The organism is Bradyrhizobium nanningense (assembly GCF_004114535.1).
Classification (GTDB): domain Bacteria; phylum Pseudomonadota; class Alphaproteobacteria; order Rhizobiales; family Xanthobacteraceae; genus Bradyrhizobium; species Bradyrhizobium nanningense.
In genome coordinates this window covers 1-54924 of sequence record NZ_LBJC01000080.1, presented here as the reverse complement: position 1 = coordinate 54924, position 54924 = coordinate 1, and the positions used below count along the sequence as shown (strand labels likewise).

Sequence of the window (54924 nt, the reverse complement as noted above, 5' to 3'; positions counted from 1 at the left end):
TGATGGGGCGTCCCCAGCCCTTGCGGTCGCCGGGAATGAGCAGCCAGCGATGCAGCCGGCGCACGGTCGCGAAGAATGCCTCGCCCCGCGGCGAGCCCAGCACGTGCGCGTCATAGGGATCGACATAGAGCGAAGCCGGCCATCCGCCCTGCTCGTCGCGGCCGAAGCGGACATGAACCGCCGCCGATGGATCGCTCGACAGCGTGACGGCAGCGACCTTGCCGAGGTCCTGCGCCGCTATCAGCCGCGCAACCAGTTCGTCAGGCATCAGCGGCGGGGCCTGACGCGGCGCGACCTGCATGATGCCGGCGTTGAGATGATCGACGATCTCGTCCTCGAAACTCATGATCGCGCCGGTCAGCGCGATCAGGGACAGCAGCAACGCCAGAACCAGACCCGCGACGGAATGGACCTGGAACAGGACCGCCTTGATCGTGTGTCCCAGCCGTACTGCCATGGCTAGAATTTCACCGTGGCCGACAGCGAGATGCGCCGCGCATCGCCGATGGCGACGTTCAAGGCATTCCCGGTGCTGGACGTATAGTAGAGCTTGTCGAACAGGTTCTTGACATTGAACTGATAAGTCACGGGCAGACTATCGATCTTGGTGTCGTACGTGGCAAAAATGTCCGCCACGGTATAGGCCGGCATGAAAAACGTGTTGGCAGAGTCGCCTGCCCGATCGCCGACATAATGCGCGCCTCCGCCAAGCCGCAGGCGTCCGGGGAGCCTGTCGCCGAAATCGTAGACGAGATAGAGCGAAGCCGTGTTCATTGGAGCATTGAACAGCTTGGCATTGCCAACAACGGGATCATTGATCAGCCGTGCGTCGGTATAGCCGTAACTTCCGATCAAGCTCCATTCGTCGGTCAGCCTGCCGGTCACGTCCAGTTCCACGCCGCGCGACCTGGCCGCACCGGACGTGCGCGCCGCCGACTTGCCGCCGCCGATGTCGTCCAGCACCAGCACGTTCTTCTTCTGGATGTCGTAGAGCGCCAGAGTGCCAGACAGCCGCTTGTTGACGTCGAATTTCAGGCCGGTCTCCCACTGCGTTCCTTCTTCGGGCGCAATGGTGGAATCGACAACGAAGCCGGCCGTGAAAGGCGGGATGACCGATGTCGGCTTCAATGACTGCGTATAGCTCACGTAATAAGAGAGCTGGTCGTTGAGTTTGAAGATGACGCCGCCGAGCGGCAGAACCTTGTCGCCTGCCAGATTGGTGGCGGTCACGAAGAGGGGGCGCCCTTTTCCCGCGAGTTGCTCATATTCCATCCAGCGCACACCACCGACCACGGACAGCCAGTTGGTCAGGTGGAACGTATCCTGGGCAAAGAAGCTGCGGGTGCCGAGCTTGTCGGTCTGCTCGCTGTCGGTTGCCGAAACGGTCGTGCCCGGCGCGACCAGTCCATAAACCGGGTTGTAGAAGTTGAAGCTGGGAGTCGCCTGGCGAATCAGATCGTGGCGATCGATCGTGCGATACAGCGCCTCGCCTCCGAACAGGATCTCGTTGCGGAAGCCGCCAACCCAAACGTCGCCTTGCAGATAGGAGGTACCGTAGCTGGCGTTGCTCAGCGAGTTGCGCGTACCGTCGTTGCTGCGGGTTTCAATACCGGTCGTGGCGTTGACGCTGGTGATACGAAGCTGGTTCGCGCTGAAAGTCTCGGTGTTGTAGCTGTAGGCCGCGGTGACCTTCCAATTGTCGTCGAGCTTCTGCTCGACTGAGGCCTGCACCAGGTCGGAAGTGCCCCACATGTTGTTGAATGGCTCGTCGAGCCGGCGCGTCTTCGGGATCGCCAGTGGAGCGCCTTTGACGAAGGCCGTGCCGCGGTCGAACGGAGTGATGAATTCGCGGTGCTCATAGGTGAGCTGGACGGTCGTGGTGTCGCCGTACCAGGCAAGCGATGGGTTCACCAGCATCTCGCGGTGGCGGCCGAAATTGCGCCAATAATCTTCGCTGACGCCGTAGCCGATGAACCGATAGGCGAGACCGCCGTCGCCGATCGGACCGGTGATGTCGAGCGTGCCGTCAGCACCGCTGCGGTTGTTCGCGTAGGTCGAGCCAAGCAGGGTGACCGAGCCGTGTTGGTAGAGCTCCGGACGCTTGCTGATGGTGTTGACGATGCCGCCGGGATCCATGATGCCGTAGAGCAGCGAAGCCGGTCCCTTCAGCACTTCGACGCTATCCACTGCGGCGTTCAGGCTGCGGCCCTGCACCAGCGGCATGCCGTTGCGCATGATCGAGCCGTCGCGGTTATCGCCGAAGCCGCGGCGGATCACTGCGTCCTGGGTCCCGGCGAGCGTGTTGGCCTGGCTGATGCCGCTGATGTTGACCAGCGCGTCGTCGACGTTGCGCGGCAATTGATCCTTCAACACCTGCGCGGGCACGACGTTGACGGTCTGCGAGGTATCGAGCGGCGAGGCTCCGGTGCGCAGCGTGGTTGCGCTCGGCATTGCGCGATAGCCGAGTTTCGCCTCCTGTTGCGCGGCAGCTGCGGCGGCAGCGCGCTCGGAGAGAGTCGGCGCAGCGGGCGCGGGATTGCGATCGGGCTGGCGCGCGGCGGTCTGCGTGCGGCGTGAAGCCTGGTCCGACGCGCGCGCCGGCTTCGGCCGCTGCGCCGGTGCCTCAACCGTTACCGGCGGCAGGGCCGATTGCGCCTGCGCGATCGTCATGTTGGAGGGGCATTCGGCGAGCAGCACGGCCGCTCCGATGAGAAGACCCGCACGGCTCTTGCCGGCGTGAGTTCGACGGCCGTTGACGTACAGGCCGTCCAGATGAGCAGGCACGTTCGATTCACTTCCAGGTCAGACGCAGCATTGAAGCTGGCGCGTCTAACAGACGCGGTGCGCGAAGAGAACCGCAGCCGGAGTTGAATCGCTCTAGTGTTGAATGGTTCTAAGACCTGAGCGGCAGCAAACGGCAATCTCCAATTGCCATCGAGCCCATTGCGACACGTCGCGCGCGAAATTCGTGGCGACGTATCACGATTTTGTGCGGCCTCACGCGATGGCAGGCGCCGTCGACTCGTCGAGCTTGCGCTTCAACGCGGCGCCGTCCGACGAGGCGCGCAGCGGCGGGCGCACGCGCAGCCACGCGGCATCGCCGGTCTGCGCCGCAAGGATCGCCTTCAGCGTGGCAGTGAACGACGGCGTCTTCAGTACGACGTCGATCGCGGCCTGCATGCGCGCTTCGACAACCTTGCCGTCGACCATGCCCTTGACCAGCTCGGGCACGACATTGGCCATGCCGCAGATGGTGCCGGCGCCGCCCGCGGCAATCGCGCGGGCGATATCGGCTTCGTTGCCGACGGTGATGGCGAGCTCGGGAGCGGCAGTGCGGAATGCCTGGAACTGCTTGAAGTCGCCGCTGGAGTCTTTCAGACCCGCGACCACCTTGCCGTAACGTTTGCGCAAGCTCGCAGCGACGGTGGTGGGGATCGCAACGCCCGACGTCTGCGGGATGTGATAGAGATAGGCGCGCAGCCGATCGTCGGCGATGCCGTCGATGATCGCGGCGAAGGCATCCTCGATGCCTTCGCCCGTGACGCTGCGATCGAAATATGGCGGCAGCAACAGGACGTGACGCAGGCCGAGGCCGAGCACGGCGCGCGTGAGCGCGATGCTGTCGGTGATGGCGGGGAAGCCGCCGCCGATGCCGATGCGTTCCGGGGCGACGCCGGCCTTGAGCACGGCCTCGATGGTCGCGATGCGCTCGCTGACATTGAAGGAGGTGCCCTCGCCCGTGGTGCCGAACAGCACGACGCCGTCGACGCCCTTGCCGAAGAGCTGCTTGGCGTGAGCCGCGAGCTTCGCTACGTCGACGCTGCCGTCCGTCGCCAGCGGCGTCGCCGATGCCACCCAGAACCCGCGAATTGCCTCGGTCATCACACTGCCCTTTGCTTCGATCCCGAACTAAGCCATTGATCTTCAACGATCTTACGAAGCTTCATCGGTCATTGTTTTTGCTTTACTTTTCGTCTTGTACCTTACATACAAGCGACACGCAAACTCTTTCCGCCGCAATCGCGCACATCAGGCGCAGCCAGCTTTTGAGGAGGTCTCGCATGAACATGGTGACCCCCATCGGACACCCCGACCAATTGCTTGGCGCCCTGCGCGACAAGCTCGGCGCAGCCGCGGTGTTGATCGGCACCGACGTGCCGGCGCGCAATTGCAACGACTGGAGTGCAAGCCTGCCGCAGGCGCCGCTGGCGGTGATCCGACCCGTGGACGCGCAAGGTGTCGCCGACGCCATTGCGACCTGCCGACAGGCGCGTCTGCCGTTCGTGCCGCAGGGCGGACTGACCGGACTGTGCCGCGGCGCCTCGCCCGAAGCCGGCTGGGTCGCGATCTCGCTGGAGCGCATGACCGGCATCGAGGAGATCGATCCTGCCTCCGCAACGATGACGGTGAAAGCGGGCACGCCGCTGGAGACGATCCAGAAGGCCGCGGACGAAGCCGGCTTCTTCTTTCCACTCGACCTCGGCTCGCGCGGCTCCTGCGCGATCGGCGGCAATCTCTCGACCAATGCCGGCGGCAACCGCGTGATCCGCTACGGCATGACGCGCGAGCTGGTGCTCGGCCTCGAAGTCGTGCTGCCCGACGGCACCATCATCACTGGCCTCAACAAGCTGATGAAGAACAACGCGGGCTATGACCTCAAGCACCTCTTCATCGGCTCCGAAGGCACGCTCGGCATCATCACCCGCGTGGTGCTGAAGCTGTTCCCGAAGCCGCGCTCGACCATGGCCGCGCTGTGCGCGCTGAAGGATTATGCCGCGGTGGTCGCGCTGCTCGGCGCGGCGCGCAGCGGGCTCGGCCCGCTGCTGTCGGCTTTCGAGGTGATGTGGCCGGACTATTGGGACGTGATCACGAATCGTGCCGGCGTGAAGCCGCCGATCGCCGCGGGCCACGGTCTCTACGTGCTGGTGGAAGCACAGGGCACCGACGAGAGCGTGGACGCGCCGCGCTTCCAGGCCTGGCTCGAGGAGCTGATGGAGCGCGGGCTGCTGGCGGATGCCGCCGTGGCGCAATCACTGGCGCAGACGCAGGCCTTCTGGCGCGTGCGCGACATCTGCGCCGAGTTCGGCCAGGTGCTGGGGCCGCATATCTCCTACGACATCGGCCTTGCGGTGGCGCGGATGGACGAGTTCGCTACGCGCTGCAAGGCGGCGCTTGCTTCCGGCATCAAGGGCTGCGAGAGCGTCTATTACGGCCATATCGGCGACGGCAATCTGCACCTCGTCTCCTGGGTCACCGGCCTTCCCGTCGAGCAGCAGCCGAAGGAAGAGATGGACGCGATCATCTACGGTCTGGTCCGTGAGCTCGGCGGCAGCGTCTCCGCCGAGCACGGCATCGGCACCTTGAAGAAGAAATGGCTGGGCCATGCCCGCAGCGAAGCCGAGATCGCGCTGATGCGGACGCTGAAAGCGGCGCTCGATCCCGATCAGCTGCTCAATCCCGGCAAGGTGATCTGAGAAACGCCAATGCGCTCGCTCAAGCTCGATACGCCGAAATCGCTGTCGCAGCGGGTGATGCAGCGGCTGCGGCAGGCAATCATCGACGGCGAGTTCGCGTTAGGGGCCGCCATCTCCGAGGAGATGGTGGCCAATTCCTTCGGCGTCAGCCGCACCCCGGTGCGCGAGGCCATGGGCCAGTTGCAGGCACAAGGCCTTGTGGTGATCCGGCCGCAAGTCGGCAGTTTTGTCTTTACGCCGAGTGCGGATGACATCAATGCGCTCTGCACCTTCCGCATCGCGCTCGAGCCCAAGGCCGCCGAGCTCGCCTATCGTCACGATCGCGACGGTGCGGTCGCCTCGATGAGCGAGGCGATCGCGGCGATGGAGCCGGCGGTTGTGGCAAAGGACAACGTCGCCTATGGCCGCGCCGACGCCGTCTTTCACGAGGCGCTGTTCGCCCATTGCGGCAACCGCTACCTCGCCGAATCCTATCAGCTGGTCTCCGGCCGCGTCGCCGCGCTTCGCACCAATCTGACCTCGCCGATCGACGTGCGCACCCGCACGTCGTTCGACGAGCATCGCAAGCTGCTCGATTTGTTCGCGCGCGGCGAGCTCGCCGCCTTCGAAGAATCGATGACCACGCACATCACCAATTCGGGCGTGGTCTATGCCAAGGCCTTGAGGGTGGAGACGCCCGAAGTGGATCGAGCGTGACTATTTCGCGTCCAGCCGTCCCGGCCTGTCCAGGAAATCCAGCGCGGTGTTGATCTGTTCGAGCTGGTGCTCGATCTTGTCGCGATCCTCGACCGATGGCGCCTTTTCGAGCTGTTCCACGAGCTTCTGCTTTCGCGACAGCAAGTTCTCTATGACCGTACTCACAGCTCCCCCATCGCCCCATCGAGGCAGGATTGCGGATTGAGCAGGCGCGCACGAGCCGGGCCACGCCGACCCTCGCGTCAATGTTCCCGGCGGCAGTTGGTTCCAGCGATTCGCATGTGAGGCCGTCGGATGGAGCCACGCAGTCCGATAACGGAATGACCGCCAGTTGAATTCACGGGCCGAGAGCCCTATGCCTACGCCCCATGGACACCCAGATCGCCACCGCCGCAAAGCCCCTGATGGCGCAAGCCCAGCCGCGCAAGCCGGCGCCGTTCCTTCCCATGAGTCGCGCCGAGATGGACGCGCTCGGCTGGGACGCCTGCGACATCGTGCTGGTGACCGGGGACGCCTATGTCGACCATCCGAGTTTTGGCATGGCGATCATCGGCCGATTGCTGGAGGCGCAGGGCTTTCGGGTCGGCATCATCTCGCAGCCGGACTGGCATTCGGCCGAGCCGTTCAAGGTGCTCGGCAAGCCAAAAGTGTTCTTCGGCGTCACCGGCGGCAACATGGATTCCATGGTCAACCGCTACACCGCGGATCGACGTCTCCGCCATGACGATGCCTATACGGCCGGCGGCGAAGGCGGCAAGCGGCCGGACCGCTGCACTGTCGTCTACGCCCAGCGCTGCCGCGAGGCGTTCAAGGACGTAGCCGTAGTGCTCGGCGGCATCGAGGCCTCGCTGCGCCGGATCGCGCATTACGACTATTGGTCCGACAAGGTGCGCCGTTCGGTGCTGGCCGACGCCAAGGCCGACCTCCTGCTGTACGGCAATGCCGAGCGCGCCGTGGTCGAAGTCGCGCAGCGGCTCGCCGCCGGCGAAGCGCCGCGCGCGCTCGACGACATCAGGGGCGTCGCGCTGTTTCGCAAAGTTCCTGCGGACTACACAGAGCTGCATGCCGACGATCTCGATTCCGCCGACGAGGGCGCCACGCGCCAGAAGGGCGCGACCGTGATCCGGCTGCCGGCACTGGAGCAGGTCGAGCAGGACAAGGAAGCTTATGCGCGGGCGTCGCGCGTGCTGCACCGGGAGAGCAACCCCGGCAATGCGCGGCCGCTGGTGCAGCGTCATGGCGACCGCGATCTCTGGCTCAACCCGCCGCCGATCCCGCTCACCAGCGACGAGATGGACGCGGTCTACGACCTGCCCTACGCGCGCGCCCCGCATCCGTCATATGGCGATGCGAAGATTCCAGCCTGGGACATGATCAAGTTCTCGGTGACGATCATGCGCGGCTGTTTCGGCGGCTGCACCTTCTGCTCGATCACCGAGCACGAGGGCCGCATCATCCAGAACCGCTCGGAAGGATCGATCCTGCGCGAGATCGAGAAGATCCGCGACAAGACGCCGGGCTTCACCGGCGTAATCTCCGACATCGGCGGCCCCACCGCCAACATGTACCGGATGGCGTGCAAGGACCCGAAGGTCGAAGCCGCGTGCCGGCGGCCGTCCTGCGTCTTCCCCGAGATCTGCCCGAACCTCAACACCTCGCATGACGATCTGATCCGGCTCTATCGCAAGGTGCGCGAGACAAAAGGCATCAAGAAGGTGATGGTGGCTTCCGGCGTGCGCTACGACCTCGCGGTCGAGAGCCCGGAATACATCAAGGAGCTCGTCACCCATCACGTCGGCGGCTATCTCAAGATCGCCCCTGAGCACACCGAGCGCGGCCCGCTCGACAAGATGATGAAGCCGGGCATCGGCGCCTACAACAAGTTCAAGCGGATGTTCGATGAAGCGGCCGAGCGGGCCGGCAAGAAATATTACCTGATCCCCTATTTCATCGCGGCACATCCGGGCACGACCGACGAGGACATGATGAACCTCGCGCTGTGGCTGAAGAAGAACCGCTATCGCGCCGATCAGGTGCAGACCTTCCTGCCCTCGCCGATGGCGACCGCGACCGCGATGTACCACACCGGCGTCAATCCCTTGCGCGGCGTGCGCCACGGCGGCAGCGACAAGGTCGAGGCGATCAAGGGCCTGCGCCAGCGCCGCCTGCACAAGGCGTTTTTGCGCTACCACGATCCCGACAACTGGCCCGTGCTGCGCGAGGCCTTGATCGAGATGGGTCGCCGCGATCTGATCGGCTCACAGCCCTATCAGCTCGTGCCGGCGCACCAGCCGCCCGGCACCGGCAAGGCGGCCGGCACACGGCGGCCGGTGCGGCCGGGCGGCAAGACGCAGAAGTTCACGACCAAAGGTCTGCGGGTGATGAAGTAGGCGCGAAGCGCTCCGGCTTGCCTCGCGCGTCGCGTCTCCGAGACAGAATTGTCGAAAACAACCCCATGCACAGTAGACGGCATGAGCGGGATCAATGGGTTAGGACGCGTATAAACCGGCTGATCTCTGGGTGCGCGCAGACCGCTTGACTTCGCCGCCATCACGTAACATGTAAAGTTACATGAAACGAGATTCCCGACTCTCCGGCGTTCTCCACATTCTCCTGCACATGGCGCAGCAACCGGGGCCGTTCACGTCCGAGACCCTGGCCAGGGCCATGGACACCAATCCGGTGGTGATCCGCCGCATCATGGCGGGCCTGCGGGAGATCGGTTACGTGCGCTCCGAGAAGGGGCACGGCGGCGGCTGGACCATTGCCTGCGACCTGTCGAAGGTGACGCTGCGCGATGTCTATGCCGCGCTCGGCAATCCCCCGCTTCTGGCCATGGGCAACCGGACCGAGTCGCCCGGCTGTCTGGTGGAGCAGGCCGTCAATGCCGCGCTCGACCAGGCCTTTGACGATGCGGAAGCGCTGCTGCTGGCGCGGCTCGGCGAGGTGACGCTGGCGATGCTGGGCGAAGATCTTCGCAAGCGGCTCGGGTCCCGAAAGATCCACGACATCAGCGCGCATCGCGCGTGAACGGCTCCAGTCACGGGGACAACATCATGACCGACATTCAAGCCGCATTCTCCGATCCGCAATTCGTGGCGAGATACACCGAGGGGCCGCGGCGCTTCGTGCCGGGCTATGACGCCATGCAGTCCATGACGGCGATTCTGCTCGCCGAAAGCGTCCCCCGCGATGGGCAGGTGCTCGTCCTCGGCGCGGGTGGCGGCCTCGAGCTCAAAGCGTTTGCGCAAGCACATCCCGGTTGGCGCTTCGACGGCGTCGATCCGTCCGCGGCGATGCTGGCGCTGGCCGGGCAAACCCTGGGATCGCTCGCACCACGTGCACGCCTGCATCAAGGCTATATCGACGATGCGCCGGAGGGACCGTTCGACGGTGCCACCTGCCTGCTGACCCTGCACTTCGTCGATGTCGCCGAGCGGCGCCGCATCGCCTCGGAGGTCCGCCGCCGGCTCAAGCCGCGCGCGCCGTTCGTGGTCGCGCATCTGAGCGCGCCCGATGGCGAGCAGGAGCGCCCACTGTGGCTGTCGCGCTACTCCGCGTTCCTGGCGGCGTCAGGCGTCGAGCCCGAGCAGGCTGCGGCCGCGCGGAACGCCGTCACCAACCATCTGGAGATTCTCGCACCGGCGCAGGACGAGGTGATCTTGCGCGAGGCCGGCTTTTCCGATCCTACGCTGTTCTACACCGGCTTCGCCTTCCGCGGCTGGGTGGCCTACGCGTGAGACATCACGACGGCCGGGGATTCATGCCAGAGCCGGATGCGCCGGCGTGTGTGGACATGATTCCTTGCCCCGCGAATGAGGCGGTGTGACAACGTTTCTTTTAGCGCCAGATTGAGCAGAGCAGCCACTTCAATTCGTCGTGGTCTTGCCGCCACGCATGGACACGAGCCTGTCCTCACGAAATCGGAGAATGAGCCATGCGGTCTCATCAAAACCGTCTGCGAGCTTTCCGTGGTGAGAACCATCTGGGCCGCTTCCGACTTCGACGGCGGTCCCAGCGCTGTGACGACCTCCGAACGCGACATACCTAAATGCAGCTTGCCGTCGAAGACGAGGGGCGCGAACTTTTCCGGGATGATGGCGCAATCGGTCGAGGTCTCGGTGTCGTTCTCGGTGCGCTCTTCAACGACTTCTGTGACGAGATGGTCCGGGCCGCCCATCTCTCCGCTGGACACGATCCATAGTCGATGCTGCGCGCGCCTATAGCACAACCAATAGACACTATCTCCGGCGTCACCTTGGTGTTGGATGGTCCCTTTGCCCACGGCTTCGCGAACCGCGCCGAGCCGCGTCTTCTCGAAGCGGCCGGCGAATGCGCCCAGCGAGAAGCGGGTCACCAATCTCTTCACGACCGTCGGAGGCACGTGCTCGAACGCATGTTCGCGGTCTGGAGGCGGAGGTGTCTGCGCGGAGCAGTCGTGCGCGGGGATCGCGAAAAGGAGAAGCACCAGGAAGAGCGCCTTTCGACCATCGACTCCGAATTGCCCTCCATTGAAGATTGAGCGCTTCCGCATAGCTCGATAGCTCATCATTTTGGGCTCAAAGCTTTCTTCACCCGCCCGATCGCTTCCAGGGCGTCGGGATTCGGCCTGTCGCTATTTCCCCGAACCCTCTTCCGACCCTTGGTCGGGGTTACAATTCAAATGGTTCATATACGAACTCGGCTCACCGACGTGAGCGGTGGCATTCTCCGCGGCTGCAGACGCATCACCGACATTAACCCTGTTGGGAAATGGTTGGCCGCACGTCGGCTGCCGCCGACAAGTTGCCTTATTGCGGCGGAGAATTTTCGGCGGCGCTAACCCCGGGTTAGAGGCGCATTATGCTGAAGATGGCGTTGTTGGGCCTCCTCATCCTGTTGAGTGCAGGCGTACTGTCGGCAATGGAGCTGAGCGCACCACCGCGTCGCGCCGTCGCGATCGCCCCGCCGCTTGCCGAGCAGGGCGCAAGCGTCTCTGCTTCCCATGACGCGTTGCCGAAGGCCGATCGCCTCGATGTTGCCGCCGTGAGCAGCGCGATGCCGACACAGGTTGCTCCGGTCGATAATTCCGTTGCTCCGCGAGACATCCAAGTCGGTTCGACCACGCCGGAACCGGTCGTCCGTCATCGGCGCAATGCAAAGACGATCGCGGCCGCCGAACGCCCCAAGCCGAAGCCAAAGGCAATTGTTGCCAAGCGGACGACCAATGTTCAGGGTGCAAAGGCCGCCGGCGAGACCGAGCCCTGTCGGCTCAAGGCGTTTGGCGGCTTGCTCAAAGCGCTGAATTTGACCGGTTGCGAGATCTGAGGACACCGCAAGCCCAAACCCCTGCCTGCTTTCGCCCAGGGGGGCTTGCGGCCCATACGCCTTGTCGCCATCTTTCTCGGCCGACGCCTCGCAAATTCTTCCGGTCATGCATACGTTGCGTCCATGAAAAAAATCGGATTCCTCTCCTTCGGACACTGGACCCCCTCGCCGCAATCGCAGACCCGCTCGGCGGCGGACACGCTGCTACAATCGATCGAGCTTGCGGTCGCGGCCGAGCAGCTCGGGGCCGACGGCGCCTATTTCCGCGTGCACCATTTCGCGCGGCAGCTCGCTTCGCCCTTTCCGCTGCTCGCGGCCGTCGGCGCCAAGACCAGCAGGATCGAGATCGGCACGGCCGTGATCGACATGCGCTACGAGAACCCACTCTACATGGTGGAAGACGCCGGAAGTGCCGACCTCATTGCCGGCGGCCGGCTGCAGCTCGGCATCAGCCGCGGCTCGCCCGAGCAGGTGATCGACGGCTGGCGCTACTTTGGTTATCTCCCGGCCGAGGGGCGGAGCGATGCCGACATGGGCCGGCGCCATGCCGAGGTCTTCCTCGACCTCTTGCGCGGCGAAGGGTTTGCGGAGCCCAATCCGCGGCCGATGTTTCCGAACCCACCGGGGCTGTTGCGCCTCGAGCCGCATGCGCAGGGCCTGCGCGAGCGAATCTGGTGGGGCGCCGGCTCGAACGCCACCGCGGTGTGGGCGGCCAAGCTCGGCATGAATCTGCAGAGCTCGACGCTGAAGAACGACGAGACCGGCGAAGCCTTTCACGTGCAGCAGGCGGCGCAGATTCGCAGCTTTCGCGCCGCGTGGAAGGAAGCCGGCCACGCCCGCGAGCCACGCGTGTCCGTCAGCCGCAGCATCTTCGCGCTGATGAACGACCGCGACCGCGCCTATTTCGGCGGGGAGCGCGGCGGCGAAGACCAGATCGGCTTCATCGACCCGCAGACCCGCGCGATCTTCGGCCGGAGCTATGCGGCGGAGCCGGAGGTGTTGATCGAGCAGCTCAGGCAGGACGAGGCGATCGCCGAGGCGGATACCCTGCTGTTGACGATCCCGAACCAGCTCGGCGTCGATTATTGCGCGCATGCGATCGAGGCGATCCTGACGCATGTGGCGCCGGCGCTTGGGTGGCGTTGACATGAGTCGGCACTGCACGACCAGAAGTCGCGATTGACTTCATACGCTACCCCGCCAAAGATGCCCTGGGGACTGTTGGACTGAACCAGGGGGCTGGAATGCGCTTGTATCCGGGGATCTTTGCCGTGGCTTTCTTGCTGGCGGGGTGCGCGTCAGGGCCGACGGGCAGCGCGGCTCTGACGGATAACGTGAAGGCAAATACCGCGCGGCTGGTGGTCTATCGCTCATCCGCCCTGGGTTTCGCGGTCCAGCCAAGCTATTCGGTAGATGGACGCGTCGTTGGAGGCAGTCAGGCTGCGGGTTTCGTGGCTTGCGACCTGGCTCCGGGCCGCCACGAGGTTGCGGTCAACAATCTTCCGCTGAGCAGCAATCTGTTCGGGCAAGGCAGCGAGAAGGTGAGCCTCGATCTGCGCGCCGGCAGCACCATCTACCTCTCCGCCCAGCCGCAGATGGGAATCATCACGCCGGTGCAATCACGTTGATTCAGGTCACGGAAAGCCAGGGCCGTGCCGACGTCGCCAGCTTGCATCAGAGCAACGGCTCATGTGGCAAGGCGTGATCTGAGGCGCTCCGCCGTCGAAACGCGGATGAAACGCCTTGTCCTGCAAATCATCTTGCGCCTCGGCCGCTATGCGATCCTTCCGGTCGTCGCGCTGGCCTGCACGATTCTCGCCAACTGTGCGCGCGTTCATAAAGAAGACGCGAAAGACCCCACGCACCGAGATTGAACTGGCGTTACGGAGAGCCAATGAGATCACATGACAATCTCGCTCGAATAGAAGGTTAGTTTTGTCATAGGCAATCGTGCCAAATGGAAAGAAGGTCACGTGACAATCCCGTTCGACAAGCTTGCGCTATGCCGAGGCTACCGGCAGCAAGTTCCGGGTACGTCTATCGGCAGCCTGATCTGCCACCCGCCCCCTCGCCCGCCTTCACGCTCGCATCGATCAGCAGCATCGCCGCCGCGAGCGCCGACTGGGCGGGACTGCTTCGGACTGCTGCCCGGTGACGTAGATGCCTTATCAGCAATAGCGGGGGCGTCGCCGTGGAGGGGTGCGCGCGCCCCATGGCGGGGGCGAGCTGTGCAAGTCCTCAGCGCGACTGGACCCAGGTCGTGCTATCCTCGTCTTCCTGACGCCGAGCTTGCCGCCATCAGCCGGGTCGCACGATGAACCAGCATCTGTCCCTCGTCAGCCTCGTGGTCGCGGACTACGATGAAGCGATTGCCTTCTTCACGCGCGCGCTGAATTTCGAGCTTTGCGAGGACACGCCGCTCGGTGGCGGCAAGCGCTGGGTGGTCGTGCGGCCGCGGGGCCAACCTGGCACTGGCCTGCTCCTGGCGCGGGCGGACGGTCCGGCGCAAACGGCGCGCATCGGCGACCAGACCGGCGGGCGCGTCTTCCTGTTCCTGGAAACGGATGATTTCGAGCGCGATCATGCGCGCATGGTCGCCGCGGGCGTGCGTTTCGTCGAGGCGCCACGGCATGAGGCCTATGGCGTCGTGGCGGTTTTCGAGGATCTCTGTGGCAACCGCTGGGACCTGATCCAATCAGTCAAGCGCAATTGACGCAGGAGCGGCCGCTCCCCCGCCTCGCGCAGCCTCATCCCGTCTTCGTCCCGGTGATGACGGCCAGTGCCTCGACGAGGCTATCGAGATCGGCCTCGTCGGTAAAGAGCGACGGCGTCACACGGATGCATTGGCCCTTGGCGACGCCGGCCCGGCGCACCGTCATGATCTTGTGGCCGTCGCGGAGCTTCACCACGATGGCCTCATTGTCGGCCTTGCTGGTCTTGCAGGCGAGGCGAAATGAGGTGATCGCGCCGTAAGAGCCGGCCTCGTCCGGCGTCAGAATCTCGATGTCCTTGAATCCGCGGGCGCGGCTCACCCAATAGTCGCGCAAATGGCGCAGGCGGGCCTGCTTTGCCGCGGCGCCGATCTGCTGATGCAGCGCCAGGGCCGTCGGCACCGTCAGCACCGTGGCGAAATTGACCGTGCCGGTATGAACCCGCGAGCGGATGTCGCTCTCCGCAAAATCCTCGTCGCCCATGTCGCGGTCGATGGCGGCGAGGCGGTCCTTCCTGATGTAGAGGAAGCCCAGGCCGAGTGGCGCGCCGATCCATTTGTGCAGATTGAAGCCGACGAAATCGGTCTCGAGCTCACTCACCCGGAAGTCGATCTGCCCCCAGGAATGCGCAGCGTCGACAATGGTGTCGATGCCTTTGGCCTTCGCCATGCGGGCGATCTCGGCGATCGGCATCACGAGGCCGGTGCGGTGGCTGACATGGGTCAGCAGCAGAAGTCTCGTCTTCGGGTTGGCCTCGATGGCGCGGGCATAGGCGTCGAGCACCGCCTGGCGGGTGGCAGGCTCCGGCACGTCGAACTTGACCACGTCGACGCCGCGGCGCGCGCGAAGCGCATTCATCGCATACTGCATCGAATCATAGTCGAGATCGGCATAGAGCACGCCGTCGCCGGGCTTCAGCCTGTTGTAGCCGCCGATGAGGAGCTGCAGCGCTTCGGTCGCGCCGCGGGTGAGCGCGATTTCCTCCATCGCCGCGCCGACCGCGTCCGCCACCCTGGCGCGCACGGAATCGAAATCCGCGCCCGCGCGCTGCCGCGCGTAATAGGTGTTCTGATAGTTGATCATGTCGGACTGGCGGATGAACTCGCGCCTCACCGGCTCGGCCATGATGCCCCAATAGCCGTTCTCGAAATTGACGACATCGGCCGTCACGGCATAGAGCCGCTTCACGTCCGCCCAATAGGCCTTGTCGGTGGCGGTTGCGACGGCCGAACCGGCCGGCGGCGCAACAAGCCCCTCGGCCGCCATCACCGGCGCCGCAAGCGGCGCCACAGCTGCGGCCGCAAGGCCCTTCAGGATCGACCGGCGGTCAGACGAAAGGGTCTCAGTCAAATGCATATCAGCCTCCACGACGCGCGGCGAAAGGAACAGCGATCCATAGAGCGCGAATGACAAAGCGGTGACAATTCGATGATGCCGGGCCGTGCACGCGTGCTCATGGCGTAACCGGCTCGCCGGCGCGTTGGGCCGGCCGAAGCGCCGCAACTCTCACGATGTCACCACAAGGCAGCGTTGGCGGCCTGCTGGTAGATCATCGCGGCGACGAGGGAGAGCAGCAGGCCCGCGCCTGCTGGTTCGCGTCACACGGGATATTACCCTCGCCAGTGCAGCCATCATCGCCCGCTCCGAACAGAGCCGCGCGGGAGCGAGGCCCTGGTTCATCTAGCGTCATTGACCAGGTTTACGTGTGAAGCAGATTACAGGTGAGCTTGCCAGCTGAGCGGCAGGTGCGCCATCACAATTGACAACAAGACGCCGCGCTGCCCGGAGCGCGGTTATCGTTGAGCTGCGGATTGCGCGGGCCCCGGCTTCTTCCGTTTAGAAACCGGGGCCCTTCACGTTCAATGCATATGGCCAATGAGATAAATGCCGCCGCCGACGACCAGGATGGCGGGCACGGCCCACAGAATCAATACGGGCATTTTTCCTCTCCTCCAATCAGCTGCTCCCGAGAACGCAACGGGAAAAAAGGACAAACGTTCCGCCGCGAACGGAACGGGCAGGTGGATGGCGAGTTCATCGCAGCGCCGCATACAGCGGCGAGGGAGAATGCGATGAAGAAATTCATGCTGATATCGGCCGCCGCCCTGCTGGTCTCGACCAGCGCGATGGCGCAGACCACCGTCACGACAACGACCGGCGCCGGGCATGGTGCTGCCATACAAATCGAACCGGAATATCGCACCAAGATCCGGTCCTACGTCACCGAGCACAAGATCCGTCCTGTCGAGACGCGCGAGAAGATCGTGGTCGGCTCGCCAGTGCCGCGCTACGTCGAACTCGCGACCGTTCCGAGCGACTGGGGTCCTTCGCTTACCAAGTACCGCTACGTCTATTCGGGCAGCCACGTGATGCTGGTCGATCCCGAGACCCGAATGGTCGTCCAGGAGGTCGACTAACGCCGCCGCGGCGGGCCGTGGAGGAGCGGCCCGCCGCGTTATCGCACCTTATTCCCGCCGCGGTCCCACCTGATGCCCATCATCCGATACTTCCTGTTTGCAGGCGCATTCGCTGTGGCGCTGCTGTTCGCACTCGATCGCTCGCTGCCGCCGCTCGCCGAAATCTCTACAGACCCCGGTGTCGATCGCAGCATCATTCGCATCCACTCCGCGCGCGCTTGGCCTGAAAATATCATCTTCGACACGTCCACTCAGATCGCGATCGCGGCCTCCTCGCCCCTGCTTGCTACCGAGCGGCAAGAGGATCAGGCCAACCGCGCGTTTGCGATGGCGCCGCACAAGCCAGAGACCAGGATCACACCTCCATCTCAGCCGAGCGCCGTTCCGGCAAAGAGCTTCCGTTCGAAGCGAACAGCGCGTACAGCCCCTTCAAGGCGGCTCTACGAGCGTCAGGTGATGGTCGGAGCATTCTGAGATTTGCTTGACCTCTACCGCGGCGCACTGCGTGCATTGCTGCAAGCGTCCGGCCCAGATGAACATTGAATGAACGAACGAATGCGGTGCGCGGCCCTCTCCCGCCGCAGAACTCGCCATGAGCAGCAATCAATGCGTCAGCGTTTCCGACACAAGGAACGTTTGCGCGATTGCCAATTTATCCCGGGCCCGATTTGGCAATTTGGTTTTTGAAAACCCTGGAGGAGAACGACATGCGGATTCTGAAGCTTTCTGCGGCTGCGGCCGCGCTGCTCGCCGGCACGGCACTCGCGGTTGCGCAATCGAGCTCGACGGTTGGCACCAGCGGTTCGTCGGCGGGCGGTGGCACCAGCAGCTCGACGGTTGGCACCGGCGGCTCTTCCGCTGGCGGCAGCGGGTCAGGCTCCGCCTCGACGCTCGGCACCGGCGGCTCGTCGGCAGGCGGCGGCACCAGCAGCTCGACCGTGGGCACGGGCGGCTCGGCGGCCGGTAGCGGCACCGGCAGCGGCTCGGCCTCGACGCTCGGTACTGGTGGCTCATCGGCCGGCGGCGGCAAGAGCTCGTCTAGCGTCGGCACCGGCGGATCGGCCGCAGGCAGCGGCTCGACGGTTGGTCAGTCGGGCGCGTCGAAGTCACCCGGCATGGGCGACGGCAAGTCCGGCAGCCATGCCAGCGACATGGGCCTGGAAAAGGGCAAGGGTCACCACAAGGACGAGTGGAAGAAGGACAAGGATTGATGCCTCGGGAAGGAGCGGCAGCAATGCCGCTCCTTCCCCTTTGTCGGTGGAGAACTCGCATGAACAGATCAATCGTTGCGATCGCAGCGTTGGCATTGATTGCCGGCGCGGCGCAGGCGGCAACCATGGAAAAGACCGGCAAGACAGCGTCGGGTGAGACCTGCAAGGTCACCGTCGAGAAGCACGCGGACGGCAGCATCAGCGCGGCCGGAGCGTCGGGTTCGGGCACGACTGGATCGACGGCGTCGAGCGGTTCGCTGTCGAGCTCGAGCTCGGCCGGCGGATCGTCAGTGCATGTGCAGGCGGGCGGCGGCAGTGTCTCGAGCTCCTCGTCGACAGCGGGCGGTCCTGGCACCACCCGTGCCAGCACCATCACCGTCAACGGCTGCACGATCTCGACGTCGTCCCCCTAAGATTCATCGAGAGGATGGAAACATGAAAACCTTGCTTACGACCTCGGCGGTCGCAGTTCTGCTGGCTGCCACCTCACCTGTTCTCGCACAGAAAAGTATCACCGGCGGAAGCGCCGGCTCGGCCGCAGTAGGCGGCACGTCGGCCTCGACGGTCGGCACCGGTGGCACGTCCACCTCGGCGACGGGCAGCACCGGCTCGTCGATCGCGACCGGTGGCAGCGCCGCTGCCGTGAACGGCAAGACCCAGACCGGCGTCAGCATGAACAAGGGCAACGGGCCGGTGTTGAATTCCAACGCCCGCGCGCAAGCCCATGAGGGCGGCACGTTCAGCCGCTCGCATACGCGCACCCAGGTCAAGGCCGGCGAAGAGGTCGGTTCGACCACCAAGACGATGTCGCACGTGCCGGGCTCGAAGCCGACCATGTCGACCACATCGACGACCTCGCGCTGACCTCACGACCTGCTGCCCGGCTTGCCCGGGCAGCTCTTTTTTGGATCCGATTCAGTCGGCGCTCAGGCTGTGGCTGATCCGGGTGACGAGATGGTCCCATTGCCGCTTCTCGGCCGCGGGATAGTTGATCAGCACGCAGTGCACGTAACCTCGCGAAAAATTGCAGCGGTCGTACCAGATCTTGTCGCGCTTGATGCTGGAGACCACGAAGAAATTCGGCGCGATCCGTTTATAGATGATTCCGGGCGGCGGATCCTTCCTGGCCAGGAATTGAGCCGGCGAAAGATGCTGCCGGTTGGAAACAGCCTGGACGGTGAGATCGGCCCAGCCGTCGGAGGTGCGAAATTGCTGGCCGTAGCCGTCGGGCTTGCCGGCTATCTCCGTGAAGACTGAGACGGGAACGTCGACCGAGGTTCCTGTCTCGGCAATCCGATAGGTCGTCCAGCTATCTGCTTTCGCGCCGGAGAGCGTGACAGACAGCGCAATGACGGCAGCAGCTATCGTCTTCATGTCGGCCTCATCATTTGCGCGGCGCCAGTTGCAGCTCCATCAGGGCGATCCGCTGCAAATTCGCGACGTTGCGCTCGCCCGCACCTGCCGTGCGCAGAATGGATTCCGCGAGCGCGTTGACGTGCGAAGCGTGCACGGGCTCCGGTAGTGTGGCAACGGCAGCTTTCAGGGCGGTCGTCATGATCTCGATCGCCTCGGGCGAAAATTCAGCGTTGGAAAAATTCTTCATCGTGTGCGTCGGCCCCTGGTGCGGGCCGTCGATCAACGCCAGGAAAAAGTGGAAGTTCCTGGATCGACGTGCGCCTAACTAGGCATCGAGCAGGCCGGCCGGCGGGCCGCCGCGCTACGTCACGGGCTGGTAGTGCGCGAGCGGCTCGCGTTCCTCGTCCTCGCGCGCGACGGTCTGCATTCTCACATGGCTGCCGATGACGAGGCCGGTGAGCGAGAGCATGAGCCCCAGCGCGAGCGGCGCGAACAGCGCCTCTTCCTGAAACAATCCGTTGAGCAGCACGACCATGACGCCGAAGCCGGCGAGACCCTGCGTCAGATAGCCCGACGAGGCGTAGAGACGCCAGGCCTTGAGAGCCGTCGCGAAATAGAAGGCCAGCGGCACGAAGGCGGCAATGCCCATCTGGTACAAGAGAACGCCGATCGCGCTCTCGACCGCGCCATCGATCGTTCCGGCCGCCTGCGCGGCGCTCCAGTCGATGGAAAAATAGCTCTCCGACAAGTTGCCACCGATGCCAAGGCCCCGGCCGAAAGGTCTCTGCACGAATCCGTCCAGACCGCCCATCAGCCCAATGACGTGATAGTCGCCGATCTGCAGTCCGAGGCGGATCGCCACAACCGCAAAGGCGATCATGCCGAGGAAGCCGAGCAACAACGTCACTACGGCGCCGAGCAGCCCGGTCGCGATCCAGGCCGCGACCACGAAGATCACCACGATGATCGCGCCCTTCACGCTGCAAAGAACCAGCAGCGGCAACGCTGCGAGGGCCAGCAACGGGCGTCCCACCGAGAACAGGAACAGGGCGAGGAAACCGATCCCGTAAGCGAAGCTGATCGGGTGCATGTTCGGACCGTTGATGCGCAGCAGCTTCGACAGGCCGAACCCTTCGAGCAAGGGTGTGTTCAGAAAGTCGAAGCTGAAGCGGTCCTTGAGGTCGACGGGCACGTTACCGGTGGCCCTCATCTGGGCTTCCCAGACACCCGAATGCGTCGCCTTGAGCTCGTCGAAACCCCAGAACGTATAGCTGTTGGTGATGGCAAGCCAAACATCGCGGAAGACGAGCTCGACGTACCCGCACAGGATGAGGATGACCGCGAGCGTCACCAGGAACGGCGTGATCCGCACCTCGTAGGTCGCCGCCGTCAGCAGCGACAGCTGGAACAGGAACAGCGGCAGCACGATGTTGCGCAGATAGACGGCCGCCGGCTGCCCGTCCTGGATGAAGCCGATCGCGAAATACACCGACACCACGGCGAGGGTGACGACACCCCAGCGCATGATCCGGTTCACTTCAGTCGACTGATTCCTCTGGCCCAGCACGTAAAGGCCGAACGTCGCCAGCCACATGACGGAACAGACGAGAAAATTATAGCCCTTGATGAAGTCGAGATCGGACGGCAGCGGCACCAGCGGCGACAGGATCGAGACGAACAGATTCTGGAAGAACAGAACGAAGATCGCGATCGCCGGCGCATAGGTCGGGACCGCCACGACGATGGCGATGCCGACTAGGACCTCGACCGCAATCGCGAGTGCCGGATTCGCCAGATGCAGGACCGGCGCGAAACCGATCGTTGCGATGGCGATGCAGAATGTCGCGGCGAGCTCGCGCCAGGCCGGCGGCCATGGCCCGGCCGGCACGGCCTGAACCTGCGGTAAGTCGGCGGCGCTCATCAATCGTCCTTTGGCATCGCGCTTCAGGCACGATAGCGGGGCGATGTGTAAGGATTCGTTAACGATAGCGGAACGCCCGCGGTCAGTGCCGGCCGGGCCGGGTCGGGCCGAGCAGCGCCCGCATCACGTCGGGATCGGGCCTGCCGGTGCTGCGGTCGACGAGGCCAAAGCCCTGCGCCAATTCCCAATGCGCCCAGCCCCAACAATGCTCCCTGGCATAAGCGGTGACTTCGGCCAGCCAGCGCAACCGGCTTTCCCGGGGCGCGCCGGCTTTCAACACGCCGAATTCGTTGACGATGATCGGCCGCGCGAATTGCTGCTGCCATTGCAGCGCGGGCGCGAGCCAGCGATCGGCCGTCGGCTTGTCCCTGGCGGCGGCGATCGCGACGTCGAGCAGGCCGAGCGCCTTGGTCGCGCCCCTCGCCTGCAAATCCTGGCGCATCGCCCGAACCTTGGGATCGCCGGCGTCGATCGGATAAGGCAGATCGATGATGTCGTGCAGCGGATCCTGAGCATCCCAATGGGCCTGATGGGTGAACACCATTGGATCATAGAAGTGGATGGCGTAGACGACGTCCGGGTCCTGCAGCGGACGAAACCGCGGCAGCGAGTCCGCGCGCTGCCAATTGACCGGACCGACGATGAGAGTGGTGGCGGGAAGCAATTTGCGTACGAAAGCGGCGAGCGCCTCGACCTCCGTCTGCCATTTGTCGGCGTCGATATCCGGCTCGTTGAGCAGCTCGGCGAAGACGCGATTCGCTGGATAAGATCGAATGACATCCGCAAGGCCGCTCCAGGCCTCCTGCATTTCCTGCAGCGCCGCGTCCGGATCCTCCTTGTGCAGGCGGTTGAAGCGTTCGCGGGGATGAAGATCGACGGAGGTCGAATAACCGAGCGCGGTGAGCTGCTTCAGCGCCTTGTCGAGCACACCCAGCGTCGCGTCGCGCTCGGTCTTCGATGCGAAACGAGGCATCACGCGCTCGGCCGGCACCGGCAAGCGGACATGGCTCATTCCCGCCCTGCCCAATTGCTGCAGCAATTCGCGGCTCGGCACCTCGCCGTTGATCCAGCCGTCGGCATTGAAGCCGCGAGACAGTGCGGCAAGCCTTGCCGGCGCGACGGTGTGCGGGACGGGTACGCAAGCGTCGGCAAGGACCGGGGGACCGCACGAGATCGACACGAGCATCGCCGCGGCCAGCAGACGACGGCGCGAGCCAGTCATCGTGAAACCGCAAGCCCCAATGCGCCCTCGGGCTGCGGCGCCTGCGCGCCCGCGGGCGCATGATTGACGACGAGCCCCGTCGGCACGGTCTCGTAGCGCGACAGCGCCGCGGTTACCCGGCGCATCGCCGCCGAGCCGAGCTCGCCGGCGCGCGCCACCAGCACGATCAGATCCGCATGCACCGCCAGCGCGATGGCATCGGGCTGCAGGGCGAGATTGCCGGCATGAACGATGATCAGATCGAACTCGGAACGGATATCGTCCTCAGGTCGCGCATCGGCCTTGCGGCCGGCGCTCAGCAGCTCGTCGATCGACTGAAGTCCCGCGGTGGTCGAGCCGTCATTCCATTCGGTCACCGGAGGCTGGTGACCTGCGAATTCCCCCTGCAGCCGGATCAAGACGCTCATCATGCCGCGGTTCACGGCGGCGCGATTCATCGCGCGCGCAACGGTGTTGCCGCCGGCGCTCTTGCCGACCGACAACACGAGAGCGACCTTGCAACCGCGCACCGGTACGCGATCGATCCGCTCGAGCAGCGGCCGCAGATAGACGCCGAGATCGAGCTCGGCCGAGGTCGCAATCGGTCTTTGCCAGACGGTGTTGGTCGCGGTCCCCGACGCCAGATCGGGGATGCGGGCCCAGACAGGAAGCCGCGGCATCGCCTCGGGCCGGCTTACGGCGGCGGCCGGAGGTTGGACGTGAGGCTGAACTTGCGGCTGGACTTGCGGCTGGACTTGGGACCGGTCATGCCGGCCTTGTGTGTTCCCCACCGCGACATGTACGGGAGCTTCGGTGGGCGCAGACTGGTCGGATAGGCTCGCCATCGCCGCAACGACGGCGGTCGACGTCAGCAGCGAGCCGATCGCCAGCGCCGCCAGCAGCAGCGCGAGCGGCGGACGCGTCGAGCGCAGCGGCGGAATGGCGGGTGACGCGATCTTGGTCTGCGACGCCTGCAGCTGACGCTGCTCGTTGGTGGTCTTGAACCTCGACAGGAACTGCTCGTAGATGTTCCGGTTGGCATCGGCATCGCGCTGCAGCTCCTGCAGCTTCACCAGCGCCTGCCCGTCGACCAGCATCTGCGTCTCGACCGCCTTGAGCTGCTTTTCCAGCGCGTTCTGCTGCTCCAGCTGGGCTTCATATTCGGACTTGGCGGTATCGATGTTCTTCTTCCGCTCGACCTCGATCTGCCGGTTGATGTCAGCCAATTGGCTGTAGGAGATAGCGAGGTCGGGATGGCGGTCGCCGTACACCGCCTTCTTCTGCGCGATCTGGTCATTCAGGGCCGAGCGCTGCGCCCGCAGCATGCTCAACAGGTCCTGCTTCACCGGCCCTTCGACGTTGGCCTTGAGATCGCGTTGCACCTGCTCGTAGCGCGCCTTGGCTTCCTCGGTGCGAAGACGCGCGGCGGAGACCTGCTGATTGAGATCGGTCACCCGCAATTGCTGGGTGGTGGAATCCTTGCCGGCATTGAGGATCTTGTGCTCGAGCCGGAAGGCGGCAACGGCATCTTCCGAGGCGCGCAGCCGCTCGTTCAACGTCTTCAGCCGGTCCTTGAGCCAGTCGGCGGCCTCGTCCGTCGCCGCGGTGCGGGCGCGGCCCTGGCTGGCGACGAACGCCTCGGCGATGGCGTTGGCGTAGGAGGCGGCCCGTTCGGGGCGGTTCGAGGTGAAGGAAATCGCAATGACGTAAGTGAGCCCGCGGCGCGTGATCTCGAGGCGGCTGCGGAATTTTTCGAGCAGGCGCGTCATGTCGGTCTGACCGCCCGAGATGTCATCGTCATCAGCGATCTTGAGCTGCTCGATCAGGGGGCGGAGAAAGCCGTCCGATTTGGCGATCTCGATCTGGCTCTGCAGCGCCGCGGCATCCTGGCCGATGCCCGGCAAGACGTCCTGCTCCGTGGTGATGCGCAGCTCCCGGGGGTCGAGCACGACCAGGGCCGTCGCGGCATACCGGACCGGCAGAACCATCAGGACGATGACGCCCAAGGCGAACAGTGCCAGCGCCAACGTCAGAATGCGCCGGCCGTTCTCGCGCAGGAAAGAGAGTGCTCCGGAGACGGTCAGCGATCCCCTGATCAGCCCGGGGCCGGCGCCGTCGGGCCGCGTGCTCGCAGCCCGCGGCGCTTCCCACGAAGCCGCAGGCTCCGTCGGGGCGATGCTTCGCGGAGATGCGCGGCTACCGAACGCCATGGGGTTGAACTCGAAATCAACTGACAGTCACAATTCAGAGGCTTTCGACACCGTAAATAGCCATGGTTAACCCGCGGTTACGGCCGGCGCGAAGCCGTCATGGCGCGCGGCTTGGCCGTGCCCGCGACCAGGGCCGCCCTGGGTGTGGCCGGACGCGCGGGCTCGACATCGCCAAGCAGGCAGGACCGCAGGGCTTCGATCTCCGGGCAATCGGCGGTACCGAGCGGAGCGATCAGGAAGCCGCGCTCCAGAGGCTCGCATTTGTAGCCCGGGTAACGCTGCACCCGGTCCGAGATTACGACATCGACCTTGCCTTCGAGCAGCTCGTGCAGCCCCGCCGGTTGGCTGATGCGAATGGCGAGCTGTGGCTGGGCGCGGCGGAATTGCGCCAGACGCGCCCGCAAGCCGTCGACGGCAAAGCTTGCGTGCAGCCCGATATGCAGCAGACTTGTGACGCCCTCAGGCTTGAGCTCGGCAGTGGCCTCGGCAAGGCAGCGAAACGCCTTTCGGACCTGCGCCAGATAGGTTTCGCCGGCCGAGGTCAGAATGACCTGCCGCGTCCGCCGCTCGAACAGCTGCACACCGAGCCGCTCCTCCAGCAGGCGGACCTGCTGGCTGACTGCGCCGGCGGTGACATGCAGCTCATGGGCGGCCTGCTTGAAGCTGAGATGGCGGGCCGCCGCCTCGAAGGCACGCAGGGCATTGAGTGGCGGCAGCAGATACGTCATGGCCGGCTCCGGGCGATGCGGGGGGACCGGCAGGATGCATGAGTTTTGCTCGCGCGACAAAAGAGAAATCCTGCTTTGTCGCCGGTGACGGCGGGCGATACCCCGGGGCCGACCTTTGCGCAGCCCGAGGAAACCCGCCGCAGTGCCGCCTAAAAAACCGTCGATCGAAAATTCGTATTCGTGGATTCGCCTCGCCGTCTCCATCGCCCTCAGCACGCTGGGCTGTGTCGGCATGTGGTCGCTGGTCGTGGCGTTGCCGGCGGTGCAAGCCGATTTCAATGCGCCCCGCGCCGCGGCGGCCCTGCCCTACACATTCGCCATCGTCGGCTTCATGGTCGGCGGCATCATGGTCGGCCGCCTGGCGGATCGCTTCGGCATCCTGCCGCCGCTGGCCGGCGGCACGATCCTGATGAGCCTCGGCTATGTCCTCACCGCCTTTGCGCCGAGCCTGCCAATGTTCGCGATGATCTCAGGCGTCACGATCGGCCTCGGCGGCGCAGCGAGCTTCGCGCCCCTGGTGGCCGACGTCTCCTTGTGGTTCGACAGGCACCGCGGCCTTGCCATTGCCCTGGCAACGGCCGGCAGCTCTCTCGCCGGCGTGATCTGGCCACCTGTCGTTCAGCATGCCATCGCCGCGCACGGCTGGCGGCAGGCCCATATCGGCATCGGACTGTTCTGCTTGGTAACAATGCTACCGCTCTCTCTGGTTCTGCTGCGGCGGCCGGTCGCCGACGCGGCTGCGCGCGAAGCGACGAAGAGCGGCGACACGATGCAGGCTATCGGCCTGCCCCCTTCCGTCACCCAGGGCCTGCTGGCCTTGGCCGGCATCTGTTGCTGCGTCACCATGGCGATGCCGCAGGTCCATCTGGTCGCCTATTGCGGCGACCTCGGCTACGGCTCTGCGCGCGGCGCCGAGATGCTGGCGGTCATGCTCGGCTTCGGGGTGGCGAGCCGCCTGATCTTCGGCTGGGTGTTGAACCGCATCGGAGGCCTGCCGACGCTGCTGCTGGGCTCGGCGATGCAGGCCGTGGCGCTCGCGCTCTATCTGCCGTTCAATGGGCTGGTCTCACTTTACGTCGTGTCCGCTGTGTTCGGCCTGGCGCAGGGCGGCATCGTGCCGAGCTATGCCGTGATCGTCCGCGAGCTGTTTCCGGCACAGGAAGCCGGCTTTCGCGTCAGCCTCGCCATCTCGGTCACGCTCGCGGGCATGGCGATGGGCGGCTGGATGGCCGGCGCGATCTACGACTGGACCGGCTCCTACGCCTCGGCGCTGGTCAACGGCATTGCCTGGAACATCGTCAACATGGCGATCGCGGCCTGGCTGCTGCAGCGCCAGCGCCGACATGTCGTCGGTGCCTGTGTCGCGCTCAGCTGATGTTCAGCAGGATTCGTCCTGAGGTGCCGCTGCGCATCAGGTCCAACGCGTCGTTGACGTCGTCGAGGGCGAACTGGTGGGTCACGATGCCGCGGTAGCTCACCTTGCCGGCGTCGCTCAGGCGGACGAGACGCGGGATGTCGCGCGCCGGCTGGCATTGCCCGCCTTCCGAGCCCTTCAGCACCTTCTCGAAGTGGAGCGGCAGCGTGTAGATCTCGGCCTTCTCGCGGGGAACGCCGACGAGGATGCAGCGGCCCTTCTTCGCGGTGATCTCGTAGGCAAGCTCGATCAAATTCTTGACGCCGGTGGTCTCGACGACCTTGTCGGGTCCGTCGGCACCGGTGATGGACCGAACCTCGGCGGCCACATCCTTGACCGCTTCGGAGTTGATGGTGTGGGTGGCGCCGAACTGCCTCGCCATTTCGAGCTTGTTGTCGAGGCGGTCGATCGCAATGACGGGATAGGCGCCGACCATCGCGGCAAATTGCACGATGTTCAATCCGACGCCGCCGACGCCGAACACGACGACGGCCTCGCCGATGGCGATTTGCGCGTCGTTGTTGACGACGCCGAGCGCGGTCGTCACGGCGCAGCCGAGCAGCGGCGCGCTGGTGCGATCGATCGAGGCCGGAACCGGCGTGACGCGATTCTCCGACACCACGGCATATTCGTTGAAGGTGGTGACCCAGCCGGCATTGAGGCGCTTGCCGCGCCAGGAATAGACCGGCGTGTTGGACTGGATGCCCTTGCCCGGCCGCCAATGCATGACGACGGTGTCGCCCTGCTTGCAGGAGACGACGCCGGGTCCGGTTTCGACGATCGTCGCCAGCGCCTCATGCCCCAACAGGTGCGGCAGGAACTTGTCGACGCCTTTGACGGCGTCGATCTCGTTGATCTGCGCGCCGCAGATGCTCGACGTGTGCACGTGCGCGAGCACCTGGCCGTGTTCGAGCCTATCCGGCAAATTGAACTCGTCGACGATCAGCGGCTTGCCCGACTCGACGAGAATGGCCGCCTTGGCAGTCTTGATGTCCATGAGGAGCGCGCCCGATCACTCGAAATAGATGAATTCGTAATCGCCGGTGTAACCGAGCTTGCCGTACAGCCAGATCCATTCCGAGGTGTGCAGGATGGATTCCGCCGTCAGCGCCCAGCATTCGAGATTGTGCAATTCGGCGACGGTCCGGTAACCCTCGACCATGACGTATTTGTTCTTGCCGACCCGCTCGATCTCCTTGAGCGCCGCCTCGAGCTCGTACAGTCGCAGATTGTGTAGGGTGCCGAGCGAGATGACGAGGTCGAAGCTGTCGTCGCCATAGGGATAGATGTCCTGGGCGCGATAGTTGAACAGATACGGCCTCACCTGCTCGTGCGAATTGGCAAGACCGTGCTTGGAGATATCGAAGCCGACGACCTTCAAGCCCGGCAGGATCTTCTGCATCTCGTACAGCAGAAAGCCCTTGCCGCAGCCGACGTCGAGCACGCTGGAGCCGTCCTTCAGGCCATAGGTCTCGATCAGCGCCTTGGCGACTGGCGCCCAGCGCCCCTCGATGAAGCGGTAACCGCCATAGCCGAAGCGGCGGTCGCCATCCCAATAATCGGCCTCGTATTCCCGCGCCTTCAGCGAGCAGCCGATCTTGTCGTCGTTCATGCGGGCCATGTAGTCGCGCTTGGTCGCCGTATGCAGTGGCGTCACGATATTCAGGAGTCGTCCCATTTAACCCTCGGTTTCCAACGCGCGCTGAGATCGTCTTGACCGGGAGCCCTGAGTCGCGACTTGCGAATCGCTTTATCATCTGCGGTCGAGATCATCATTGCTTCAGATCAATGATGGGGGAAATCCGGCGACCGCGCCGTCAACAACCCGGCCTCGGTCTGTCGCCGGCAGTGACACGGAGACGCATGGAACGACAATGCGACGCGGGATATCGATCCTGGCGCCCGTCGGAGCGGCTCCGATCGGCCTCTCAGTTCCCTTCAGGCCTCGCCAAGCGTGTTCCGGCAGGCTAACTCACGAGAGCGGCTCAGAGGGCGGCATCGTCACCGGAACGCCTCGTCGCCCTTCGTCATTGACTCTCGTCGGGCACGACAATGGAGACAGCCATGAAGAACATCAGTGTCGGCCAGATCGTCCTGTTGGTTGCTCTCGGAGCCATGTTGATCCTCACGGGCGTGTGGGGATTTTCAGTCTGGGAATCCAGCAGCGGCGTCGAAATGGGCAAGCACGGCTGGATCGCGCTTGGCCTCGGAGCTTTCTTCTCCCTGCTCATCGGCTGCGGGCTGATGGCGCTGATGTTCTTCAGCAGCCGCAGCGGTCACGATGATGTCGCCGATCCCTTCCGGCGTCGGGACAGCGAGGACAGATAGAGCGCGGCCAGCGTTCTATTGCACCTCGATATTCGCGTCCTTGACCAGCTTGCGCCAGCGCTCCTCCTCCTGCCCAACATAGCGATCGAGCTCTTCCGGTGAGCTGCCGACCATGATGAGGCCTTCGTTCGCCTCCAATTTCTTGAAAGCACCGGACTGCACCGCCTTTGCGATCGCCTGATTCAGACGGGCGATCACTGGAGCAGGGGTCCTGGCCGGAGCGTACAATCCGTACCAGGACTCGGCGGCGTAGCCGGGAACCCCGGCTTCGGCAACGGTCGGCAACTGCGGAAACGCCGCCGAACGCTCGGCCGATGTGACGGCCAGCGCCCGGAGCTGACCTGCAGCCACCAGCGAGGCCGCGCTCGCCACGGTGGTGAACATCACGTCGATCTGTCCGCCCAAGAGATCGCTGATCGCAGGCGCCGCGCCCTTGTAGGGCACCGCCGTCATCTTGACCTTCGCCATCGCATTGAACAACTCGCCCGCGAGATGAGCCGAGGTGCCGGTGCCGAACGTGCCGAAATTCAGCTTGCCGGGATTGGCCTTGGCTTCAGTGATCAAATCGGAGATCGAGTTGATCTTGGATGCGGGATTGACGACGACGATGTTGAAAGATCGCGCGATCAGCGAGACCGCCGCAAAATCCTTGTGCGGATCGAACGGCAGCTTGTTGTACAGGCTCGGGTTGACCGCGTGCGCGAAGGTCGCCATCAGCAGCGAATAGCCGTCGGGCTCGCTGGTCGCCACCGTCTGGGTTCCGATGATGGTCCCGGCGCCCGGCTTGTTCTCGATGATGACGGACTTGCCGAGGTCCGCCTGGATTTCCTGTGCCGTCGTTCGCGCGATGATGTCGGTCCCGCCGCCGGCTGCGAACGGCACCACGATCTTGACGATTTTTTCGGGATATTCGGCGCGCGCCGGCGTCACTCCGAGCGCCGCGACGACCGCACAGGCGAGGATGCCGAGATCGAGCCATCGTCGCAGGGCGAAGCCCTTTCCGCGAGCGCCGTCGTGATCGATGATTTCGCCACTGGCCATCTGGAGCTCCATCCCATTCTGTTCAGACATTGAGAACAACCAATCCGTCTGCTGCCTTCACGCCCTTGCCCGCCGGCAGCACGAAGACCGGGTTGATCTCGGCCTCCGCGAGACGATCGCCGAGCTGCGCAACCATGCGCGAGAAAGCGACGACCGCTTCTGCGAGCGCTTCGACATCGCATTTCGGCCGGCCCCGAAAACCGTCCAGCAGCGGCCAGGTGACGAGATCGCGCGCCATCGCGCGGGCCTCTGCCAGGCTGAGGCCGCCATTCGGCGGCAGCAGGCGCATCGTCGTGTCCTTGAACAGTTCGGCCGCAACGCCGCCCATGCCGAGAAGGATCGCCGTTCCCAGGGGATCGCGATGCATTCCGAGAATGATTTCGACACCGCCTGAAATCATCTCCTGCACCAGGAATTGGCCGGGTCGCTTCCCGGTCCTGGCCTCGACCTCATCCGCCATCGCCGTCAGGCGGCCGCCGATCGTCTCGGCGGTCTGGTTGACGGCGACGCCGCCGACATCGCTCTTATGCGTAATCTCGCGCGAGAGGATCTTGAGCACGACCCGGCCACCGAGGCCGCGCGCCGCCTGTTCGGCCTCGCTCGCCGTTGCGACCACCTTCTCCGCAGCGACAGGAATGCCAAAGCGGGCGAACAGCGTCTTGGCCTGTGCCTCATCCAGCGATCCCGCCGGGACGTCGCTGACATCGACCGCAGTCAGGGGCGAGCCGGATGTCTGGACCTGCTCCGGCAGTCCAGCCCGCAACAGCCCGTCGAGCGCAGCCGTGCAGCTCTCGGCGGACGTGTAAGCGGGCACGCCGCGCCTTGTGAGCACGGAGACCACCTCGGGCGCGTAGGGACTGACATAGGCAATGACCGGCTTGTCGCTGAGCGGCAGGCAGTCGTGGATGGCGTCGGCCATCAGGGCCGGCGATCCCACGGCTGACGAGCCGGCAATGACCACCAGCGCATCGTAGGAGGGACTTGCCAGCAGGACGCGAATGGCGGCGCGCAGCAAATCCGGCTGCAGGCCGGCCAGGGTCACGTCGACCGGGTTGCGATCGAGATTGGCATGCGACCCCGACTGGAGGCTGCGCAATTGCGCGGCTGTCTCAGTGTCGGGAGCGGGGGTTGCAAAGCCCGCGACGCCGAGACTGTCCGATACGATCGTGCCGGCGCCGCCGGTCGAGGTGAGGATCGCAACACGCCGGCCGGAAAGTTTTCGTCCCGCGCCAAGGGCTGCGGGAATGTCGAGCAGGTCTTCGAACGTCCTGGCGCGGATCACGCCGAGTTGCCTGAACAAGGCGTCATACATGCGGTCCGAACCGGCCAGCGCGCCGGTGTGCGAGACGGCCGCCTGTGCACCCGCCTCCGATCGACCGATCTTGAAGGCGACGATGGGTTTGCCGGCGCGGCGCGCCCTGATGACCGCCTCGCGAAAGCGAAGCGGATTGCGGATCGCCTCGATGTAGAGTGCAATGACTTTGGTCGCATCGTCTTCGGCGAGGAAGTCGATGAAGTCGGAGAGCTCGAGGTCGGCTTCGTTGCTGGTCGACACCAGCTTCGAGAGCCCGACCCCGCGCGCCGCGGCGCGCGACAGCACGGCGCCGAGAATGCCCCCACTTTGCGAGATCAGCCCCGTGGCCCCCGCCGCGAAGTGATCCATCGCCAGCGCGCCCGACGCCGACAGCACGATATTGTCCGTGAGATTGACGAGGCCGATCGTGTTCGGCCCGAGGATCCGCATCGAGCCCGCGGCTTCCATGAGCTGCCGCTGGCGCGCGGCACCTTCTGCTCCGGTCTCGGTGAAGCCGCTGGCAAGAACGATCGCCGCGGCAGCCCCCCGCTCGGACAATTCGCGGACCGCGATGTGCGCGCGCTCGGCGCCGAGCAGGACAAGGCCGACGTCAGGTACCTCAGGCAGCGAGGCGATGTCGGCGTAGCACTTAAAGTCGCCGATCTCCCCGACCTTCGGGTTAACCGGATAGATCGCACCCGCAAAGCCATGCTTCTGGAGATAAGACACCGGCCGCCCCGACGTCTTGCTCGGGTCCGCGGAAGCGCCGATGACGGCGATGCTGCGCGGCCGGACCAGGCGTTCAATCGCGTTCATCGCTCATTCCTTCGACGAGGATTGCGCAAGGAACGCCGTCACCGCGTCGCGATGCTCCGCGCTGGTGTAGCAGATGGCCTGCGCCTGGCTGCCGAGATTGAAAATGTCGTGCGCGGAATGCTCGAAGGCTTCATTGAGGATCTTCTTGCTCAGCGCGAGAGCCGTGGGTGATCCCTGAGCCAGTTCGGCTGCCCAGGCCTGCGCGGCCGGCAGCAGCTCGGTCGCGGCCACCTTGCGATCGACGATGCCGAGCCCGAGCGCTTCGTCGGCCTCGACGACGCGGCCGCTGAAGATCAGCTCCTTGGCCTTCGCAAGCCCAACCCGGCGCGGCAGCAAATACAGCCCGCCGCCATCAGGTATCAAGCCTCGCTTGATGTAGGACCAGGTGAATTTTGAGCGTTCCGTTGCCATGACGAAGTCGCAGGCCAGCGCGGTATCCGCACCAAGGCCCGCCGCGGCGCCGTTGACGGCGGCAATCGTCGGCTTCGGCAGCCCCAGCAGCAACGACTGCACGTGGTGCACGCCCTGCTGGCGGCTCCATCCGTTGAATGCGACCTCGCCCTGCGGCGCCGCGAGCCGGCGTTTCATGCCGCTGATGTCACCGCCGGCACAGAAGGCGGTGCCGCGCCCGGTCAGCACCAGGGCCTTGATCGCCTCGTCGCGAGCCACGGTGTCGAGCGCGCCGGCGAATTCGACGCGCATCTCGTCGCTCATGGCGTTGCGCCGTTCCGGTCGGTTGAAGGCGATCGTCGCGACACCGGCCTCGACGGAAAATTCGATGAGCTGATAGGACATGGCAGGCTCCGTGCGGGCTCTCGAATGCCGATTTCAGGCCGTGTCGCTTCCTCGTCGAGCCGTGCGCGGCCAAGCATTCTTCTTTGCCGTGGCTATAGCGCCTTGCACCCTCCGCAACATCCCCTTAATTCCACTGAGTGGAAATGTCGTGGGGAGGCTGGACGTGGCGCAGGCGCGCAGATATGCGGGCGGAGTTGACGGCAACCGCTCGCTCGAACGGGGCATCGAGATCCTCAGAGCCTTCCGGCCCGGCGTCGACACGCTCGGCAACGGCGAGATCGCGGAGCGATGCGGCTTGCCGCGATCGACGGTCAGCCGTCTGACACGAACGCTGGTCAGTTCCGGGATGCTCGACGAAGTCCGTCACCAGCGGGCCTACCGCCTTGCCGCGTCCGTCATCAGCATCGGTCACGCGATGCGGACGGGATCACCCGTGCTCAACGCCATCGGACCGACGATGCGGGCCGAATCGGCCAAGCGCCGGCTCAACGTCGGGTTAGCTACCGCGGATCGAACCATGATGGTTTATCTGGAATCGATCCGCTACAGCCCGCGCGCGGCGCTGCGCAACGTGGTCGCCGGCCAGCAGGTGCCGATGGAATTGACGTCGCTGGGCCGCGCCTACCTCGCCGGCATTGCAGAGACCGAGCGCGAGCGATTGCTGAAGCAGTTTAGGCGGCGCAGCGCAGCAGCCACCAAGGCGCTGCTTGCGGACGTCAGGAGATCGATCAGCTCCGTCGAGCGCGAGGGCTATTGTGCCGTGTCCTGGCAGCCCGCCGTTCTCGCCGTCGCAACGCCGATCGTGCTGGATGGGCTTCCGGTCTACGCACTCAACATGAGCCTGCAGAATGTCGACCGCTCCGATGCGCTGGCGAGCGAGATGGGCGCGTACCTCAACGCCTTTGCGGCCAAGTGCAAGGAGGTGCTGGCGGGCCGTGAACCCGAATGACGCGATGACCGACGAAGGGGGGCGCTACCGCATCTTCGTGGCACCTGCTGCTGTCGAGCGAAACATGAGAAAGCAAACGTCTTTGGTGGTTCTCGTTGCGGCCCTGCCGCTGCTGTCGGGATGCGGACAGCGGGTGCCGGAGGACAAGGCCGCCTTTGTCGGCGAATGGCACGCGCGGGCGATGGACGTCGAGCTGACCAAGGACGGGATCGTGCACTACAAGCGCGTCACGGACGGCACCGCGATCGGCGAGGTCACGACAACGATCAATGCGCCGCTGCGGCGGTTCGAAGGCGATAATTTCGTCGTCGGAATTCCGTTCCTGTCCACGACATTCGAGGTGTCCACGCCGCCTCACCAGGAGGCGGGGACATGGAAGATGGTCGTCGACGGCTTGGAGCTGACCCGCGCTCCCTAGCTTTGTGCTGGCATGCCGACGACCGGGCGCGATGCTTTGTGGTGGCGCCAAACGAGAGGCCTTCGATGGATGTCAGACGAAGGATGCCTCATCCCGCGCTTCGCGGCGTCGCGAAAATTGCCAGAGGCCTTGCCGAGGCGTTCTCTGACGACATGCGCATCCGTCAGGCGGATGAGCAGATCCCTGCGGCTGCCACCCAGATCGAGGTCCACGACTTTCACGGAGACGGCGTGGTGTTCGACGAAGCCGGCGTCAAGGTCACCGCGTTTGCGGTCGACCATGGTGACCCGATCAAGCCATCGGTGGGTTATCGGATCGACTATGGTGCACGATCTGTGAGGATTTCAGGCGACACCAAGTTCAACGAAAACCTGATCAGGCATGCGGCGGGAACGGATCTCTTGATCCACGAAGTTTTTGCGATGTCGGAGCAATTGGCAAAATTGCCGCAGCTCAAGCCGGTCGCGGCGCATCACACTTCGCCCGAGGAGGCCGGCACGGTTTTTTCGCGCGTCAAGCCAAAGCTCGCCGCTTATTCGCACATCGTTCTGCTCGGAACGGAATTGCGCGAGCTCTTGTCCAGGACACAAGGCACTTATCAAGGGCCGCTGGAGGCCGGAGAGGACCTCATGCGCTTCACGATCGGTGACCGCGTGGTCGCAACAAGATGGCAAGCTGAGCTTCGCAAGTACCCGGATTAGCTCGCGCTGCGCGACCGGCTTCGTCGGCTCGTGGCCTTGACCGCGCCGAGTGCCCACATTCTGGCCATGCCGAGCGAGCGCGCGCGCCGTCGCCCGTCACTGCCCCTGATATTCGGCCCAGCAGTCCGCCGTCTCATAGACGCGGACCGCCCACAGCTGTGGAAGGCTCGGCTTCAACCGGTCCCAGATCCAGATCGCGATATTCTCGGCGGTCGGGTTCTCGAGCCCTTTGACCTCGTTCAGGCAGTGATGATCCAGCGCGTCCAAGATGTCGGCGAAGCACTTTTCAATATCGAAGAAATCAGCGACGAAACCGGTGTGCGGATCGACCGGCCCGTCCAACTGGACCTCGACCCGGTAGGAATGACCATGCAGCCGGCGGCATCGATGGGTCTCGGGCACGTTCGGCAGCCGATGCGCCGCCTCGAACTTGAACGCCTGCGATATCCTCATCCCGCTCCTCACACGGCGTCGCCATCCGGTCTCGGGCCCGTCTGGCGACCAGATGCTGCTTTGTCCTGACCTGCGTCGAAGAATGGCGCGCCCGGAACGATTCGAACGTCCGACCCTCAGATTCGTAGTCTGATGCTCTATCCAGCTGAGCTACGGGCGCGTGCTTCGCAAACAGCGCGGGCATAGCCCGCGACGCAGCCCCCGGCAAAGCCGGAGGGTGTGCGAAAGAGCGCTCTGACTAACCGCTCTTGTCCCGGTTGGCAAGGTCCGGGATGGGGAGATTTTGCAGGGAAATGACGGCTTGAATGTCATTCCGGGGCGATGCGCAGCATCGAACCCGGAATCTCGCGCCAAACCTCCGGATTCCGGGTTCGGCGCTTTGCGCCGCCCCGGAATGACGGAAAAATCGGCCTCTGGCCGACTAGGCCCTCGCCCGCTCGTTGCGGATGGAGAGGAGCTCCACGGGGCGGTCGGGAATGACGATGCGGAAGGTGGCGCCGATGGTGCCTTCGACGAGGTGGATATCGCCGCCATGGGCGCGGACCAGCTCGGCGGCGATGGCGAGGCCAAGACCGCTGCCGCCGGGACGCCCGGAGGTCTGGAACGCCTCGAACAGATGGTCCCTCGTCTTCTGAGGCACGCCGGGACCAGTGTCGGAGACCTCGATGATCGCGACGGCGCCTTCGCGTTTTCCGGTGATCCGGATCTGCTGCGGGCCGCCGTCGCCGGAGGAATGACTCTCCAGCGCCTGGGCGGCGTTGCGGACGAGGTTGAGCAGCACCCGGAACAGCTGATCAGGATCGGCATCGATCGCCAGCCCGCGCTCGATCGCGGCGACCCAGGCGATCGAGGCATCGGAGGCGAGGCCTGCGGTCTCGCGCACCTCCAGCACGACAGGCTCGATCAGGATCATGCGGCGGTCGGGCGCAGCCTCCTGGGCGCGGCCGTAGGACAGCGTCGACTGGCAGAAGGCGATGGCGCGCTCGAGCGAGCGCACCAGCTTGGGCGCGAAGCGTTGCACCCGCGGATCCGGCACGCTGGCGAGCTGATCCGACAGCAGCTGGGCCGAAGCCAGCAGATTGCGCAGATCGTGGTTGATCTTGGACACCGCGAGACCAAGCGCGGCGAGCCGGCTCTTCTGATGCAGCATCGACATCAGATCGCGCTGCATGTCCGACAATTCACGCTCGGCGACCCCGATCTCGTCGCTGCGCTGGCTCGGCACGATGATTCCCGCCGAGCTTTCGGGGTTCTCGTGGAACCCGACCAGGCTCGCGGTCAGCCGCCGCATCGGGCGCACAAAGAGATAATGAAGCGCGAGATAGACGAGGCCGGCGGTCAGCGCCGCGATGATCAGCGCAACCACCACGACGTTGCGGGAGAAACGATACATCTGCTGCCGCAGCGGCAGCTCGTCGGTCACGATCTCGATGAACTGGGCCGTGCCGACGCCGGGTCCGACGATCCGGATGGCCTGGTTGCCGGTCTCCAGCATCATCCGGAACGAGCCGGTGATCGCCTCCCACGCCGTCATATCGCGCAGGTCGATGTCATGCTCGATGGCGGCCGGAATGTTGTCGCTGGCGAGCAGCCGGCGCTGCTGGCCCATCTTGATGGCGACGGCGCGGGCATTGATGCTCTTCAGGATCTGGCGCGACAGCGAATCGGGAACCATGCCGAGCGGCGCCGCATCCAGCACCAGCGCCGCCGTGTTGGCCGCCGCGACGCGGTCGTTCAGCCGGTTGACCCAGAAGTTGGCGATGGCGGGGACATAGAGCAGGCTGGCCGCGATCATCACCAGGGGAACGGTCAGCAGCAGCAGCTTGCCCGACAGCCCGAGCCCGCGCGTTCCGCGGGAGCGCATCGCCGGCTGGTCCGGCTGATCCTGATCCTGGACCGGCTGGAGGTCTGTCGCTGCCACGGAATTCGCCCTCGCTGCCTTTGGCGTGTGAAGGATTGGCGGTAGGAAGATGCGGCCCGACCCCGTTCCGGTCAAATTACGGATCGCTAATCTGCCGAGGTGGGATGTAGGCGCTGATATCGCTACTCGCCACCTCAAGGGTTAAAAACCTCGCACGAACAGCGATATTCACGAAAATCGCGCGCTTGTGCGGCGTTGACGAAAACAAGGCGCTCGCTTATAAGCCGCGCAAATTGTCCGCGATGACCCGGTGCGACGCCGGGAGCGGCTCTCTAGGGGCCGGAAAGGGCCCGTTTTGGGCCGCATCTTCCGGACTTTATCATCAATTCTACAGGCAAATTGCCCGGTCAGCGGAGAAAAACCCGTGAAGCGGACTTATCAACCCAGCAAACTGGTGCGCAAGCGCCGTCACGGCTTCCGTGCCCGTCTCGCCACTGCCGGCGGCCGCAAGGTTCTCGCCGCCCGCCGCGCCCGCGGTCGTAAGCGTCTGAGCGCCTGAGCCAGACCCCCTTTTTGGGATTTCATCATGGATCGGCTGAGGCAGCGGGCGGATTTCCTCGCCGTTGCCAATGGCGCGCGGGTGAACAGTCCCGCGTTCGTCCTGCAAAGCCATCCCCGCGATGACAGCGGCCCGATCCGGATCGGCTTCACCGTTACCAAAAAGAACGGCAACGCCCCCGAGCGCAATCGCATCCGGCGCCGGCTTCGCGAATTGGTGAAGCGGCTCGATCCGGTGTCGATGCAGCCCCATCATGATTATGTGCTAGTCGGCCGAAGGGACGCGCTCTCGCGCCCCTTCGCCACCATGCTCGACGATCTGCGCATAGCGTTCACGAAGCCCGCGCGGCATATGGCCAAAGGACCCGCGAAGGGACGCGGCCCGAGGACCGACCGTACGAGGTCCAGTCCAGCTCCTGCTGCCAGCCGCAAACCGGATTGATGACGAGACAATAGTGATGACCGACAATCGCAATACCATCCTCGCCGTCATTCTGTCGGGCCTCGTCCTGATCGCCTGGCAGTATTTCTACAACGTGCCGGCGATGGAGAAGCAGCGCGCCCAGCAGCAGACCCAGGCCGAGCTCCAGAAGGGCACGCCGCAGCCGACCGCGTCGGCAACGCCGGGCAGCACGCCGCAGCAGCCAGGCAACGCGGCTCAGCCGGCAACGCCGGGCGCGAGCCAGCAGGCCCAGCCGGTCGTTGCGCGCGACGCCGCGATTGCAGCCAGCCCGCGCGTCAAGATCGAGACGCCGCGGATTGCCGGCAGCATCGCGCTGAAGGGCGGCCGCATCGACGACATCGCGCTGGTTCAACACCGCGAGACGGTCGACCCGAAATCGCCGCCGATCATCCTCTACTCGCCCTCGGGCACTGCCGAGCCTTACTATGCCGAGTTCGGCTGGGTGCCGGCGACGGGCGTGACGGCGAAGCTGCCGGATGCGCAAACCGTCTGGCAGCAGGACGGCAGCGGCAGCCTGACGCCGACGACGCCGGTGCTGCTGAAATGGGACAATGGCGAGGGCCTCGCCTTCCGTCGCACCATCTCGGTCGACGACCATTATCTCTTCACCATCAAGGACGAGGTGAGCAATGTCGGCAATGCGCCCGTTACGCTCTATCCGTTCGCGCTGATCTCGCGCCACGGCGCACCGCAAGTCTCTGGCTACTACATCCTGCATGAAGGCCTGATCGGCTATCTCGATGGCTTGCAGGAATATGCCTACAAGAAGATCGACGAGACCAAGTCGGTGAACTTCAAGACCACCAATGGCTGGCTCGGCATGACCGACAAGTACTGGGCCTCGGCGCTGCTGCCGGACACCAATGCGCAGCTTCAGGCGCGCTTCTCGTCGAACCCGGTCGGCAACGTCCACACCTACCAGACCGATTATCTGCTCGACCCCGTCACCGTCGCCATCGGCGGCTCCGCGACCGCGAATGCGCGCCTGTTTGCCGGCGCCAAGGAAGCCGGCGTGGTCGGCATCAATTTCCCGCTCGCAGGCCACGGCGGCTACAACAAGGAGCTCGGCCTCAACCATTTCGATCTCTTGATCGACTGGGGCTGGTTCTACTTCATCACCAAGCCGATGTTCCTCGGCCTCGACTTCTTCTACCGCCTCTTCGGCAATTTCGGCATCTCGATCCTGCTCGTGACCGTGATCGTGAAGCTCCTGTTCTTCCCGCTGGCGAACAAATCCTACGCCTCGATGGCGAAGATGAAGTCGGTCCAGCCACAGCTGCAGGCGCTGAAGGAGCGCTTCCCCGACGACAAGGTGAAGCAGCAGCAGGAGATGATGGAGATCTACCGCAAGGAGAAGATCAATCCGGTCGCCGGCTGTCTTCCCGTGGTGATCCAGATCCCGGTGTTCTTCTCGCTCTACAAGGTGCTGTTCGTCACCATCGAGATGCGGCAAGCGCATTTCTACGGCTGGATCAAGGACCTCTCGGCGCCGGATCCGACCAATCTGTTCACGCTGTTCGGCCTGATCCCATTCGATCCGACCACGATTCCCGTCTTCGGCCACTACCTCGCGCTCGGCATCTGGCCGATCATCATGGGCATCACGATGTGGTTCCAGATGAAGCTGAACCCGACGCCGCCGGATCCGACCCAGCAGATCATCTTCAACTGGATGCCGCTGATCTTCACCTTCATGCTGGCGGGCTTCCCGGCGGGCCTCGTGATCTACTGGGCCTGGAACAACACCCTCTCGGTGGTCCAGCAAAGCTACATCATGCGCCGCAACGGCGTGAAGGTGGAGCTATTCGACAATCTCAAGGCGACGTTCGCGAGGAAGGCGACGTAATCGTCATTGCGAGGAGCGAAGCGACGAAGCAATCCAGAAATTCTCCGCGGATACATTTCTGGATTGCTTCGCTTCGCTCGCGATGACGCGGGGAAACAGCGAGCCTTCGCATGACCGACGACAAAGATGCGAAGCTGATCGAGGCCGGGCGAAAGCTGTTCGCCCGCGACTGGCAGTTCATCTGGGCCTCGCCTTCGATCCAGACGCTGCCGCCGATGGCGGGGCTGGAGGTCGCCTTTGCCGGACGCTCCAATGTCGGCAAGTCGAGCCTGATCAACGCGCTCACGGGGCGCAACGCGCTGGCGCGCACCTCGCACACGCCGGGCCGCACCCAGGAGCTGATCTTCTTCGAGGTCCCAGGGAAGACCGACCTGCGTCTCGTCGACATGCCCGGTTACGGCTATGCCAAGGCGCCGAAGAGCCAGGTCGCATCCTGGACCGAGCTGATCCACAAATTCCTGCTCGGACGCGCCTCGCTCGCGCGCGTCTACGTGCTGGTCGACGCGCGTCATGGACTCAAGGACGTCGATCTCGAAGTCCTGGGGACGCTCGACCGCTCCGCCGTCAGCTACCAGATCGTGCTGACCAAGGCCGATCAGGTGAAGGCGTCCGAGTTGCAAGCGCGCATCGCCGAGACCGAGGCCGCCCTCGCCAAACATCCGGCCGCGTTCCCGAACGTGCTCGCGACATCGTCACGCAGCTCGACCGGCATGGAGAGCCTGCGCGCCGCGATGGCGAAGCTGCTGGAAGAGCGGAGCAAGTAATGGTGGCCCATCGCCTCTTGGTAGGGCTTGCCGGATTGATGGGCGCCGCCGGCGTCGCGCTGGCCGCGGCCTCCGCCCACGGCGCGGATGCGAGCCGACTTGCCACGGCGAGCGCCATGCTGCTGTTTCATGCAACGGCCATACTTGCGACCACTGCCCTGCTCGCACGCGGCCTTCTGCATGGCGGAATTGGCCTCAACGCCGCGTTCGGCTTCGTGATCGGCGCCGCGCTGTTCGCGGGCGACCTCACCGTGCGGCAATATGCCGGGCATTCGCTGTTTCCCTACGCGGCGCCGACGGGTGGAACGGTGATGATTTTGGGATGGCTGGCGGTGACGTTGGCCGCGGTGGTGGCGCGGAAATAGGTCTCGTGCCCCGGACGCAGCGCTTCAGCGGTGCGCTGCCGAGCCGGGGCCCATGCGCCTTTCTGGGTCCCGGCTCAGCGGCGCGTCACCATAGCGCGTCGAAGACGCGCGTGAACGCGCTTTTGGTGCCGCACCGCGTCCGGGACACAGAATCGGAATATCAGCCACACTTTGCGCCCCGCCCGCCAATCGGATAGAACGCGCACCGACCGTCCCGCCAGCGAGACCGCGACATGACCGACATCTCTCCGCTCGACCAGGCCCGCATCCTGTCCGAAGCGCTGCCGCACATGCAGCAATATGACGAGGAAACAATCGTCATCAAGTATGGCGGCCATGCCATGGGCGACGAGGAGACCGCCAAGAACTTTGCCCGCGATATCGTGCTGCTCGAGCAGACCGCCATCAATCCCGTCGTGGTGCATGGCGGCGGACCTCAGATCGCGACCATGCTCAAGCGTCTCGGCATTCAATCGGAGTTCGCCGCCGGCCTGCGCATCACCGATGCCGCGACCATCGAGATCGTCGAGATGGTGCTCGCTGGTTCCGTCAACAAGCAGATCGTCGGCTACATCAACGAGGCCGGCGGCAAGGCCGTCGGGCTGTCGGGCAAGGACGGCAACATGGTGAAGGCGTCGAAGACGACGCGCACCATCATCGATCCGGGCTCGAACATCGAGAAGGCGATCGACCTCGGCTTCGTCGGCGACCCCGAGAAGGTCGATCTCACGCTGCTCAATCAGCTGATCGGCTACGAGCTGATCCCGGTGCTCGCGCCGCTCGCAACCTCCAAGGAAGGCCAGACGCTGAACGTCAACGCCGACACCTTTGCCGGTGCGGTCGCCGGCGCGCTGAAGGCCAAGCGCCTGTTGCTGCTCACCGACGTGCCGGGCGTGCTCGACAAGTCGAAGAAGCTGATCCCGCAATTGTCCGTCAAGGACGCGCGCAAGCTGATCGCCGACGGCACCATTTCCGGCGGCATGATCCCGAAGGTCGAGACCTGCATCTACGCGCTGGAGCAGGGCGTCGAAGGCGTCGTCATCATCGACGGCAAGATGCAGCACGCCGTGCTGCTCGAGCTCTTCACCAATCAGGGCACGGGAACGCTGATCCACAAGTGAAGCGCGAACGCGAGCAGCGGAAAAAGGTCGTCATGCCCGGACTTGTTCCGGGCATCCGCGATCTTTCCACTGGGGGCAAAGACGTGGATGGCCGGGACAAGCCCGGCCATGACGGGCGGAGAAAGCCGAGGCATCGTCGCTCCCTCCTCACCCGCTTTCTGATGACGCTGCCGGCGGCCGTCGTGTCGTTCGTGTTCTCCGTCGCCCCCGCCTTCGCCGACCTCAAGATCTGCAACCGCATGTCCTATGTGGTCGAGGCCGCGATCGGCATCGACGACAAGGCGGCGACCGCGACGCGCGGCTGGTTCAGGATCGATCCAGCGACCTGCCGCGTGGTGGTGCAGGGCACGCTGATCGCCGACCGCATTTTGCTCAACGCCCGCGCGCTCGGCGTCTACGGCGCGTCCCCGATTCCGCAGAGCGGCAGCGACATGCTCTGTGTCGCGCAGGACAATTTTGTCATTGCGGCGGCCCGGCAATGCCGCAGCGGCCAGGCCCAGGCCGCGTTCACGCAAGTGACGCCGACGCAAGGCGCGGACGGCAACCTCGTTGCCTATCTCGCCGAAGATTCCGAATATGACGACGAGCAGGCACGGCTTGCCGGCATCCAGCGGCTCTTGGTGATCGCAGGCTATGACGCAGCGCCGATCGACGGCGTCGACGGGCCGAAGACGCAAGCCGCGCTGGCCGCGTTCCTGAAAAGCCGCGGCTTGTCGCCGGACATCGTGGGCTCGCAAAACTTCTTCAAGAGCATGGTCGATGCGGTCCAAACGCCGTCTGCGACCGGCCTCACCTGGTGCAACGACACGCCGCACAAGGTGATGGCGGCGATCGCGACCGACGACGGCAAATCCGTGACCAGCCGCGGCTGGTATCGCATCGATCCCAAGACCTGCCTGCACCCCGATGTGACCGGCCAGCCGAAGCAGATCTTCAGCTTCGCGGAAGCGGTCGACGCCGACAACCGGACGGTCAAACTGAAGGATCGGCCACTGAATTGGGGCGGCGACAGGCAGCTGTGCACGCGCGAGACCAAGTTCGAGACCAATGAGCAGACCGATTGCGGCGCGCGCGGATTTTCGGCAACGGGCTTTGGCGCGGTCGACATGTCGAGCGGCGGCAAGACGCTGCGGTTTGCCGTGCCGTGATGGTGTTTGGGTGATTGAAGCGCTGGCGCAAAGAACTCCGCTGTCGTCCCTGCGAACGCAGGGACCCATAACCCCAGGGAGCAGTCGTGGCGCGAGGTGGCAACTCCGAGTCTTCGCCAAACCACTTCCTGTGGTTATGGGTCCCGGATCGGCGCTCCGCCCTGGACAACGCTACGCGTTGCCAAGAGCTGCGCTTGTCCGGGACGACAGCGGAGAGTGGGCAACGCTTGCGTGTAACCAGTAGAGACCTGCAATGACCCCACCCCGCAGCTTCAGCCACGTCGACACCTGGGTGTTCGACCTCGACAACACGCTTTATCCGCATCACGTCAATCTGTGGCAGCAGGTCGATGCGCGGATCGGGGAGTTCGTCTGCAACTGGCTGAATGTCGGCCCGGAGGAAGCGCGTAATATCCAGAAGGATTACTACCGGCGCTTCGGCACCACCATGCGCGGCATGATGACCCTGCATGGCGTTTCCGCCGACGACTATCTCGCCTACGTCCACAAGATCGATCACTCGCCGCTGGAGCCGAACCCGGCGCTCGGCGAAGCCATCGCTAAATTGTCGGGCCGCAAGCTGATCCTGACCAACGGCTCGGTCGACCATGTCGATGCGGTGCTGGCGCGTCTTGGCCTCGGCTCGCATTTCGACGGCGTGTTCGACATCATCGCCGCCGAGTTCGAACCGAAGCCGGCGGAGCAGACCTACCGGAAATTCCTCTCCGACCATTCGGTCGACCCGACCCGCGCCACGATGTTCGAGGACCTCGCCCGCAACCTCAACGTCCCGCATGAGCTCGGCATGACCACGGTGCTGGTGGTGCCGGATGGAACGAAGGAGGTGGTGCGGGAAGACTGGGAACTGGAGGGCCGGGACGCCGCCCATGTCGACTACGTCACCGATGATCTGACGGGGTTTTTGGCTGGGTTGTCCCACCCAACGTAGCCGTCATACCCCGCGAAGGCGGCTATCCAGTAATCACCAGCATCTCGATTCATCACGACGGCTGCGGCGTACTGGATCACCCGCTTTCGCGGGTAACGATACCGAACCAAGCTTGACTCTCCCGGCTCAAATCCCGAAAAAGCGCTCCAATTCACGCGAAACCACGCCCGCCCAGAGGAAATCCCGATGTCCCTTGCAGCCCTCGAATCCACCATCAACAGCGCCTTCGAGGCGCGCGAGACCCTCTCGACGTCGACCAAGGGCGAGATGCGCGAGGCCGTGGACCAGGCGCTGGAGACCTTGGACAAGGGTGAGGCGCGCGTTGCCGAACGCGGCGCTGACGGCAAGTGGAAGGTCAATCAATGGCTGAAGAAGGCCGTGCTGCTCTCGTTCCGCCTCAACGACATGGGCGTCATTCCCGGTGGCCCCGGCCAAGCGACCTGGTGGGACAAGGTGCCCTCGAAGTTCGAAGGCTGGGGCGAGAACCGTTTTCGCGACGCCGGCTTTCGCGCGGTGCCGGGCGCGGTCGTCCGCCGCTCGGCCTTCATCGCCAAGAACGTCGTGCTGATGCCGTCCTTCGTCAATCTCGGCGCCTACGTCGATGAGAGCACCATGGTCGACACCTGGGCCACCGTCGGCTCCTGCGCGCAGATCGGCAAGCGCGTGCACATCTCCGGCGGCGCCGGCATCGGCGGCGTGCTCGAGCCGCTGCAGGCCGAGCCCGTGATCATCGAGGACGATTGCTTCATCGGCGCGCGCAGCGAAGTCGCCGAGGGCGTGATCGTGCGCAAGGGCGCAGTGCTGGCGATGGGCGTGTTCCTGGGAGCCTCGACCAAGGTCGTCGACCGCGAGACCGGCGAAGTCTTCATGGGCGAAGTCCCCGAATATTCGGTGGTGGTGCCCGGCGCCCTGCCCGGCAAGCCGATGAAGAACGGCCAGATCGGACCCAGCACCGCCTGCGCCGTCATCGTCAAGCGCGTCGACGAGCGCACGCGCTCGAAGACCAGCATCAACGAGCTGCTGCGGGATTGAGACTCTCTCCCCCTCTCTCCGTTCTTACGGGGTGAGGGGCTCTCTCCACATGCGAGATCGTCGAGAGACCTGTACCCCCTCACCCGGATTGCTTCGCAATCCGACCTCTCCCCGCAAGCGGGGCGAGGTGAAGAGAACCCGTTCGAACCCCCTCTCCCCCCATCGCGACCAATCTTCGGGCGGCCCGCGCCGCCCGGAGCTTCTCGCATGGACTGGACCTGGTACCTCTTCCGCTTCGACGGCCGCATCAACCGCGCTTTGCTGTGGCAGGCGCTGCTGATTGTCGCACTCCTGGCGGGCTTGCTCGAGATCGCAGGTCAAGTCATCGGGATCGTCGGAGGAACCAGATCCACCCTGAAGCTCGGCATGGAGCTGGATTTCGACTTCGGTCTCGACGACCTCTTCAAGCTGGTCGATCCGCGCGCCTCCCACTCACGGGCATCCACCGACCTCGCGACCGCAATCCTCAAGACGTCCGGCATGGCCCTGTTCTTCTGGATTTATCTCGCGACGGCGGTCAAGCGACTGCACGATCGCAACAGAAGCGGCTGGTGGATCAGCCCGTTCTTCTTCATACCCGGCCTATTCAACCAGTTCTCCGATCTCCTGCCCAAATCAAGCTGGATGCTTTCGCTCAACCTAGCCGCCGCGCTCCTATGGCTGTGGGGCCTCTTCGAAATGTTCTGCCGGTCGGGCACCTCGGGCCACAACCGGTTCGGCCCCGATCCGCTCCTTGAGATCGACGACAGCGCGGCATCGCCCGCGCCCCCTGCGAAAAGTTGGGACCAGAGCCGCGAGATCGAAATTGTCCCGCCCAGTGCTAGCCCACCCGGCGGCATGCATGTTAAGCGGGGCGCATGACCGATGCTCTTTCCATTGCCCGCGATCTCATCCGCTGCCCCTCGGTAACCCCGGCCGACGCCGGTGCACTCGGGGTGCTCGAAAAAACCCTCGGTGCCGCAGGCTTCATTTGCCACCGCGTGACGTTTTCCGAAGCCGGTACCGCCGATGTCGACAACCTCTATGCGCGGATCGGCACCGAAGGTCCGCACATCACCTTTGCCGGCCATACCGACGTGGTGCCGCCGGGCGACGAGAGCGCCTGGAGCGTCGGCGCGTTCTCGGGCGAAGTGAAGGACGGTGTCCTGCACGGCCGCGGCGCGGTCGACATGAAGGGCGGCATCGCCTGCTCGGTCGCGGCGGTGCTGGAGCATCTCGCCGCCAACGGCGGCAAGCCGCGCAGCGACGGCAAGGGCTCGATCTCGTTCCTGATTACCGGCGATGAAGAAGACGTCTCGATCAACGGCACCATCAAGCTGTTGCAATGGGCCGCAGAGCGCGGCGAGAAGTTCGATCATTGCGTGCTCGGCGAGCCCTCCAATGTCGAGACGCTCGGCGACACCATCAAGGTCGGCCGCCGCGGCTCGCAATCCGGCACGCTTTTCGTCGACGGCGTGCAGGGCCATGTCGCCTATCCGCACCGCGCCTCCAATCCGGTGCCTGACATCTCGCGGTTGATCGTGGCGATCTCCGACGAGCCGCTCGACCATGGCAGCGCGCAATTCCAGGCCTCCAATCTCGAATTCACCTCGGTCGACGTCGGCAACAAGGCGAGCAACGTCATCCCCGGCGAGGCCCGCGCCAAATTCAACATCCGCTACAACGACAACCACACCCAGGCGTCCTTGCGCGAATTGGTCGAGACGCGCCTCGCCAAAGCCTGCGGCAACCGCATCAAGGCCCGCATCGTCTGGGAGCCCTCGAACTCCAACGTATTCGTCACCAAGCCCGGCCCGTTCACCGATCTCGCGGTCTCCGCGATCGAGGAGGTGACGGGGCGCAAGCCGGAGCTGTCGACATCAGGTGGCACGTCGGATGCGCGCTTCATCTCCAGCTATTGCCCGGTGATCGAGTTCGGCTTGGTCGGGCAGACCATGCACCAAGTCGACGAGCGCGTGCCGGTGACCGATCTGGAGAAGCTGACGAAGGTCTATCGCGGGATTTTGACGCGGTATTTTGGGTAGGTCCCCATCGGCACCCAGATCTCCGCCGTCATGCCCGGGACAAGCCCGGCCATGACGCCAGAGATGGCATCAGGCGCTAATAATCCACCTTCATCAGATACAGCCCCTCCGGCGGCGCCACGATGCCGCACGCGGCGCGGTTGCGTGCGGCGAGCGCTGCGGAGAGATCGTCGGCGGTCCAGCGGCCTTCGCCGACCCAGACCAGCGAGCCCACCATCGAGCGGACCTGGCTGTGCAGGAACGAGCGCGCCGAGGTGACAATCGTGATCTCGCGGCCATCGCGCATCACGTCGAGCTGATCGAGCGTCTTCTCCGGCGACTTGGCCTGACACTCGGTGTCGCGGAAGGTGGTGAAATCGTGCTTGCCGAGCAGGCGCTGCGCGGCCGCATGCATCGCCTCGGCATCGAGCTTGCGCGGCACGCGCCAGGCGTGGCCGGCGTCGAGGGCGAGATTGGCGCGGGTGTTGATGAGGCGATAGCGGTAGTGCCGCTTCACGGCCGAGAAGCGCGCCTCGAAACTATCGGGCACGATGTCGGCTTCGAGCACCGCGATCGGGTGCGGGCGCAAATGCGCGTTGAGCCCGTCGCGAAACCGGCCCGGCGGAAACTGCTTGTCGACGTCGACATGCGCGACCTGGCCGCGCGCATGCACGCCGGCATCGGTGCGCCCCGCGCCATGGACCCGAGCGTCGACACCGATCATTGCTTTCACGGCCGCTTCCAGCGCGCCCTGCACCGAGGGCAGCGTCTCCTGCACCTGCCAGCCGAAAAACGGTGCGCCGTCATATTCGATGGTGAGCTTGTAGCGGGGCATCAGGCCAGCCGCATCGGCGGCTTCAGCGGCAAGCCGCGCAGGAAGTCCGCGGCCTGCATCCGGCCCTTGCCCTCACGCTGGAGCTCGATGATGCGGATCGCGCCGTCGCCGCAGGCGATGGTGAGATGCTCGTCGAGCACTTCGCCGGGAGCGCCCGAACCTTTCGCCAATTCGCAGCGCAGGATTTTCACGCGTGCATTCTCGCTGACGCCGGCGAGCTCGGCCCAGGCACCAGGAAACGGCGACAGGCCGTGGATATGGCGCAGCACCTCGCGCGCGGGCTTGCGCCAGTCGATGCGCGCCTCGGCCTTGTCGATCTTGGTGGCATAGGTGACGCCGTCCTCGCTCTGCTTTCTGAGCTGGAGCCCACCGCGATCGAGCGCGGCCATCGCGCGCACCATCAGATCGGCACCGAGGCGCGAGAGGCGATCGTGCAGATCGAGTGCCGTCATGCTGTCGGTGATCGCGAGGCGCTCGGCCATGGCGACGTCGCCGGTATCGAGACCGACATCCATCTTCATCACCATCACGCCGCTCTCGGCATCGCCTGCCATGATCGCGCGGTTGATCGGCGCAGCGCCGCGCCAGCGCGGCAGCAGCGAAGCGTGCAAATTGTAGCAACCGAGCTTTGGCGCATCGAGGATCGCCTGCGGCAGGATCATGCCGTAGGCGACGACGACGGCTGCATCGGCGTCGAACGCACGAAACTCGTCAAGCGCTTCGGGAGTCTTCAGCGTCTTCGGCGTCAACACGGGCACGCCGAGTCGTCGCGCGGCCTCCTCGACCGGGGTCGGCTGCAATTGCAGACCGCGCCGCCCGCCCGGCTTCGGCGCGCGGGTATAGACGGCTGCGATCTCGTGGCCATGCGCGACCAGCTCAAGCAGCGTCGGCACGGAGAAATCAGGCGTGCCCATGAAGATCAGGCGAAGGGACATGTGGCAGCGTTCGGTTAAGAGTTCCGGTTCTCCGTCATGCCCGGGCTTGTCCCGGGCATCCACGTTCTTGGCGGTACAGGAAGCAAGGCGTGGATGGCCGGGTCAAGCCCGGCCATGACGGCTGGGAAAAATGACGCCCTACTCCGCGCGCTTGGCGGCTTTCTCGAATTTCTTCATCACGCGGTCGCGCTTGAGCTTCGACAGATAGTCGACGAACAAGACGCCGTTGAGATGGTCGATCTCGTGCTGGATGCAGGTGGCGTAAAGGCCTTCGGCGTCCTCTTCGTGCACCTTGCCATCGAGATCGGTGAAGCGCACGCGCACTTTCGCAGGGCGCTCGACCTCCTCGTAATATTCGGGGATCGAGAGGCAGCCTTCCTCGTAAACGGACAGTTCCTCGGAGGAGGCGATGATCTCGGGGTTGATGAACACGCGCGGCAGCGGCTTGGTCTCGCCGTTCTCGTCGCGTTTGGCGAGGTCCATGGTGATCAGCCGCAGCGGCTGCGCGACCTGGATCGCGGCGAGGCCGATGCCGGGCGCGTCGTACATGGTTTCAAACATGTCGTCGGCAAGCTTGCGGATCTCGGCCGTGACCTTCTCGATCGGCTTGGAGACCAGACGCAGCTGCTTGTCGGGCAGGATGATGATTTCTCTGAGGGCCATGGCCGCGATTTAAGCCCCATGCCGGATGCGGTCAATGCGGCGAGGAACCCCGTTAACTCCTCGCTAACCATAAAACTTCAGCTTTCGTTAACCATAAAGATTAGGGGGCGGTCGACCCCCAGGCGTTCGCTATTCGTTCGCGCCCCCCGGCGAATCGGCTAGAACGGTCGGCATGAACGAGATCATTTTCACGTTGGGCGACTGGCCGGTGCGCACGATCGACGCGCTGATCGGCTTCGGTGCGCTCGTCCTCATCCTGCTGGTGGTAATTGCGGTGGCGATCGCGCGATCCGGGCGGCGCGGCGCGGAACTCGCGATGGCGCACGCGATCCGGGCCGACGAGCTCGAGGAGCGCCTGAGTGAGGTGCTGCGGGCCCAGAGCGAATCCTCCGGCCGGGTCGATGCGATGACCCAGGCGCTGGCGGGACGTCAGGCCGAGATGGCGCGGGCGGTCAATGAGCGGCTGGATTCGGTGACCCATCGCGTCGGCCAGTCCATGGAACACTCCACCCGCAACACCATGGAGAGCCTGCGCGCGCTGCATGAGCGGCTCGGCATCATCGACAGCGCGCACAAGAACCTCACCGATCTCACCACCCAGGTGACGACCTTGCGGGATGTGCTCGCCAACAAGCAGTCGCGCGGCGCCTTCGGCCAGGCGCGGATGGAGGCGATCGTCCAGGACGGGCTGCCGAAGGGATCCTACGAGTTCCAGTTCACGCTCTCGACCGGCAAGCGGCCGGATTGCGTCGTGTTCCTGCCGGACCAGCGCCCGCTCTGCATCGACGCCAAGTTTCCGCTGGAGGCGATGACGGCGCTGCACGACGCCCGCAGCGACGAGGAGCGGCGCGTGGCCACGCAGCGGCTGCGCGGCGACGTGATGAAGCATGTCAGCGACATCGCCGAAAAATATCTCGTCACCGGCGAGACCCAGGAGATGGCGCTGATGTTCGTGCCGTCGGAATCGGTCTACGCCGAGATCCACGACGGTTTCGACGATGTGATCCAGAAGGCCTATCGCGCCCGCGTAGTGCTGGTGTCGCCCTCGCTTTTGATGCTGGCGATCCAGGTGATGCAGCAGATCATGAAGGACGCGCGCATGCGCGATGCCGCCGACCAGATCCAAACCGAGGTCATCAAGCTCGGCGACGATCTCGGCCGCCTGCGCGAGCGCGTGGTCAAACTGCAGAAACATTTTTCCGATGCGAACGAGGACGTCCGCCAGATCCTGATCTCCGCCGACAAGATCGAGAAGCGCGCAGGACGCATCGAGGAGCTCGATTTCAGCAAGGCGGATGCGCCGGAGGGACCGCGGCTGGTGGCGGCGGCTCCGGGCGAGCTGTTTCCGCGGAAGCTCCAGGCGGGGGAGTGAATTTAAGGCACACTGTCGTCGCCCGGCTTGACCGGGCGACGACAGCTCACCTGTAGGGACAGAATCTGCTAACACCACCCCATGACCGCCCCTGACGCGACCTCCTCCGCCGCGACCGATGCTCCCGCCGCCTCCTGGCGCGACAGCCTTGCCGTGTACCTGCAGCCGCGGGTGCTGATCGTGCTGTTCCTCGGCTTCTCCTCCGGCCTGCCGCTGGCGTTGTCGGGCTCGACGCTGCTGGTGTGGATGCGCGAGGCCGGGGTCGACCTGAAGACCATTGGGCTGTTCGCGCTGGTCGGCACGCCCTACACACTGAAATTCCTGTGGGCGCCGCTGGTCGACGCGCTGCATGTGCCGCTGTTCACCCGCGCGTTCGGGCGGCGGCGCGGCTGGCTGCTGTTCTCGCAAGCCCTGCTGATCGTCGCGATCCTGCTGCTGGCAATGACCGACCCCGGGCGCTCGCCGTTCTATGTCGCGCTCGGCGCGCTGCTGGTGGCGACGACGTCGTCGACGCAGGACATCGTGGTCGATGCCTTCCGCGTCGAGAGCCTGCCCGAGAGCGAGCAGGCCGCCGGCATGGCGGCTTACGTCGCCGCCTACCGCATCGGCATGCTGGTCTCGACCGCAGGCGCGCTGTTCATCGTCTCGGGCTTCGAGAGCACGGGCATCACGCGCACATCGGCCTGGATGTGGGGCTATATCGTGATGGCGGCGATGGTGCTGATCGGGACGATCACCGCACTGGTCGCGACCGAGCCCGAGCAATCGGTCCAGGCTGAAGCTGCGACGAAAACAGAGACCGCGTTCACGCGGGTGCTGCACGCGGCGATCGGGGCTTTCTCGGAGTTCCTGTCGAGGAAAGACGCGCTCGCCGCGCTTTCCTTCGTCGTGCTGTTCAAGTTCACCGACGCCTTTTCCGGAACGATGACCGCGCCGTTCGTGATCGACCTCGGTTTCACCCGCAACGACTATGCGGCAATCGTGAAGGGCGTCGGCCTCGCCGCCACGCTGATCGGCGGCTTTGCCGGCGGCTTCGTCGCACGGCGTTACTCATTGGCGACATCGCTCTGGATCGGCGGCGTGGTGCAGGCGCTGGCCAATCTCTCCTTCTCCTGGCTCGCCATCGTCGGCACCAATCAATGGGCGCTGGCGTTCGCCATCTGCGCAGAGAATTTCACCAGCGCCGTCGGCACCGTGATCTTCGTGGCCTACCTTTCGGCGCTGTGCCAGAACCCGCTGCACACGGCGACGCAATATGCGCTGCTCACCGCGCTCGCGGCGGTGGGACGGACCTATCTGTCGTCAGGCGCCGGCTTCGTCGCGGAGACGACCGGCTGGCCGCTGTTCTTCGTGATCTGTGTGCTGGTGGCGATCCCGAGCCTGATGCTGCTGGCCTGGTTGCAGAAGCGTGGGCATTTCGAGGCGCTGGGGCCGGTGAGGGTGTAGGCTCCCGTCTCTCCTTCGTCATTGCGAGCGAAGCGAAGCAATCCAGAATAGCTCCCCGGAAATAGTCTGGATTGCTTCGTCGCAAGGGCTCCTCGCAATGACGGCGGAGAGAGTTGCGCGAACCGCCCCCCCTACTGCTTCCTGATCAGGCTCCACTTCGTGATCACGGCCTCGCTCATCTGGCCGGCATCGCTGGCGCAGGCGATCTCGTCTACCTTGACGGAGATTTCCTTGCCGACGAACGATTTCAACTGCGTGGCCTGCGCGTCGCTGGAAGTGACGAGCTGGAAGGTCTCAGGGCCGGTCTCGAGATTGCACAGCCCGTTCGGCGCCGGCAGGCGGCGCGGTTCGGAGGTGATCTGATACATCGGAACCCGCTTGCCGTTCTTGCCGTCGCGCACCTTCATCGCGTTCAGCTCGCCCGACAGCACGTCGCCATTGTTGATCGGCTTGCCGGGTTTCGACGGCAGCGGAGCCTCGTCGCCCTGCTGCGCGGAGATGGCCGGGCTCACCAGCATCGCCATCGTCGCGACCAAAGCCAATCGTGTGGCGAAAAGTTTCGTCATGTCGTTCCGTTCCGTGAGATCTTTGGATTGCTAGAACAGGGTGCGCTGCCGCATCGCTGCCGATAGCGTACCTTCGTCGAGATAATCAAGCTCGCCGCCAACGGGAACTCCGTGGGCGAGCCGCGTCACCTTCACATTGGCGTCCTGAAGCAGGTCGGTGATGTAATGCGCCGTGGTCTGACCATCGACCGTCGCATTCAGCGCCAGGATGATTTCGTGCACCTGCGCATCGTGGGCGCGCGCAACCAGCGCGTCGATGGTCAGATCCTGCGGGCCGACGCCGTCGAGCGGCGACAATGTCGCGCCCAGCACATGATAGCGCCCTTGAGTCGCATTGGCGCGTTCCAGCGCCCAGAGATCGGCGACGTCGGCCACGACGACAATGATGGCAGGATCGCGCTTCGGATCGGTGCAGACGGTGCAGGGGTTTTGCGTGTCGATGTTGCCGCAGGACTTGCAAACCTGGACCTTGTCCAGCGCCACTTGCATGGCCGAGGCCAGCGGCATCATCAGCGCTTCGCGCTTCTTGATCAGGTGCAGCGCCGCGCGCCGCGCCGAGCGCGGACCGAGGCCCGGCAGCCGTGCGAGCAGCTGGACCAGCCGTTCGATTTCGGGACCTGCAACAGCGCCCATATTATTGGCCGAACAACCCCGGCGGCAGGCCGAGCCCACCGGTGAGAGCCTGCATCTTCTCCTGCATGGCGGCCTCCGCCTTGCGGCGCGCATCGCCCATGGCGGTGACCAGCAGGTCTTCCAGCACCTCGCGCTCTTCCGGCTTCATCAGCGACGGATCGATCTTGACGGCCTTGACGTCCATCTTCGCGGTCATGCGCACGGCAACGAGGCCGCCGCCGGAGATGCCCTCGACTTCCACGTTGGCGAGTTGCTCCTGCATCTCCTGCATCTTGGATTGCAGCTGCGCCGCCTGCTTCATCATGCCGAGAAAATCAGCCATCGGTGTCTGTCCTTGAAAGCTTGGCTCAGAGATCGTCGCCGTCGGAATCCTCTAGCGGATCGTCACTGCCATAGTCGGTGTTTATATTGGACTCCGGCGTCTCGGGGGCAAGCCTGCGGACCTCGACGACCTTCGCGCCGGGGAAACGCGACAGCACCTCCCGCACGCGCGGATCGGCCTCCGCGGTACGCGCATGCTCCTGTTTGGCCGCCTGGTTCACCGAGCGCAGCGTCGGCTGGCCCTGCTCGTTGGAGACGACGATGGTCCAGCGCCGGCCGGTCCACAGCTCGAACTTCTTCGCAAGCTCCGAGATCATGGTCTTGGAGGCGTTGGGCTCGAGCGCGACTTCCAGCCGGCCCTCCTCGAAACGGACGAGGCGCATGTCGCCTTCGAGCGCGCCCTTGGTCATGAGATCGCGCTTCTGCCCGGCCAGCGCAACGAGCTGGGTGAAGCTCGTGACGCGCAGCTGGGGCGCGGCGCCTTGCGGATCCGGTGCGGGCGCGGCCATCTGCGGCCGGGCGCCGCCGCCGAACGCGGTCGGCGGCGATGTCGGCATGCGCACGGGCGCAGCCGACACCGGCGCGGCGGAGGCCACCGGGGC

Annotated in this window: 58 protein-coding genes, 1 tRNA gene and 1 pseudogene (1 of these 60 only partly in view); 33 read left to right on the top strand and 27 right to left on the bottom strand. The window is 64.8% G+C overall.

Annotated features, from left to right (window positions below):
• From XH84_RS36445 to XH84_RS36435, 3 genes are all read right to left on the bottom strand, one after another.
• Nucleotides 1-457, bottom strand: the start of a protein-coding gene (locus XH84_RS36445) for a PepSY-associated TM helix domain-containing protein (protein ID WP_128919220.1). Its footprint begins 722 nt before the window's first position; only the first 457 of its 1179 coding nucleotides appear in the window; the start codon lies at nt 455-457; its stop codon lies beyond the left edge, outside the window.
• Between the two features lie 2 nt (nt 458-459).
• Nucleotides 460-2784, bottom strand: coding sequence for a TonB-dependent siderophore receptor (locus XH84_RS36440; RefSeq protein ID WP_128919219.1), 2325 nt, complete (start codon nt 2782-2784; stop codon nt 460-462).
• 213 nt (nt 2785-2997) lie between these two features.
• Nucleotides 2998-3882 (bottom strand): dihydrodipicolinate synthase family protein, encoded by an 885-nt coding sequence (locus XH84_RS36435; RefSeq protein ID WP_164936226.1) that lies wholly within the window; start codon nt 3880-3882, stop codon nt 2998-3000.
• A gap of 179 nt (nt 3883-4061) precedes the next feature.
• Between XH84_RS36435 and XH84_RS36430 the strand changes: the two genes are divergently transcribed.
• The 5 genes from XH84_RS36430 to XH84_RS36410 all read left to right on the top strand — a co-directional run bounded on the left by XH84_RS36430 (nt 4062) and on the right by XH84_RS36410 (nt 9910).
• A complete protein-coding gene (locus XH84_RS36430) occupies nt 4062-5474 on the top strand; it encodes an FAD-binding oxidoreductase (protein WP_128919217.1) in 1413 nt (470 codons plus the stop codon).
• Nucleotides 5475-5483: 9 nt separating this feature from the next.
• On the top strand, nt 5484-6170 hold the full coding sequence (locus XH84_RS36425) for a GntR family transcriptional regulator (RefSeq protein ID WP_128919216.1): 687 nt from the start codon (nt 5484-5486) through the stop codon (nt 6168-6170).
• A 368-nt stretch (nt 6171-6538) separates the two neighbouring features.
• Complete coding sequence (locus tag XH84_RS36420; protein WP_128919215.1) at nt 6539-8560, top strand: YgiQ family radical SAM protein; 2022 nt, start codon at nt 6539-6541, stop codon at nt 8558-8560.
• A 181-nt stretch (nt 8561-8741) separates the two neighbouring features.
• Nucleotides 8742-9200 carry an Rrf2 family transcriptional regulator gene (locus tag XH84_RS36415; protein WP_128919214.1) on the top strand — a complete coding sequence of 153 codons (459 nt, stop codon included), beginning with the start codon at nt 8742-8744 and terminating at the stop codon, nt 9198-9200.
• Nucleotides 9201-9226: 26 nt separating this feature from the next.
• Entirely contained in the window at nt 9227-9910 is a 684-nt protein-coding gene (locus XH84_RS36410; RefSeq protein ID WP_128919213.1) for a class I SAM-dependent methyltransferase, read from the top strand.
• Here XH84_RS36410 and XH84_RS36405 read toward each other — a convergent pair.
• Nucleotides 9901-10722 carry a hypothetical protein gene (locus XH84_RS36405; protein ID WP_128919212.1) on the bottom strand — a complete coding sequence of 274 codons (822 nt, stop codon included), beginning with the start codon at nt 10720-10722 and terminating at the stop codon, nt 9901-9903. The two genes, XH84_RS36410 and XH84_RS36405, sit on opposite strands and share 10 nt — an antisense overlap.
• Before the next feature lie 290 nt (nt 10723-11012).
• On the opposite strand from XH84_RS36405, the gene XH84_RS36400 reads away from it, so the two are divergent.
• The 3 genes from XH84_RS36400 to XH84_RS36390 all read left to right on the top strand — a co-directional run bounded on the left by XH84_RS36400 (nt 11013) and on the right by XH84_RS36390 (nt 13105).
• Entirely contained in the window at nt 11013-11477 is a 465-nt protein-coding gene (locus XH84_RS36400; RefSeq protein WP_128919211.1) for a hypothetical protein, read from the top strand.
• A gap of 123 nt (nt 11478-11600) precedes the next feature.
• The gene (locus XH84_RS36395) at nt 11601-12623 is read left to right on the top strand and encodes an LLM class flavin-dependent oxidoreductase (protein WP_128919210.1); all 1023 of its coding nucleotides are present in this window, start codon (nt 11601-11603) and stop codon (nt 12621-12623) included.
• Nucleotides 12624-12721: 98 nt separating this feature from the next.
• Nucleotides 12722-13105, top strand: coding sequence for a DUF2846 domain-containing protein (locus tag XH84_RS36390; protein ID WP_245471989.1), 384 nt, complete (start codon nt 12722-12724; stop codon nt 13103-13105).
• A 6-nt stretch (nt 13106-13111) separates the two neighbouring features.
• On the opposite strand, the gene XH84_RS40465 is transcribed toward XH84_RS36390, so the two are convergent.
• Nucleotides 13112-13450 carry a hypothetical protein gene (locus XH84_RS40465; RefSeq protein ID WP_206734127.1) on the bottom strand — a complete coding sequence of 113 codons (339 nt, stop codon included), beginning with the start codon at nt 13448-13450 and terminating at the stop codon, nt 13112-13114.
• 341 nt (nt 13451-13791) lie between these two features.
• Here XH84_RS40465 and XH84_RS36380 point away from each other — a divergent pair, with 341 nt between their 5' ends.
• Entirely contained in the window at nt 13792-14190 is a 399-nt protein-coding gene (locus XH84_RS36380; protein WP_128919209.1) for a VOC family protein, read from the top strand.
• Nucleotides 14191-14224: 34 nt separating this feature from the next.
• On the opposite strand, the gene XH84_RS36375 is transcribed toward XH84_RS36380, so the two are convergent.
• Entirely contained in the window at nt 14225-15544 is a 1320-nt protein-coding gene (locus tag XH84_RS36375) for an aminotransferase class V-fold PLP-dependent enzyme (protein ID WP_128919208.1), read from the bottom strand.
• A 716-nt stretch (nt 15545-16260) separates the two neighbouring features.
• Between XH84_RS36375 and XH84_RS36370 the strand changes: the two genes are divergently transcribed.
• From XH84_RS36370 to XH84_RS36350, 5 genes are all read left to right on the top strand, one after another.
• Complete coding sequence (locus tag XH84_RS36370; protein WP_128919207.1) at nt 16261-16605, top strand: DUF1236 domain-containing protein; 345 nt, start codon at nt 16261-16263, stop codon at nt 16603-16605.
• 72 nt (nt 16606-16677) lie between these two features.
• Nucleotides 16678-17079: a hypothetical protein gene (locus XH84_RS36365; protein ID WP_128919206.1), complete on the top strand. Its 402-nt coding sequence runs from the start codon at nt 16678-16680 to the stop codon at nt 17077-17079.
• A gap of 233 nt (nt 17080-17312) precedes the next feature.
• Nucleotides 17313-17816, top strand: coding sequence for a hypothetical protein (locus XH84_RS36360; protein WP_128919205.1), 504 nt, complete (start codon nt 17313-17315; stop codon nt 17814-17816).
• Between the two features lie 59 nt (nt 17817-17875).
• Complete coding sequence (locus tag XH84_RS36355) at nt 17876-18229, top strand: hypothetical protein (protein WP_128919204.1); 354 nt, start codon at nt 17876-17878, stop codon at nt 18227-18229.
• A 22-nt stretch (nt 18230-18251) separates the two neighbouring features.
• The gene (locus tag XH84_RS36350) at nt 18252-18680 is read left to right on the top strand and encodes a hypothetical protein (RefSeq protein WP_128919203.1); all 429 of its coding nucleotides are present in this window, start codon (nt 18252-18254) and stop codon (nt 18678-18680) included.
• A gap of 51 nt (nt 18681-18731) precedes the next feature.
• Here the strand turns inward: XH84_RS36350 and XH84_RS36345 are convergent, their stop codons facing one another.
• Both XH84_RS36345 and XH84_RS36340 read right to left on the bottom strand, forming a co-directional pair.
• Nucleotides 18732-19190 (bottom strand): hypothetical protein, encoded by a 459-nt coding sequence (locus XH84_RS36345; RefSeq protein WP_128919202.1) that lies wholly within the window; start codon nt 19188-19190, stop codon nt 18732-18734.
• Nucleotides 19191-19200: 10 nt separating this feature from the next.
• Nucleotides 19201-19371 carry a hypothetical protein gene (locus tag XH84_RS36340; RefSeq protein ID WP_430642019.1) on the bottom strand — a complete coding sequence of 57 codons (171 nt, stop codon included), beginning with the start codon at nt 19369-19371 and terminating at the stop codon, nt 19201-19203.
• Between XH84_RS36340 and XH84_RS41540 the strand changes: the two genes are divergently transcribed.
• Nucleotides 19370-19501: a hypothetical protein gene (locus XH84_RS41540; protein WP_283811990.1), complete on the top strand. Its 132-nt coding sequence runs from the start codon at nt 19370-19372 to the stop codon at nt 19499-19501. The genes XH84_RS36340 and XH84_RS41540 overlap by 2 nt on opposite strands.
• Before the next feature lie 32 nt (nt 19502-19533).
• On the opposite strand, the gene XH84_RS36335 is transcribed toward XH84_RS41540, so the two are convergent.
• The 4 genes from XH84_RS36335 to XH84_RS41535 form a co-directional block, all read right to left on the bottom strand.
• Nucleotides 19534-21093 (bottom strand): hypothetical protein, encoded by a 1560-nt coding sequence (locus XH84_RS36335; RefSeq protein WP_128919201.1) that lies wholly within the window; start codon nt 21091-21093, stop codon nt 19534-19536.
• An 82-nt stretch (nt 21094-21175) separates the two neighbouring features.
• Entirely contained in the window at nt 21176-22315 is a 1140-nt protein-coding gene (locus XH84_RS36330; RefSeq protein ID WP_128919200.1) for a glycoside hydrolase family 5 protein, read from the bottom strand.
• Entirely contained in the window at nt 22312-24504 is a 2193-nt protein-coding gene (locus XH84_RS36325) for a GumC family protein (protein WP_128919199.1), read from the bottom strand. Before XH84_RS36325 ends, XH84_RS36330 begins: the two co-directional genes overlap by 4 nt.
• A gap of 77 nt (nt 24505-24581) precedes the next feature.
• A complete protein-coding gene (locus XH84_RS41535; RefSeq protein WP_128919198.1) occupies nt 24582-25232 on the bottom strand; it encodes a LysR family transcriptional regulator in 651 nt (216 codons plus the stop codon).
• 142 nt (nt 25233-25374) lie between these two features.
• Between XH84_RS41535 and XH84_RS36315 the strand changes: the two genes are divergently transcribed.
• Nucleotides 25375-26607 (top strand): MFS transporter, encoded by a 1233-nt coding sequence (locus XH84_RS36315; protein ID WP_128919197.1) that lies wholly within the window; start codon nt 25375-25377, stop codon nt 26605-26607.
• Here the strand turns inward: XH84_RS36315 and XH84_RS36310 are convergent.
• Both XH84_RS36310 and XH84_RS36305 read right to left on the bottom strand, forming a co-directional pair.
• Nucleotides 26600-27643: a zinc-binding dehydrogenase gene (locus XH84_RS36310; protein WP_128919196.1), complete on the bottom strand. Its 1044-nt coding sequence runs from the start codon at nt 27641-27643 to the stop codon at nt 26600-26602. The genes XH84_RS36315 and XH84_RS36310 overlap by 8 nt on opposite strands.
• A gap of 15 nt (nt 27644-27658) precedes the next feature.
• The gene (locus tag XH84_RS36305) at nt 27659-28324 is read right to left on the bottom strand and encodes a class I SAM-dependent methyltransferase (protein WP_128919195.1); all 666 of its coding nucleotides are present in this window, start codon (nt 28322-28324) and stop codon (nt 27659-27661) included.
• A gap of 386 nt (nt 28325-28710) precedes the next feature.
• Here XH84_RS36305 and XH84_RS36300 point away from each other — a divergent pair, with 386 nt between their 5' ends.
• Nucleotides 28711-28974: a hypothetical protein gene (locus XH84_RS36300; RefSeq protein ID WP_128919194.1), complete on the top strand. Its 264-nt coding sequence runs from the start codon at nt 28711-28713 to the stop codon at nt 28972-28974.
• A 15-nt stretch (nt 28975-28989) separates the two neighbouring features.
• Here the strand turns inward: XH84_RS36300 and XH84_RS36295 are convergent, their stop codons facing one another.
• From XH84_RS36295 to XH84_RS36285, 3 genes are read right to left on the bottom strand one after another with little or no spacing between them, the layout of a single operon-like run.
• A complete protein-coding gene (locus XH84_RS36295; RefSeq protein WP_128919193.1) occupies nt 28990-30015 on the bottom strand; it encodes a tripartite tricarboxylate transporter substrate binding protein in 1026 nt (341 codons plus the stop codon).
• Nucleotides 30016-30037: 22 nt separating this feature from the next.
• Nucleotides 30038-32125 carry an acetate--CoA ligase family protein gene (locus XH84_RS36290; RefSeq protein ID WP_128919192.1) on the bottom strand — a complete coding sequence of 696 codons (2088 nt, stop codon included), beginning with the start codon at nt 32123-32125 and terminating at the stop codon, nt 30038-30040.
• Between the two features lie 3 nt (nt 32126-32128).
• Entirely contained in the window at nt 32129-32920 is a 792-nt protein-coding gene (locus tag XH84_RS36285; RefSeq protein WP_128919191.1) for an enoyl-CoA hydratase/isomerase family protein, read from the bottom strand.
• A 148-nt stretch (nt 32921-33068) separates the two neighbouring features.
• Between XH84_RS36285 and XH84_RS36280 the strand changes: the two genes are divergently transcribed.
• The 3 genes from XH84_RS36280 (at nt 33069) to XH84_RS36270 (ending at nt 34988) form a co-directional block, all read left to right on the top strand.
• Nucleotides 33069-33869 carry an IclR family transcriptional regulator gene (locus tag XH84_RS36280; RefSeq protein WP_245471988.1) on the top strand — a complete coding sequence of 267 codons (801 nt, stop codon included), beginning with the start codon at nt 33069-33071 and terminating at the stop codon, nt 33867-33869.
• Nucleotides 33870-33933: 64 nt separating this feature from the next.
• Nucleotides 33934-34287 carry a hypothetical protein gene (locus tag XH84_RS36275; protein WP_128919190.1) on the top strand — a complete coding sequence of 118 codons (354 nt, stop codon included), beginning with the start codon at nt 33934-33936 and terminating at the stop codon, nt 34285-34287.
• 65 nt (nt 34288-34352) lie between these two features.
• On the top strand, nt 34353-34988 hold the full coding sequence (locus XH84_RS36270) for an MBL fold metallo-hydrolase (protein WP_164936223.1): 636 nt from the start codon (nt 34353-34355) through the stop codon (nt 34986-34988).
• A 96-nt stretch (nt 34989-35084) separates the two neighbouring features.
• Here the strand turns inward: XH84_RS36270 and queD are convergent, their stop codons facing one another.
• The 3 genes from queD to XH84_RS36255 all read right to left on the bottom strand — a co-directional run bounded on the left by queD (nt 35085) and on the right by XH84_RS36255 (nt 37362).
• Nucleotides 35085-35441 (bottom strand): 6-carboxytetrahydropterin synthase QueD, encoded by a 357-nt coding sequence (gene queD / locus XH84_RS36265; RefSeq protein ID WP_128919188.1) that lies wholly within the window; start codon nt 35439-35441, stop codon nt 35085-35087.
• Between the two features lie 83 nt (nt 35442-35524).
• A tRNA-Arg gene (locus XH84_RS36260) sits at nt 35525-35601 on the bottom strand.
• A 261-nt stretch (nt 35602-35862) separates the two neighbouring features.
• Complete coding sequence (locus XH84_RS36255; protein WP_128919187.1) at nt 35863-37362, bottom strand: ATP-binding protein; 1500 nt, start codon at nt 37360-37362, stop codon at nt 35863-35865.
• 364 nt (nt 37363-37726) lie between these two features.
• Here XH84_RS36255 and rpmH point away from each other — a divergent pair, with 364 nt between their 5' ends.
• The 11 genes from rpmH to dapE all read left to right on the top strand — a co-directional run bounded on the left by rpmH (nt 37727) and on the right by dapE (nt 47572).
• Nucleotides 37727-37861: a 50S ribosomal protein L34 gene (gene rpmH, locus XH84_RS36250; protein WP_008542748.1), complete on the top strand. Its 135-nt coding sequence runs from the start codon at nt 37727-37729 to the stop codon at nt 37859-37861.
• Nucleotides 37862-37888: 27 nt separating this feature from the next.
• Nucleotides 37889-38302 (top strand): ribonuclease P protein component, encoded by a 414-nt coding sequence (rnpA, locus tag XH84_RS36245; RefSeq protein ID WP_128919186.1) that lies wholly within the window; start codon nt 37889-37891, stop codon nt 38300-38302.
• A gap of 16 nt (nt 38303-38318) precedes the next feature.
• Nucleotides 38319-40169, top strand: a complete 1851-nt coding sequence (gene yidC, locus XH84_RS36240; RefSeq protein WP_164936222.1) for a membrane protein insertase YidC — start codon at nt 38319-38321, stop codon at nt 40167-40169.
• Nucleotides 40170-40279: 110 nt separating this feature from the next.
• Nucleotides 40280-40933, top strand: coding sequence for a ribosome biogenesis GTP-binding protein YihA/YsxC (gene yihA / locus XH84_RS36235; protein ID WP_128919184.1), 654 nt, complete (start codon nt 40280-40282; stop codon nt 40931-40933).
• Nucleotides 40933-41298, top strand: coding sequence for a DUF423 domain-containing protein (locus tag XH84_RS36230; RefSeq protein WP_128919183.1), 366 nt, complete (start codon nt 40933-40935; stop codon nt 41296-41298). Before yihA ends, XH84_RS36230 begins: the two co-directional genes overlap by 1 nt.
• Before the next feature lie 233 nt (nt 41299-41531).
• Nucleotides 41532-42419: an acetylglutamate kinase gene (argB, locus tag XH84_RS36225; protein WP_128919182.1), complete on the top strand. Its 888-nt coding sequence runs from the start codon at nt 41532-41534 to the stop codon at nt 42417-42419.
• Nucleotides 42420-42451: 32 nt separating this feature from the next.
• Nucleotides 42452-43567 (top strand): DUF1036 domain-containing protein, encoded by a 1116-nt coding sequence (locus tag XH84_RS36220; RefSeq protein WP_430642016.1) that lies wholly within the window; start codon nt 42452-42454, stop codon nt 43565-43567.
• A 253-nt stretch (nt 43568-43820) separates the two neighbouring features.
• Nucleotides 43821-44516 carry a pyrimidine 5'-nucleotidase gene (locus tag XH84_RS36215; protein WP_128919180.1) on the top strand — a complete coding sequence of 232 codons (696 nt, stop codon included), beginning with the start codon at nt 43821-43823 and terminating at the stop codon, nt 44514-44516.
• A gap of 186 nt (nt 44517-44702) precedes the next feature.
• The gene (dapD, locus tag XH84_RS36210) at nt 44703-45548 is read left to right on the top strand and encodes a 2,3,4,5-tetrahydropyridine-2,6-dicarboxylate N-succinyltransferase (protein WP_128919179.1); all 846 of its coding nucleotides are present in this window, start codon (nt 44703-44705) and stop codon (nt 45546-45548) included.
• Nucleotides 45549-45755: 207 nt separating this feature from the next.
• Nucleotides 45756-46409 (top strand): DUF805 domain-containing protein, encoded by a 654-nt coding sequence (locus XH84_RS36205; RefSeq protein WP_128919178.1) that lies wholly within the window; start codon nt 45756-45758, stop codon nt 46407-46409.
• Nucleotides 46406-47572, top strand: coding sequence for a succinyl-diaminopimelate desuccinylase (gene dapE / locus XH84_RS36200; protein WP_128919177.1), 1167 nt, complete (start codon nt 46406-46408; stop codon nt 47570-47572). The genes XH84_RS36205 and dapE overlap by 4 nt, the downstream gene beginning before the upstream one ends.
• A 76-nt stretch (nt 47573-47648) precedes the next feature.
• On the opposite strand, the gene truA is transcribed toward dapE, so the two are convergent.
• The 3 genes from truA to def form a co-directional block, all read right to left on the bottom strand.
• Nucleotides 47649-48386, bottom strand: coding sequence for a tRNA pseudouridine(38-40) synthase TruA (gene truA / locus XH84_RS36195; RefSeq protein WP_128919176.1), 738 nt, complete (start codon nt 48384-48386; stop codon nt 47649-47651).
• Nucleotides 48386-49321, bottom strand: coding sequence for a methionyl-tRNA formyltransferase (fmt, locus tag XH84_RS36190; RefSeq protein WP_128919175.1), 936 nt, complete (start codon nt 49319-49321; stop codon nt 48386-48388). Before fmt ends, truA begins: the two co-directional genes overlap by 1 nt.
• Nucleotides 49322-49459: 138 nt before the next feature.
• The gene (gene def, locus XH84_RS36185; protein ID WP_128919174.1) at nt 49460-49984 is read right to left on the bottom strand and encodes a peptide deformylase; all 525 of its coding nucleotides are present in this window, start codon (nt 49982-49984) and stop codon (nt 49460-49462) included.
• A 172-nt stretch (nt 49985-50156) separates the two neighbouring features.
• Here def and XH84_RS36180 point away from each other — a divergent pair, with 172 nt between their 5' ends.
• On the top strand, nt 50157-51356 hold the full coding sequence (locus tag XH84_RS36180; protein WP_128919173.1) for a DNA recombination protein RmuC: 1200 nt from the start codon (nt 50157-50159) through the stop codon (nt 51354-51356).
• A gap of 81 nt (nt 51357-51437) precedes the next feature.
• Nucleotides 51438-52802, top strand: a complete 1365-nt coding sequence (locus tag XH84_RS36175) for an AmpG family muropeptide MFS transporter (protein WP_128919172.1) — start codon at nt 51438-51440, stop codon at nt 52800-52802.
• 131 nt (nt 52803-52933) lie between these two features.
• Here XH84_RS36175 and XH84_RS36170 read toward each other — a convergent pair whose 3' ends face one another.
• From XH84_RS36170 to XH84_RS36155, 4 genes and pseudogenes are all read right to left on the bottom strand, one after another.
• Nucleotides 52934-53368 carry a hypothetical protein gene (locus tag XH84_RS36170; protein ID WP_128919171.1) on the bottom strand — a complete coding sequence of 145 codons (435 nt, stop codon included), beginning with the start codon at nt 53366-53368 and terminating at the stop codon, nt 52934-52936.
• 30 nt (nt 53369-53398) lie between these two features.
• Complete coding sequence (gene recR, locus XH84_RS36165; protein ID WP_128919170.1) at nt 53399-54001, bottom strand: recombination mediator RecR; 603 nt, start codon at nt 53999-54001, stop codon at nt 53399-53401.
• A 1-nt stretch (nt 54002) separates the two neighbouring features.
• Nucleotides 54003-54323, bottom strand: a complete 321-nt coding sequence (locus tag XH84_RS36160; RefSeq protein WP_128919169.1) for a YbaB/EbfC family nucleoid-associated protein — start codon at nt 54321-54323, stop codon at nt 54003-54005.
• A 25-nt stretch (nt 54324-54348) separates the two neighbouring features.
• A pseudogene (locus tag XH84_RS36155) lies at nt 54349-54924 on the bottom strand (DNA polymerase III subunit gamma/tau); the annotation flags it as partial.

Excerpts from the sequence above, each read along its gene's own strand:
- queD (WP_128919188.1), bottom strand. The coding sequence starts at position 35,441 with ATGAGGATATCGCAGGCGTTCAAGTTCGAGGCGGCGCATCGGCTGCCG.
- recR (WP_128919170.1), bottom strand. The coding sequence starts at position 54,001 with ATGGGCGCTGTTGCAGGTCCCGAAATCGAACGGCTGGTCCAGCTGCTC.
- XH84_RS36290 (WP_128919192.1), bottom strand. The coding sequence starts at position 32,125 with ATGAACGCGATTGAACGCCTGGTCCGGCCGCGCAGCATCGCCGTCATC.
- dapD (WP_128919179.1), top strand. The coding sequence starts at position 44,703 with ATGTCCCTTGCAGCCCTCGAATCCACCATCAACAGCGCCTTCGAGGCG.
- XH84_RS36330 (WP_128919200.1), bottom strand. The coding sequence starts at position 22,315 with ATGACTGGCTCGCGCCGTCGTCTGCTGGCCGCGGCGATGCTCGTGTCG.
- XH84_RS36335 (WP_128919201.1), bottom strand. The coding sequence starts at position 21,093 with ATGAGCGCCGCCGACTTACCGCAGGTTCAGGCCGTGCCGGCCGGGCCA.
- XH84_RS36395 (WP_128919210.1), top strand. The coding sequence starts at position 11,601 with ATGAAAAAAATCGGATTCCTCTCCTTCGGACACTGGACCCCCTCGCCG.
- XH84_RS36230 (WP_128919183.1), top strand. The coding sequence starts at position 40,933 with ATGGTGGCCCATCGCCTCTTGGTAGGGCTTGCCGGATTGATGGGCGCC.
- XH84_RS36370 (WP_128919207.1), top strand. The coding sequence starts at position 16,261 with ATGAAGAAATTCATGCTGATATCGGCCGCCGCCCTGCTGGTCTCGACC.
- XH84_RS36170 (WP_128919171.1), bottom strand. The coding sequence starts at position 53,368 with ATGACGAAACTTTTCGCCACACGATTGGCTTTGGTCGCGACGATGGCG.
- XH84_RS36285 (WP_128919191.1), bottom strand. The coding sequence starts at position 32,920 with ATGTCCTATCAGCTCATCGAATTTTCCGTCGAGGCCGGTGTCGCGACG.
- def (WP_128919174.1), bottom strand. The coding sequence starts at position 49,984 with ATGGCCCTCAGAGAAATCATCATCCTGCCCGACAAGCAGCTGCGTCTG.
- XH84_RS36435 (WP_164936226.1), bottom strand. The coding sequence starts at position 3,882 with ATGACCGAGGCAATTCGCGGGTTCTGGGTGGCATCGGCGACGCCGCTG.
- XH84_RS36305 (WP_128919195.1), bottom strand. The coding sequence starts at position 28,324 with ATGGGACGACTCCTGAATATCGTGACGCCACTGCATACGGCGACCAAG.
- XH84_RS36205 (WP_128919178.1), top strand. The coding sequence starts at position 45,756 with ATGGACTGGACCTGGTACCTCTTCCGCTTCGACGGCCGCATCAACCGC.
- XH84_RS36430 (WP_128919217.1), top strand. The coding sequence starts at position 4,062 with ATGAACATGGTGACCCCCATCGGACACCCCGACCAATTGCTTGGCGCC.
- XH84_RS36160 (WP_128919169.1), bottom strand. The coding sequence starts at position 54,323 with ATGGCTGATTTTCTCGGCATGATGAAGCAGGCGGCGCAGCTGCAATCC.
- XH84_RS36425 (WP_128919216.1), top strand. The coding sequence starts at position 5,484 with ATGCGCTCGCTCAAGCTCGATACGCCGAAATCGCTGTCGCAGCGGGTG.
- XH84_RS36365 (WP_128919206.1), top strand. The coding sequence starts at position 16,678 with ATGCCCATCATCCGATACTTCCTGTTTGCAGGCGCATTCGCTGTGGCG.
- XH84_RS36350 (WP_128919203.1), top strand. The coding sequence starts at position 18,252 with ATGAAAACCTTGCTTACGACCTCGGCGGTCGCAGTTCTGCTGGCTGCC.
- yidC (WP_164936222.1), top strand. The coding sequence starts at position 38,319 with ATGACCGACAATCGCAATACCATCCTCGCCGTCATTCTGTCGGGCCTC.
- XH84_RS36275 (WP_128919190.1), top strand. The coding sequence starts at position 33,934 with ATGAGAAAGCAAACGTCTTTGGTGGTTCTCGTTGCGGCCCTGCCGCTG.
- XH84_RS36360 (WP_128919205.1), top strand. The coding sequence starts at position 17,313 with ATGCGGATTCTGAAGCTTTCTGCGGCTGCGGCCGCGCTGCTCGCCGGC.
- XH84_RS36390 (WP_245471989.1), top strand. The coding sequence starts at position 12,722 with ATGCGCTTGTATCCGGGGATCTTTGCCGTGGCTTTCTTGCTGGCGGGG.
- XH84_RS36295 (WP_128919193.1), bottom strand. The coding sequence starts at position 30,015 with ATGGCCAGTGGCGAAATCATCGATCACGACGGCGCTCGCGGAAAGGGC.
- XH84_RS36215 (WP_128919180.1), top strand. The coding sequence starts at position 43,821 with ATGACCCCACCCCGCAGCTTCAGCCACGTCGACACCTGGGTGTTCGAC.
- XH84_RS36375 (WP_128919208.1), bottom strand. The coding sequence starts at position 15,544 with ATGCATTTGACTGAGACCCTTTCGTCTGACCGCCGGTCGATCCTGAAG.
- XH84_RS36325 (WP_128919199.1), bottom strand. The coding sequence starts at position 24,504 with ATGGCGTTCGGTAGCCGCGCATCTCCGCGAAGCATCGCCCCGACGGAG.
- argB (WP_128919182.1), top strand. The coding sequence starts at position 41,532 with ATGACCGACATCTCTCCGCTCGACCAGGCCCGCATCCTGTCCGAAGCG.
- XH84_RS41540 (WP_283811990.1), top strand. The coding sequence starts at position 19,370 with ATGATCTCGATCGCCTCGGGCGAAAATTCAGCGTTGGAAAAATTCTTC.
- XH84_RS36355 (WP_128919204.1), top strand. The coding sequence starts at position 17,876 with ATGAACAGATCAATCGTTGCGATCGCAGCGTTGGCATTGATTGCCGGC.
- XH84_RS36340 (WP_430642019.1), bottom strand. The coding sequence starts at position 19,371 with ATGACGACCGCCCTGAAAGCTGCCGTTGCCACACTACCGGAGCCCGTG.
- XH84_RS36420 (WP_128919215.1), top strand. The coding sequence starts at position 6,539 with ATGGACACCCAGATCGCCACCGCCGCAAAGCCCCTGATGGCGCAAGCC.
- XH84_RS36220 (WP_430642016.1), top strand. The coding sequence starts at position 42,452 with ATGCCCGGACTTGTTCCGGGCATCCGCGATCTTTCCACTGGGGGCAAA.
- XH84_RS36405 (WP_128919212.1), bottom strand. The coding sequence starts at position 10,722 with ATGATGAGCTATCGAGCTATGCGGAAGCGCTCAATCTTCAATGGAGGG.
- rnpA (WP_128919186.1), top strand. The coding sequence starts at position 37,889 with ATGGATCGGCTGAGGCAGCGGGCGGATTTCCTCGCCGTTGCCAATGGC.
- XH84_RS36410 (WP_128919213.1), top strand. The coding sequence starts at position 9,227 with ATGACCGACATTCAAGCCGCATTCTCCGATCCGCAATTCGTGGCGAGA.
- XH84_RS36345 (WP_128919202.1), bottom strand. The coding sequence starts at position 19,190 with ATGAAGACGATAGCTGCTGCCGTCATTGCGCTGTCTGTCACGCTCTCC.
- XH84_RS36180 (WP_128919173.1), top strand. The coding sequence starts at position 50,157 with ATGAACGAGATCATTTTCACGTTGGGCGACTGGCCGGTGCGCACGATC.
- XH84_RS36300 (WP_128919194.1), top strand. The coding sequence starts at position 28,711 with ATGAAGAACATCAGTGTCGGCCAGATCGTCCTGTTGGTTGCTCTCGGA.
- XH84_RS36270 (WP_164936223.1), top strand. The coding sequence starts at position 34,353 with ATGGATGTCAGACGAAGGATGCCTCATCCCGCGCTTCGCGGCGTCGCG.
- XH84_RS36400 (WP_128919211.1), top strand. The coding sequence starts at position 11,013 with ATGCTGAAGATGGCGTTGTTGGGCCTCCTCATCCTGTTGAGTGCAGGC.
- XH84_RS36380 (WP_128919209.1), top strand. The coding sequence starts at position 13,792 with ATGAACCAGCATCTGTCCCTCGTCAGCCTCGTGGTCGCGGACTACGAT.
- XH84_RS36310 (WP_128919196.1), bottom strand. The coding sequence starts at position 27,643 with ATGGACATCAAGACTGCCAAGGCGGCCATTCTCGTCGAGTCGGGCAAG.
- XH84_RS36415 (WP_128919214.1), top strand. The coding sequence starts at position 8,742 with ATGAAACGAGATTCCCGACTCTCCGGCGTTCTCCACATTCTCCTGCAC.
- XH84_RS41535 (WP_128919198.1), bottom strand. The coding sequence starts at position 25,232 with ATGACGTATCTGCTGCCGCCACTCAATGCCCTGCGTGCCTTCGAGGCG.
- XH84_RS36175 (WP_128919172.1), top strand. The coding sequence starts at position 51,438 with ATGACCGCCCCTGACGCGACCTCCTCCGCCGCGACCGATGCTCCCGCC.
- truA (WP_128919176.1), bottom strand. The coding sequence starts at position 48,386 with ATGCCCCGCTACAAGCTCACCATCGAATATGACGGCGCACCGTTTTTC.
- yihA (WP_128919184.1), top strand. The coding sequence starts at position 40,280 with ATGACCGACGACAAAGATGCGAAGCTGATCGAGGCCGGGCGAAAGCTG.
- fmt (WP_128919175.1), bottom strand. The coding sequence starts at position 49,321 with ATGTCCCTTCGCCTGATCTTCATGGGCACGCCTGATTTCTCCGTGCCG.
- dapE (WP_128919177.1), top strand. The coding sequence starts at position 46,406 with ATGACCGATGCTCTTTCCATTGCCCGCGATCTCATCCGCTGCCCCTCG.